We start from the raw sequence: 57,671 nt of genomic DNA on the forward strand, positions 1-57,671 counted from the left end.
AATCCGTAACCAACGCGCCCGCCAGGCCGGAGGCCTGACCCACCAGACGACCACCAACGACGGCCGCCCGGAACACCCGCCCACCGGAGCGCGCATCCACCTTGAACACCGGTCCACACCGGCCGGACACCCAGCCCCATCACCAACGACGGCCGCCCACCGGAGCGCGCACCCACCCGACACGCCGACCCCCGGCCATCGTGCCCATGCCGCAGGAAAACCTTCGGGAACCACCCCACCAACGCCGAAACCGACGTCAGATCATGACGTGCGCTTCCGGATGCCCGGCGAAGGAGAACTGTGCGTTGCGGGTGAGCTTGATGTCGTCGGCCTGCCAGGTGTGCAGGGACTTGTCGCCACTGCGCCAGTAGACGAAGTTGAACCGGTCGGCGGAGTAGATCTTGACGCGGTCCTCCTTGAGCCGGCGGACCAGGCGGGTGTCCTCACCTCGGGTCACGTCCTCGAACCCGTAGTGCCGGAACATATCGGCCTTGCCGAGGAACGTCCCGCCCTGCACCAGGAAGGCGTACCGGTGCTCCAACCCCGGCAGCCGAAGCATTGTGGTGTTGCCGCCCTCGAAGTACGCGTAGTGCGCGCCCTTGCCGACCAGTTCGGCGTCGGAGTAGTCGAAGGCGCGGGCCAGGTCCGACAGGTAGTGCTCGCCGTAGAGGTTGTCGTCGTCCATTTTGGCGATCAACTCGCCCTCGGCGGCGGCGATGCCCATGTTGAGGCAGGCACCCAGCGACAGTGACGAGTCGGCGGGCAGCACCACGACATCGGTGATCCCGGCCATCCGCGCCTTGTCCGCCACCACCACGGGGTCGATGGCGAGCCCGTGCAGGACCATGACGAGCTGAACCGGACGATGGATCTGCTTGGCCACCGAGGAGATCGCGTGCTCGATCTGGGAGGCGCGGTTGGTGGGCAGGACCACCGAGATCGAGCGGGTCCGCGGCTGCACCGGCCGGCCGAGGATCCCCAGGATCTGGTCCACGCGGTGCGAGAAGAGATGCTTGTCGAAGACCTCGCGCATGGCGAGGTGCCCCTGACGGGCGCGCAGCTCGGGGCTGTTGATCAGGTGCAGGACCTGGTTGTACGACTCCAGCTCGTCGCGGGCGATCGGGATCAGCGACCCGAAGGTCTCCTCGATGGCCCGGGACCAGCCGGAGACCACCGACGTCGAGCAGGCCGAGAGCTCGAAGACGCGGCGGGCGCACATGGTCGGTGAGTCGAGCACCGAGTTCACGTTGAGGAAGACCTTGTACATCTTGTACGCGGCCAGCATCCGGTCGTACGGCAGCTCGCCCACGATGTGCGGGACGTACTCCTTCGGCCAGGCGTACTTCTCGTCGACGGTGCCGTTGCGGGCGAAGATGTGCAGCCCGAGCTCACGGATCGGGGCGAGGACGGTTTCCATCTGTTCGCGGCGCTCGGGGTGCTTGTCCCTGAAGTACATGCCCGCGAAGACGACGTCGTTGACGCGCCCCTGCTTCTCCTGGATGGGATTGTGCACCCGGGGCTGCGCGGCGAACTGCAGGACGTCGACCCGGTCGTGACCCAGCACCTCGCGGTAGCGGGGGACCATGTCGCCGTCGCAGGTGAAGACGTAGTCGAACAGCTTGGCCGTGTCGATGAAGAAGTCGAAGTTCGGCGGGTCCTCCTTGTTCCAGAAGACCGTGGGGATGCCCTCGGCGCGGCACCAGTCGATCAGGGCGATCAGCTCTGCCTTGGGAGCCTTCGTCCCGGTCATCTGGTAGCGCCAGCGGCCCTGGTTGCCGTGCCAGGCCGACTCCACGAACAACAGCTCGGGACGACGCTCGGCGAAGATCTCCGGCCAGTCGCGGAGCCCGAACTCGATCTGGTCCCACTCGTACTTGAACGCCATCCGGGAGAAGTCGTCCAGGATGACCGCGACCTTCATGTCAGGGCGGACGATCGGACCGGCGGGCCACTTGACCTGCGGTACGTCGACCACGGGCCCCTGCCGGTCGAGTTCCTCGACCACCTCGGCCACCGGACGGGGCGGCTTGGGGCCCTTGCGGGCCTGCATCGCCGAGCGCAGTTTGCCCGGCAGCGCGGTGACCCCCGGCCCCTTGGCGGACGTCAGTGCCTCGGCCACCCGGTAGGGGCGCTGCACCTTGGTGGACTCCAGCTTCCACTGCGCGTAGTCGGCCCGTGCCTCGGCGATGGCGAGCCGCCGCTCCAGGTCGTGGACGCGCTCCTCAAGGCGTTCGACGACCTTGCGTTCCTCGGGCAACCAGTTGATCGGTCCGAGACGCTGGAACTTCGGCTCTTCTGGGGTCTCATCGCTCATGGGGAATCGCCTTTGTCAGAGGTCGTGCCAGCGTACGACCAAAGTCGTAGCCAAATGGCCGTTTTAAAGGGATTTGGGCGATACGGATTGACCGGCCGGTGAGAGGTTGCCGCCGCGCAGCCAGCTCTCGATCACCCGGGCGATCCGGGGACCGGCCTTGCCGTCCCAGAGCGGGGGCAGCTCGCCCGACGGCGTTCCCGAGCCCTCGGCCAGCGCCCGGTCGGCGGCGGCGGGCAGCTGCGCGGGGGTGACGAGCCGGTTGGTGCCGTGCGTGATGGTGATCGGCCGTTCGGTGTTGGGCCGCACCGTGAGGCAGGGCACACCCAGCATGGTCGTCTCCTCCTGCACGCCGCCGGAGTCGGTGACGACCAGCGTCGCGCCTCGCACCAGCGACAGGAAGTCCACGTAGCCCAGCGGGTCGACGATGAGGAGGTTGTCGCCGTTCACCAGTCCGGCCTCCGCCAGACGGGTCCGGCCGCGCGGGTGCAACGGCACCACGACCGGCAGGCGCTCGCTCACCGAGAGCACGGCGTCGACGAGCTCCTTGGCCGAGGCCGGGTCGTCGACGTTGCCGGGACGGTGCAGGGTGGCGACCGCGTACCGCTCGGGAAGGCCGAGCCGGGAGCGGACCGGGGCGGGGTCGAGGTGGTCCAGCGCGGAGAACAGGCTGTCGATCATCGGGTTGCCGACGAGGTGCACCCTGGCCGGGTCGACGCCCTCGGCGGCGAGGTGGGAGAGCGCGTCCGGCGAGGTGGCGAAGAGGATGTCGGACAGGCCGTCGGTGACGACCCGGTTCACCTCCTCGGGCATCTCCCGGTCGAAGGAACGCAGGCCCGCCTCCACGTGCGCGGTCGGCACGTGGAGCTTGGCGCAGACGAGGATCGCGGCGAGCGTCGAGTTCACGTCGCCGTAGACGACGACCAGGGTGGGACGGTGTTCGAGCACCACGTCCTCCAGGCCGACGAGCAGGGCCGCCGTCTGACGGGCGTGCGAGCCGGAACCGACGCCGAGGTTGGCGATCGGCTCGGGAAGACCGAGGTCGGCGAAGAAGACGTCCGACATGAGCGCGTCGTAGTGCTGACCGGTGTGAACGATGCCCTGTCGCACCCCGAGCTCGGTGAGGGCGCGCACCACGGGAGCGGCCTTCACGAAGTTCGGACGCGCGCCGAGCACGTGCAGGACGAGGGGATCATCGGGGCTCTGAGCAGCGCCCGGACGGGCAAAGTCCCTCATTGACCTCGCCTTTCATGCGGCAGTGGGGCAAACGTTGCCTATGGTACGGTCACGGCGTGGTATCCGATGCCAACAGGCCAGACTCCCCCTCGGTTCCAGCGAAGGTTTCGGCGAAGGATCCGGTGAAGTCCCCGGATCCGGTGACGCCCTCGGTTCCGGCGACACCCTCTCCCTCGGTGACGCCCCCGGCCGTTGAGACCCCCGCAGTGGACACGCCCACGGAGCCGCCGCCCCCGCCGAGCGCGGAGACGCCCTCGCCCGTGGACGCGGCCCCGGTCTCCGACGTGGACGCGACGCGGAAACCCGACGCGGACGGCACCACGGAACCGGACAACAAGCCGACGGAGACAGCGGACACACCCCCGGACACCCCCTCCGCCCCGGACAAGCTTTCCGCCTCGGACACGCCTTCCGCCCCGGACACGCCCCCCGTCTCCGACATGCCCACCGTCACGGCGAGGCCCTCGGACGAGGACGAGGAGAAGGTCCCCGCGTCGCTCCCCGCCTCCCCGGACTCCCCGACGCCCACCGGTTCCCCTGCCTCCCCGGACTCTCCCGTCTCCCCGGTCTCGGCGAAGTCGGCCAGGGCCGGGCTGCGCGGCCTCATCAAGGGCTTCGTCCAGCACCCGGTCATCGTCTCCCGCGTCGTCGCGACCAAGGTGAAGTCCGACCCGGTACGCGTGGCGCAGGCGGCGGCCGAGACGCTCCCGCCGAGTGTCCGTCCCGTGGTCGGCCGGTTCGCCTGGCCCGTCGCGCGCCGCGCCAAGATCGTCGTACGCAAGCTCGGCATGCGCCTGGTGAAGGGCCCGTGGAGCGAGGCGAAGGAGCACTTCGACTCCGGCCGGATGAGCGAGGCCGCCGCGGTGCTGCAGGGTCACACGCGCTATCCCTTCATCAAGCGCCGGCACGCCTACTACGCGGGAGAACTGGCCGCGATCCAGCCGAACCCGATCCCGCCCAAGGCGAAGGTGATCGTGGGCGAGCGGTTCCCCGGCAGAGTGCTGCACTGCGTGACGAACGCGCTGCCGTACACGCAGGCCGGATACACCGTCCGCACGCACCGCATCGTCACCTCGCAGAAGGCCGCGGGGCTCGACCCGCACGTCGTGACCAGCTGGGGCTGGCCGATGATGCAGGGGCACGCCGACGCGACGCCGTACGAGGAGATCGACGGCATCCCCTACCACCGGCTGATCCCGAGCGGCGAGGTGCCGTTCGAGAGCCAGGGGCGGATGATCCGCGGCGCCGGAGAGGTGACCGAGCTGGTCAGGACCCTGCGACCGCAGGTGCTGCACGCCGCGACCGACCATCGCAACGGATCGGTGGCGCTCGCGGTGCGCGAGCGTACCGGCACGCCGATGGTCTACGAGGTGCGGGGCTTCCTCGAGGAGACCTGGGCCTCCCGCGACCCCAAGCGCATCGGCAGCCAGCGACACGTGCTCCAGCGCGACCGCGAGGCGTTCATCATGCGTTCCGCCGACGCCGTGGTCACCCTCGCGGAGACGATGGCGACCGAGATCGTCGAACGCGGGGTGCCGAGGGAGAAGATCTATCTCGCGCCGAACGCGGTGGACGACTCGCTGCTCAGCGCCGAGTACGACGGTGCGGCCTTCCGCGCCGCGTACGGCATCGAGCCCGGCGAGATCGTGATGGGCTCGGTGTCGAGCATCGTGGCCTACGAGGGTTTCGCCACCATGATCAACGCGGCCGCGCTGCTGCGGGACGAGGGCGCGCCGGTGAAGGTGCTGCTCGTCGGCGACGGCGTGGAGCGGGCGGCGCTGCTCGAACAGGTCGAGGAGCTGGGCCTGGGCGACATCGCGATCCTGCCGGGACGTGTCGGTCCCGACGAGGCCCTGCAGGCGCAGGCGGCGATCGACATCTTCGTCTGCCCTCGCGAGGACCTGCGCGTCTGCCGGCTCGTCACGCCGTTGAAGCCCGTCGAGGCGATGGCTCTCGGCAAGCCGGTCGTGCTGAGCGACCTGCCGGCGCTCTCCGAGCTCGTGGGTTCGGAGGGGGCGGGGCTTCTGGTGCCCCCGGGAGACCCCGAGGCGCTGGCCAAGGCGATCGCCGGGCTGCGTGACGACCCCGAGCGAAGGGCCGGGATGGGTGAGGCGGGACGGGCCGAGGTGGCGGCGAAGCGTACGTGGAGCCGTATCGCGGAGACTTACCGTGATATTTACCGATCGATTGCTGGATGATGGTCTCGTGTTGGTAACAGGGAGACCAGCCGTTTGCGATGCGTTCAATCGCATTAGGCGTAGCTCGTTCGGACTTGAGATAGCCTTTGCGACCATGAAGTGTTGTTTCCGGCGTTCCAAGGTCATCCAGTGACTGCCTACGACCTGGCCATCATCGGTCTGGGCTACGTCGGCATGCCCCTGGCCAAGGAGGCCACCGCGGCCGGTCTGCGGGTCGTCGGCTTCGAGGTCGACGCGGCGAAGGTCGAGTCCCTCAACGCGGGCACGTCCTACATCGACGACCTGACCGACGCCGACCTCGAGCACATGCTGGCGGGAGGCTTCACCGCCACGCTGGACGAATCCGTCCTGGCGGACAGCCGGACCGTCGTCATCTGCGTGCCGACCCCGCTGGACGAGGACCACCGCCCCGACCTGTCGTCGGTCGAGGGCGCCACCGCCACCGTCGCACGCAACCTGCGCGCCGGCACGCTGGTGGTCCTGGAGTCCACCACCTGGCCCGGCACCACCGACGAGGTCGCCCGCCCCATCCTGGAGAAGGGCTCGGGCCTCGCCGCGGGCACCGACTTCCACCTCGCCTTCTCGCCCGAGCGCATCGACCCGGGCAACCCCAAGTACGGCCTGCGCAACACCCCGAAGGTCGTCGGCGGTTACACCCCGGCCTGCAAGGACCGCGCGGTCGGGTTCTACGCCCAGTTCATCGAGCAGGTCGTGCCGGTGAGCGGCACCCGCGAGGCCGAGATGGCCAAGCTCCTGGAGAACACCTACCGCCACGTCAACATCGCCCTCGTCAACGAGATGGCGATCTTCTGCGACGAGCTCGGTGTCGACCTGTGGGAGTCGATCGAGGCCGCGGCGACCAAGCCGTTCGGGTTCCAGAAGTTCCTTCCAGGACCCGGCGTCGGCGGGCACTGCATCCCCGTCGACCCGTCCTACCTCTCCTACACGGTGCGCAAGCTGGGCTACCCGTTCCGCTTCGTCGAGCTGGCGCAGGAGATCAACGAGCGGATGCCGTCCTACGTGGTGGCCCGCGTGCAACGACTGCTCAACCGGCAGCGGAAGCCCGTCAACGGCTCCAGGGTGCTGCTGCTCGGTGTCACGTACAAGCCCGACATCGCCGACGAGCGCGAGACCCCGGCCCTGCCGGTCGCGCGGGCGCTGCTCGAGCTGGGGGCGGAGCTCGTCTTCGCCGATCCGTACGTCAAGGAGTGGCGGGTCGACGACGTCGACGTGCCACGTGAGGAAGACCTCGCCAAGGCGGTGGCCGAAGCCGACGTGACGCTGTTGCTCCAGCAGCACGCCGCCTTCGACCTGTCGACGGTCGAGGACCATGGCAAGCTCGTGCTCGACACCCGAGGCGTGCTCGCCGAGGGTGAACGCGTCGAGCGGCTCTAGCGACGGAGGGCTGCGCGAAGTGCACGTGCTCGTCATGACGGTGGTGCATCACCCCGAGGACGCCCGGATCCTGCACCGGCAGATCCGCGCGCTCGTGGACGCCGGTCATGAGGTCACGTACGCGGCCCCGTACACGGCGCGGGGCGTGATGGCCCGCTCCTGGGTGAACGGCGTCGACCTCCCCCGAGCGGCCGAGCGCAAGCGGTTCGCCGCGGTGCGCGCCGCACGCAAGGTGTTCAAGCGGATGCGCGGCCAGGTCGACCTCGTGGTCATCCACGACCCCGAGCTGCTGCTCGCGGTGGTGGGGGTGCGCAAGCGGCCGCCGGTGGTCTGGGACGTCCACGAGGACACCCCGGCGACGCTGTCGCTGAAGCCCTGGCTGCCCGCGTTCCTGCGCCCGCCGGTGCGGTTCCTGGCCCGCCTGCTCGAAGGGACGGCCGAGCGGCACCTGCACCTGCTGCTGGCCGAGACCGCGTACGCGGGAAGGTTCCGCCAGGCGCACCTGGTGGTGCCCAACGAGACGTGGGTGCCCGACGAGGTGACGCCGCCGGGCGACGACCGCGTCGTCTACCTCGGCTGGCTGTCGGGGGCGCGCGGAGTGCGCGAGGCGATCGAGGTGGCCAGGCTGCTGCAGCCGTACCGGGTGGCGGTCGAGCTGATCGGCTACGCCGACCCGCAGTCGCGGCCGACGCTGAACGAGGCGGTGGCCGAGGGCGTGCTGGAGTGGCGCGACTTCATGCCGAACGACGAGGCGCTCAAGCGGCTCGACGGCGCGCTGGCCGGGCTCTCCCTGCTGCACGACGAGCCCAACTACCGGCACTCCATGCCCACGAAGATCGTGGAGTACATGGCGCACGGCATCCCGGTGATCACCACTCCCTCGCCCCGCGCGGTGGAGCTGGTCGAGCGCTACGACAGCGGCATGGTCGTGCCCTGGCAGGATCCCAAGGCGGTGGCCCAGGCGGTGCTCTTCCTGCGAGACGACGCCAGGGAGCGGTATGCCAGGGGTGCCCGAGGGTATGCGGCGGCTCGTGCGAACCACCACTGGCCCAACTCGGCCCGCCGTTTCGTCGCTCAGCTGGAGGCGTGGGCGGGCGTCAAGAGCTGATCGTCGATACGGCGAGGCCCGCGGTGTCCGTCCGGCTCCTTATGTCTGCCTGATCACGAGAACGGTAGTGTCCTGAACGTGCGCTGGCTCATCGCTTTCCTGGGCGTGGCGATCCTCGCGGGTGTGGCGGCGTTCGTGGTGACCACGCCCACCGGGAACGGCTCCCCGACGGCGGGCGGCTCGTCGCTCACGGCCTCGCCCTCGCCCTCGCCCTCCACCTCCGCCACCCCCTCGGTGCCGGTGCCGGAGGTGACCGAGTTCACCGACCCGTGCGGGACGTTCGACACGACGATGCGCTGGCCGTACGCGGTCACCGGCTACTGGCTCGTGCCGACCAGCGACCACTGCACCTGGCGCCGGCAGTTCGGCGCCATCCACGAGGTGGGCGGCGACACGGTGATCCGGATCGGCTGGGGCCTGCAGGCGCGCCGCCTCGACAACGACGGCCGGATCCTCGACGGCCAGGGGGACGTCGACGCCCGCTACGAGCCGTGCGAGGAGAACGGGGTCCCGTGCGCGTTGGCGGCGGAGAACGACCTCAAGGCCGCCAACCCCGGCAACCGGGTGAGCTGGACGTTCGTCTACCGCACCGACGAGGCGTTCGGCCCCGACCTGTTCCGCTGCCCCGAGTTCGAGCGGAAGATCGTCACCGACAAGACCGTCTTCTACCGGATCGTCGCCCCCGACGACGGCACCGACGACCCGAGCTGCGAGAACATCCGGTCCAAGGGACGCGGCTATCACGTGATCCTGGTCGCGGCCGCGCACGAGGACAGCCTCGCCGAGCTGCTCGACCTCGGTGACCGGTTCGGCGTGAAGGTCTACCCGGCGCTGCCGCTCGCCCCCCGAGACCCGGCGCAGAAGACCCAGGCCGCCAAGCAGGGCACGGACACGCTCACCACCCTCACCCGCCGGATCATGCAGGACTACGGGGCGCGCTTCCAGGACCGGGCCTCGCTGGGCGGTTTCTACCAGCCGTTCGAGCTGCAGATGCGCGAGATGAAGTACGTCGGCGACTCCGACTCCGACCACCCGACGCTCAGGGTCTACGCCTCGCAGCACGAGATCGTCGAGCAGGAGATGCCCGGCAGGCCCGTGCTCGTCAGCCCCTACCTCGACGCCCGCAAGGAGCGGCCGTTCAGCGCCACTCCCAAGCAGGTCGCCAAGGGCTTCGAGGCCCTCGTCAGGACCGGTGTCGGGATCATCGCCCCGCAGGACAGCCGGGGTACCGGCAAGGTCGGACTGTTCTGGGCCGACCAGCGCGAGGAGAAGATCGACGAGCGGCTGAGCCCGGTCGTCAAGAAGAAGACCAACGGCGAGGCGTACCACGGCTCGACCCGCGACTACTACCGCGAGATGTCCCTCGCCAGGACCAGGATGATCGAGCAGGGCTTCAACGTGCAGCTCTGGGCCAACGTCGAGGCCTTCGAGCCCTCAGGCGAGGAGCCGTGCGCCGCGGGGTCCGACCGGGGACGCACCGACAAGGAGCGGCTCGACACGGCCGTGGCGCAGGTCGGACGCTATGTCTCCAAGGTCGTCTCCTACATGTGGAGCGACTTCTACACCTGCGGCTCCCCGTCCCTCGCCGAGGAGATCGCCCGCGACTACAACCGGCCCATCGCCGCCGACGCGGTCCGCATGCAGCGCGACATCCAGGACGGAATGGAGATCCGCGGCTACAACATCCCGATGGGCTCCAAGGTGACGATCACCTGGGAGGGCCAGGAGGAGCCCCGCGTCGTCGACGTGGCCGGGGTGAACCTGACCGAGCCGCCGCCGGACCTGCCGGTACGGATGGAAACGGCGTGGATCCCGTTCGACTGGACCCGGGTGCCCGAGGACACCTGGGTCAGGGTCTCGGTCGCGGCGGCCGACGGACGCGCCGCCACCGAGACGTTGCACGTCCGCGTACGGGTCTGACCGGTGTAACGTGCCTGCCATGGTGCCGCGCATTCCCGTCAGCGTGGACCTTGTCGTCCTCACGGTGCGCCGCCAGGTGCTGAGCGCGCTCGTCTGGCGGCGCGACAAGCCGCCGTACGAGGGACGCTGGGCCCTGTCAGGCGGTTTCATCCAGCTCGACGAGGACCTGCCCGCGGCCGCCGCCCGCGTCCTCGCGGAACGGGCGGGCCTGCCGGGCGCCCCCGTGCACCTGGAACAGCTGCAGACCTACGGCTACCCCGACCGCGACCCGCGCCAGCGCGTGCTGAGCGTGGCCTATCTCGGTCTCGCCCCGCACCTGCCCACCTCCACCGAAGCGCACATGAGCTGGCAGCCGGTCTCCTCGCTGCTGCGCGAGATGGCCTTCGACCACCGGCGCATCATGATCGACGGCATCGAGCGGGCCCGCGCCAAGCTCGAATACACCCCGCTGGGCGCGGCCTTCTGCCCGCCGGAGTTCACCGTCGCCGAGCTGCGCCGGGTCTACGAGATCGTCTGGGGCCGGAGCCTCGACCCGCGCAACTTCCACCGTAAGGTCACCAAGGCCGAGGGCTTCCTGGTGCCCACCGGCGGCACCACCACCCGCGACGGCGGACGCCCCGCCAAGCTGTATCGCCGCGGCCCCGCCGTGGCGCTGCATCCCCCGATGCTCCGCTCCCTCAAGGAGTAGCCGGGGCACCCGATGGCGGGGGCGGTCGCGCCGTGCTCGCATCGTGTTCAGGAACACCGGCTCTGTCATCGGTCAGGGTTTTCGCCGGCACATGGCCAACGCGGTCAACCGCGTCGGCTATCGACCGCGAGGGTTGCTGATATCCGTCAGATCGATGTCGATGTCATAGGGGAGGCTGAGCTTCAGCCGATTCTGATGGACACCGGTGAGCGCGTATGCCCTTGTCACCGGGTTCAGTTCGTAGACGTAGACGCTGGGGCGGCCCTCGATGTTCTCGACACGCCAGAAGTGAGGGATGCCGGCCTCGGCGTACATCTGGGGCTTGCGGTTGCGATCGCGCTCCTCGGACTCCTCGGAGACGACTTCGACGGCGAGCAGCACGTCCGCCGCCTCGTAGAAGGTCCGCGTCAGCTCGGAGGGCGCGTGTGCGTGGAGGAGGACCAGGTCGGGCTCCGGTCGTTGACGTCGCCCCAGCTTCACCGTCATCTCCTGCTCCACCCGGAGATGGGCGGGTGCCGTCCGATCAAGCTCTTTGTGCAGCAGGAACAGCACAAGAGCATGAAAACGGGTCTGGGGGCTCACGAAGACGAGAGTGCCATCGATGAGTTCCGTGTGAGGAGGGATCCCCGGAAGCCGATCGAGGTCATCGGCGGTGAAGCCCTCTATAGGGGGAATTGCCCAGTCGGGAATGGGCTCAACGTCGGCTGGCGGTGCGATGCTCATGTCGTCCTCCCGGTCGGGCACGCCTCTCACCTCCAGTGTTACAGGATGCCCCATCCGCCCGCTGCTCATAAGGTAAGGCCATGCCTCGTTTCCGCGCGATCCTGGACACGATGCCCGCCTACCGGGCGGGCAAGGCCGTGGTGTCCGCCGACGGCCGGTCCTACAAGCTCTCCTCGAACGAATCCCCCTACGAGCCGCTGCCCTCGGTCGTCGAGGCGGTCGCCAGGGCGGCGACCCAGATGCACCGCTATCCCGATCCGGCGGCCACCGAGCTGACCGCGGCGATCGCCGAGAAGTACGGCGTCCCGGCCGAGCACATCGCGCTCGGCGCCGGCTCGGTGACGGTGGCCCAGCAGCTCTTCGAGACGGTGAGCGAGCCGGGCGCCGAAGTGATCTACGCGTGGCGGTCCTTCGAGGCGTACCCGCTGCTGGCCGACCTGGCGGGGGCGACCTCGGTGCGGGTCCCGCTGCTGGGCGAGACGCACCATCTGGAGGCGATGGCCGACGCGATCACCCCGCACACCCGCATGATCTTCGTCTGCAACCCGAACAACCCCACGGGCACGGTCGTCCACGCGGCCGAGCTCGCGGCGTTCCTCGACCGGGTTCCGGAGAACGTGCTCGTCGTGCTCGACGAGGCCTACCGCGAGTACGTCAGGGACACCGGGGTCACCGACGGGCTCACCGTCTACGGTGACCGGCCGAACGTCGCCGTCCTGCGCACCTTCTCCAAGGCGTACGGCCTGGCCGGACTCCGGGTGGGCTACCTGATCGCGAACGAGCCGGTGGCGTCCACCGTCCGCAAGACGATCGTGCCGTTCGCGGTGAACCACCTCGCCCAGGCGGCGGCGATCGCCTCGCTCGCCGCCGAGGACGAGCTGATGGAGCGGGTCGACGTCGTGGTCAAGGAGCGCGACCGGGTCCGTGAGGCGCTGATCGGCCAGGGCTGGGAGGTGCCGGTGAGCGAGGCCAACTTCGTCTGGCTGCGGCTGGGGGAGCGCACGCTCGAATTCGCCGGGGCGTGCGCGACCGAGGGTGTCGCGGTACGGCCCTTCGCCGGGGAGGGCGCCCGCGTCTCCATCGGCGATTCCGAGGCCAACGACACCTTCCTCGCCGCCGCGGCCGCCTTCAGAGGCGCCTGACCCGCCCGACCTCCCCGGTCCACTCGGCCCGACCCGCTTCGTCATGCTCCGCGTGCCCCATGACCTGTGGGTCCGCGTGACCACCCTGACCTGTCGGATCCACGTGGCCCGCGTGACCGGCTCGACGTACCGATTCCGGCCGATCCCGCGCCGGGCGCCCGCGGTCTACACGGCCGCGGGCTCCGGCTCGGGCCTCGGCTCCGCGGGCTCCGGCTTCTTCCGCCGTTCCGTGGAGACCACCAGGGCCACGCCGACGACGATCACCACGCCGGCCGCGACCATCGAGCCGGTGACCGGCTCGCTCAGCACGAGAGCGCCCAGCACGACCGCCACGACCGGGTTGACGTAGGCGTAGGTGGAGACCAGCGAGATCGGGGCGTTGCCCAGCAGCCACACGTACGCCGTGAAGCCGACCAGCGACCCGACCATGATCAGATAGATCAGCGCGGCCCACGACCGTGTGGAGACGGCGGCGACGTCGAGGCGCTCGCCCATCGCGGCGGCGGTGAGGGCGAGCCCGACACTGCCCGCCGCCATCTCGACGACGCTCGCGGCGAAGGGGTTCGCGGGCATCGGGATGCGGGAGGCGAGGAACGAGCCGACCGCCCACGACAGCGACGCGAGCAGGATGACCACGACTCCGACGCCGTCGGCCACGTTGCTCCCGCCGCTCAGTGACAGCACCGCCACGCCGCCGAACCCGATGAGCACCCCCACGAGCGTCAGCGCCCGCGGCCGGTCCCTGAACATGATCCTGAAGATGACGAGCCAGAGCGGGGTCGAGGCCACCAGCAGCGCGGCCAGGCCGCTGGAGATGTGCTGCTCGGCCACGGCGACCATGCCGTTGCCGCCGTTCAGCAGCAGCAGGCCGACCAGCGTCGCCCCGCCGGCCTCCCTCCAGGTCATCCGGAAGGCATCGCGCCCCTTCACCAGGAGCACCACGAGGCCCAGCACGAGCGCGGCCGTGACGAACCGGACGGCTCCGCTGAGCAGCGGCGGGATCGTCTCGATCGTGATCATGATCGCCAGGTACGTGGAACCCCACACCACGTACACGATCGCCAGCGCTCCCCAGACGAGGAGCGTCTTACGGCTGTAAGCACCGTCTTTGCTCATAGCTCATGACAATAGTGGCTGACACCGACAATCCGCTCGCGAGTTTCGGACCTTGAGACGCGCTTCCGCGGGGCCGTGATCCATTGACGCCGCGCCGACGTCGCACCGACGGATCCGCGCCGGGGGGATCGCGGCACCGGGGCCCTCACTGTGTCCTCGGCGGTCCTCGGCGGTCCTCGGCGGTCCTCGGCGTGCCGGGGGGACCGTAATTCCCGGGCCGTAATGAACGCCGTAATGAACAGGATGCTGTGAACAGGCCAAAACAAACAGGCCGGAATGAACAAGCCGCAGTGAACACGTCCCGGTGAACGAGCCACGGTGAACAAGGTTTCGTGAACACACGGCGACGAGTCGATGACGCTGCGTCACGCCGTGTCACGTCGAACGGTCCGGGCCCGCCAGGTCACGCCACGCCGGGATCGACGTGCCGTGACCTGGGAGGTTCCGCCGCCCGGGCGCGGCGGAAACCCTCCGTGCCGATGGAGGCGCGGGGCTCAGCGGGCGCCGAGCTTCTCCACGATCAGCCGGTACAGCTGACGGGGACGCCCCGGCTGGGGTGTCCGGTTCGGCGGAAGCGGCCACGCGAGTCCCTCGTCTACCAGCGTGCGCAACAACCGCCGTGCCGTACGCGGGGTGACGCCGAGCATCTTGCCCGCGCCCTCCGCGTCCACCACCGTGTCCCCGCCCTCCAGTTTGGCCGCGAGCCGGGCCAGGACCTCCACGCCCTTCGGCTTCAGCGCTCCCGCGCCCTGAGGAGGCATCCTGGGGGCCGGGATGAGCGCCCTGCCCTCACGGTCCACCGCGAAGCCCTGGGCCTGCTTGCCCGCCTGTGTGCGCGCGAGCGCGGCCCTGGCGTGCGACTCGGCGTCGTGGGTGGTGCGGCCCATGCCGACGCCCACCTCGACCGCGAGGCCCAGCTCGTCGCGGACCCGCGCGGCGAACGGCAGCACCCGGAAGCCCTCGGTGGCCGCGGCCACCGAGCCGCGGGTCGCGGTGACCATGTAGCTGTGGTCGTCGACCGCGGTGACCGACGCGTTGATCCGGTTGGCCTCCTGCACCAGCAACCGGTGCAGGGACAGCCGGAGCTCGTCGCGCCAGTAGCGTGGCGCGGCACGGCGAACCGGCTCGCGCAGCGTGGGCACCTCCACCAGGACCACGGTGAGCTGCGACTCCTCCAGCCTGTGGTGCGCGCCCAGCAGAGCCGCCGTGTGCAGCGCCGTGCGCACCGCGGCGGAGGTGGGGCGGATCCTGACCACGGGCACCCCGGCCGTCTGAAGGCGGTCGGCGACCGCGGGCAGGCAGGTGAGCGCCCCGCTCGTGCTGCCCTGGCGGGCGAGGCGTTCATGGAAGGCCGCGATCGTACCGGTGGCGCCCGGTTCGTCGCGGCTGTGCACATCCCCTGCGGGAAGGCTCAAATCGTGGTACGCCTCCTCGACCTCCGCCCTGCTCAGCACGTCGACGCTGACCCTGCGCGGGTCTATCCGCTCGTCCAGCGCGGCCCTCGCCAGCGCGGCGATCAGCGCGGCGCCTCCGAGCTGGACATACGTCGCGGGCATCGTCAGCACCCCCGATCGCCGTGCCAGATCGTAGGGGACCGGGCTGGCGAACAGGCACGCGTCCACCCCTGCTCCCAGCCGGGTGACCTTGTCGGCGGCCTCCTGCTCGTCGCGGTATGCCGCCGCCACCAGGCGGCAGGGTAACGGGGCGGCCGCATGTCCCATCAACATAACCCGTTCAACGAGGTCATGGGGGCCCACCACACCGATAGTGAGGTCTGGTGTCATGGCACCCGGGCGTGACACTCGTGGCGCTTCTTCGGCCCGCTCGACCAATGTTCGTCCCATCATGCCGTCCGTTTGTTTTCGGCTCTCTTTTGGAACGATCGCTTGCGAGGGCCGTAATGTCACGCCCGATTTGCGGCCAATTCCGGAAGCCACTTCCGGGTTAAAGCCATGACTGGCATCGTTTACACAGGTCAGAGCGGTTTTTGAGCGTCTCAAACCCGCTCATTATGAAGCTGAAATCTCTCGCCGCACGTCGGCCCCCAGGGACTGCATGCGCTCGGCCAGATAAGAGTGCCCGCGGTCGATGAGATAACCCGATCCGATGACGGTCTCCCCCTCGGCGGCGAGGCCGGCGAGCACGAGCGCGATTCCCGAGCGCAGATCGTGAGCGGTTACCTCTGTTCCGGTGAGCGGAGTGGCGCCGCGAACGACAGCACTGTTCTCTTTCACTTCAATGTCGGCGCCCATCTTGTTCAGTTCTGAGGCGAGAGCGAAACGCCCATCGAAGATGCGTTCATGAATGTAACTCGCGCCGTCGGCGAGGCACGCGACCGTCATGATCGGCGACTGCAGGTCCGTGGCGAAGCCGGGGTAGGTGTCGGTGATCACGTTGATCGGGCGCAGCGGGCGGTCCCTGCGCACGTGGAGCACCGCGCCGTGGTCGGCGAACTCCACCCCCATCTGCTCCAGCTTGTAGCGGACCACGCCGAGGTGGTCGAGGTCGGCGCCGACCAGGTTGACCTCGCCGCCGGTGACGGCGGCGGCCATGGCGAACACACCCGCGTCGAGGCGGTCCGGCATCACGGTGTGCTCGACGGCCTGGAGCTCCTCCACGCCCTCCACGGTGATGAACCCCGTGCCGCCGCCGCTGATCTTCGCGCCCATCCGGGTCAGCATCTCGATCACGTCGAGAACCTCGGGCTCCAGCGCCGCGTTCTCGATCACGGTGGTGCCGCGCCCGAGGGCGGCGGCCATGATCAGGTTTTCGGTGCCGGTGTGCGAGGGGGTGTCCAGGTACAGGGTGGCGCCGGTGAGCCCCGACGACTTGACGTGGATGACCGAGTCGCCCTCGTCCACGATCGCGCCCAGGCGCTTGTAGCCCAGGTAGTGGAAGTCGAGGTTGCGGCTGCCCAGGTTGCAGCCCCCCACGCCCTCGATCACCGCCTCACCGAGCCGGTGCAGCAGCGCGGGAACGAACAGCACGGAACCGCGGAAGCGGCGGGCGATCTCGGCGGGCAGGACCGGGCTGCTGAGCGTCGAGGCGTCGATCACCAGCGTGCGCTCCGCCTCGTGGAGCTCGACCGTGGCGCCGACCCTCTCCGCCAGCTCGACCGCGCGGCGGACGTCCTCGATGATGGGCACGTTGCGCAGGACCGTCCGGCCTCGGGACGCCAGCAGCGCGGCACCGATCATGGGCAGCACGGCGTTCTTGGCACCCTGGATGAAGGCGGTTCCACGAAGTGGGTTGCCACCGCGCACGCGGTAACGGACCATGCGTCATGCTCCTTGAAGTGATGTGGGTGATTCGTGTGGCGCGGGGCGGCAGCCGAGGTTTATCCGGCCAACAGTAGTCGTTGGATGCCCCTGAACCGGCCACTTCGCGGGGGAACTACCCCTCGAATGCCCGATAATCCTTGGCCTCCCGCCGCGTCCGCGCCACCCGTCGGCCCGTTACCTGCCCTTCGGGCCGCCCGCGGTGGTGAGGGGGGAGGCGGCCGAGAGGAGGTTGTCGGCCCGCTGGTCGACGAAGCGGGTGACGACCTGCTGGCCGTACCCGAACGCCATCGCCCAGACCAGGATCGCGGGCTGCGAGCCGAGCCCGGCGAAACCCGGCACGAAGCCCGAGTTCAGGATCAGCAGACCGAGCACCGAGGTGGCCACCCCCGCCGGGGCCTTGAGAAGGTTCTGCACGACCGCGAGCGAGTATCGGGTGGACAGCTCCGAGCGGGTCGAGAGCGAGGCCGCGGTGGCCAGCGCCGCGCCCAGCATGCCGATCAGGGCGACGAGAGGGACGTCGCCGTGCCCCGGCCGCAGACCGCCGGTCGGGCAGATCTGGGCGGGCATCAGCCCCTGGGTACGGATCACCGACTGGTCGCCGCACATCGGGATGACGTTCGGCCAGATCGCGCCGATGACCACCACGCTCAGCACGATCAGGGACAGCATGACCACCCCGCCGAGCAGCAGGTTGCGGAAGCTGCGCACCCGCCCGGTCTCCATCGCCTGCGCCGTGTACGCGGCCCGCAGCACCGACTGCATCAGCGGTCTGTCGTTCTCCGACAGATCCCCCGCCGCGAGTCTGGCCTGCAGGTGGACGAGCCGGGGGTCGTCGCCGGGCAGGTAGGCCCGGCCGATCGCCACCACCTCCGGGGCCCGGCCGCACAGCTCCGCCGCCGGCAGCACGCCGTACAGCATCACGGTGGCGCTGTTCACGTTGGACCAGGCGCCCTCGATGGCCTGGCCGGTCAGCCAGCGCCGTACGCCGTGCGTGCTGCGCGCGTACGTCTCCGCCCGCGCCAGGTGCGTGCCGATGCCCTCGCCCACCGAGGCGAGCTGCCCCGCCTCGTCGCGCATCGTGAGGGCCCGCTCGGTGTCGGCCCTGATCTCCTCGCTCCGGGTGGCGACGTACACCCGCCAGGTGCCGGGCCAGCGCAACACGCCGGTGTCGCCGATCCGCTCGGGGGGCATCGCGGGATCGAGCGACATCGTTCCTCCGGGGGGAGCGGCCTGGGACGGGCACCGACTGCCCCAGGCTTATCGCGACATGCCGATCAGGCGCTACACATCCCGCCGAAAACCAGGGCTCGGACGTGCCGGTCAGGTCCCGCGCACCCCCGGCGAACCGGGGCTCAGAGGTCGCCGCGGCTCGCGATGTCGGTGCGGTGGTGCGCGCCGCGCATCCGGATGCGCTCCACGGCCTCGTAGGCCGCCGCCCGCGCCGCGGGGACGTCGGGCCCCGTGCCGACCACGCTGAGCACCCGGCCCCCGTTGGAGACGATCCGGTCGCCGTCGAGGGCGGTGCCGGAATGCAGCACGTAGGCGTCCTCGACCGGGTCGGACAGCCCTTCGATCACGTCGCCCTTAACCGGCTCCGCGGGGTAGTTCTCCGCGGCGATCACCACGGTCACCGCGGCGCCTTCGCGGTAGGAGAGCGGCCCGAACCGGTCGAGCGTCCCGGTCGCGCAGGCGAGCAGCAGGCCCGCGAGGGGCGTCTCCAGCCGGTCCAGCACGACCTGGGTCTCCGGGTCGCCGAACCTCGCGTTGAACTCGATCACCTTCGGACCCTTGGACGTGAGGGCGAGCCCCACGTACAGCACCCCCGTGTACGGCGTGCCGCGTTTGGCCAGCTCGGTCACGGTCGGCATGACGGTCTCGGCCATCACCTGCTCGGAGAGGTCGTCGGGCGCCCACGGCAGCGGCGTGTAGGCGCCCATCCCGCCGGTGTTGGGGCCCTGGTCGCCGTCGTAGGCGCGCTTGTGGTCCTGGGCGGGCTGGAGCGGCACGGCGGTGGAGCCGTCGCAGAGCGCGAACAGCGACACCTCGGGGCCGTCGAGGAACTCCTCGATCACGACCCGCCCGCAGGCGGCGGCGTGCCGGAGCGCCTCGTCGCGGTCGTCGGTCACCACCACGCCCTTGCCCGCGGCCAGGCCGTCGTCCTTGACCACGTACGGCGTGCCGAACTCGTCGAGCGCGGCGGCGACCTCCTCGGGCGTGACGCAGGTGTGCGACCGGCCGGTGGGAACGCCCGCCGCGACCATGACGTCCTTGGCGAAGGCCTTGGAACCCTCGATCAACGCCGCCTGCCGCGAGGGCCCGAAGCAGGGGATCCCCGCCTGTCTGACGGCGTCGGCGACCCCGGCGACCAGGGGCGCCTCGGGGCCGATCACGACCAGGTCGGCTTCGAGGCTCCCGGCCAGTTCGGTGACCGAGGCCGGGTCGGTCGGCGTCACCGGGTGCAGGGTCGCGACCTGCGCGATACCCGCGTTTCCGGGAGCACAGTGGACCTCGGTGACCTGGGGGTCGGCCGCCAGCGACCGGCACAGGGCATGCTCACGCCCGCCGGATCCAATCACAAGAACGCGCACTCGTCAGAGCCTATCGTCCCTGCGGGGGCGCCCTCGGGCCCGTGCCCCCGGGAGGGGGTCTGCTCCCGGGATCCTGTGTGTCCTCCCGGGGATCCTGTGGGCCGGGAGCCTCGCGTTCCGGGCGGTTCACGCTTCGGGAGGTCCTCGCTTCGGGCGGCTTACGCTCTGGAAGGCCTCGTCTCCGGGACGTCGGCGCTTCCGGTGGACCCGTGCCCGTGGCGGATCCGAGGACTTGTCCACAGCCTGTGGACAAGTCGGAGCGCGCTCGGGTGGGAGAGGCGCCGTAAAGGGCGTGTGAATTTTGTCTGGTTACGCATGATCGACAGTTGAACCTGGGAGTAAGCTGAAAGTCGTCCCCCCAACCGTGTTACTTTTGGGTGGCTTTGCGTGTCTATTGCTGATTGGAGGTGGTTCGGGATGTCCTCTGGCGATCCCAGCAGTACGTGCCCGCGCACGCCTGCTGTGCGCACCCTCGACCACCCCATCTCGGTGCCCGACCGGCACCACACGCATCACCCTCCTCACCGGGGGTGACATCGCATCGCGTGTGGATCCCGCCAGGTTGGGCGGGAAAGGCTCGCCATGCGCTCCTCGCTTCTCTTTCCTCGCATCAAGCACACCCGGACGATCCGTGCCGCGCACACGCCCGCCGTCTCGATCCGTGAGCGAATGACCGGCGTCTGCGTACCGCCGAGCGACTCGCTCGTCGAGTACGCCGCGTACATCGGCGGCAAGAAGATCGACGCCCTGGGCATCCCCGACGCCCTGGAGCTCGTCCGTGCCCACAACGCGGCTCACGACCAGGGCTCCGACGCGGCCTCCGACGGAGGCTCCGGCGGAGGTGCCGGCAAGGGGAACGCCTTCGTCTGGGTCGGCCTGCACGAGCCCGACGCCCCCGAGGTCGAGTGGCTCGCCGAGGTCTTCGCCCTGCACCCGCTCGCCGTCGAGGACGCCGTCAAGGCTCACCAGCGGCCCAAGGTCGAACGTTACGGCGACTCGGTGTTCGTGGTCCTGAAGACCGTCGCCTACATCGACCACGAGGTGCTCACCGCCACCAGCGAGATCATCGGCACCGGCGAGCTCATGATTTTCGTCGGCCCCGACTTCGTGGTGACCGTGCGCCACGGCAGCCACTGCCCCCTCTCGGAGGTGCGCGCACGCCTTGAGGACAAGCCCAAGCTCCTCAACCGCGGACCCACCGGCGTGCTGCACGCGATCGCCGACCACGTGGTCGACAAGTACCTCAACGTGGCCGACCGCATGCAGGCCGAGTTGGAGGACGTCGAGGCCATGGTCTTCGCCGACGTCAGCGCCCGCGACATCGGCCGGATCTACAACCTCAAGCGCGAGATGATCGAGATGAAGCGGTCCGTGATGCCGCTCCAGTCGCCGATGTCCACGCTGGCCCAGCGCCGGATGATCCCCTCGGAGATGCGCGAGTACTTCCGCGACGTCGTCGACCACCTGGCCCGTGTCTGCGAGCAGGTCGAGTCGTCCAACGAACTCTGCAACTCCATACTGCAGGCGGCGCTCGCCCGCTCCAACGCGCTCGCCAACGAGGACATGCGGAAGATCTCCTCGTGGGTCGCGATCATGGCCGTCCCCACGATGATCGCCGGCATCTACGGCATGAACTTCGAGCACATGCCGGAGCTCGACTCCGTCTTCGGCTACCCGGTGGTGATCGGCGTGATGGTCATCGCCTGCACGCTGCTCTACCGGGGCTTCCGCCGCAACGGCTGGATGTGACCTGGGTTCTCCTGTCGGCCTCGCTCCACCGTGGCTCTCTCGTCGGCTTCGCTCCACCGCGGTTTCCGATGCGACGTCTGGATATGACCCGATCTCTCCCGTCGGCCCTCAGGCGCTCAGCGGGCGCGCGGGGGTGACCGGCCGGGGGACGGGCATGCCCCGCTCGGTCCACAGGGCGATCATCCGGTCGGGATAGTCGGTGACGATCGCGGCCACCCCGAGATCGAGCAGCTCACCGGCCCGGCCGGGCTCGTTCACGGTCCACACGGCCATCGGCAGGTCGGCCTTCTCGGCCCGCCGGGCGAACTCCCGGTCGACCATCACGTGCTCGGGGGAGAGAGTGCTGCCCCCCGCCTCGACGGCGGCGGCCGGGACGTCGCCGCCGAAGTCCTCCAGACGGAGGCCGTCGAGCCACGCGCTGTCCATGGTGGCGCGCTCGATCAGGGCGTACCTCGGGGTCGCGGGGGTGAGCGAACGGGCGATCCGCAGGACGCGCCAGTCGAAACTGAGGATCGCCGCCCTGTCCAGTCTGCGGTGCCGGTCGAGCTCGGCGACGACCATCTCGGTGAACTCGGCGGGGTCGGCGCTCAGCTCCGGCCTGGTCGGATCGGACTTCAGCTCCACGTGCACCCGCACCCCGTCGGCGCCGTACGCGTCCATCAGGCCCAGCACGGAGGCCAGGGTCGGCATCCGGGTGTTCGGCACCGGCACCTGCGTCGCGGCGAAACGGTCCTCGGGGTGGCGCGGCACCCGTATCCCGCACTCCAGCGTGCGCAGCTGCGCCAGCGTGAGCGCTCCGACGGGCCGGCCCACGTACGGGAAGGCGGGGTCGCCGTGGAAGGCGGGACGGACGTCGGCGCTGGTCACCGGGGAGACGGTGAGATCGTGCGTGAGCACCAGCCGCCGGTCGGCCGTGAGCGCGACGTCGAGTTCGAGCGCGTCGACACCCAGTTCGAGGGCGTGGGCGAAACCGGGCAGGGTGTTCTCTGGACGGAGCCCGCGAGCGCCGCGGTGACCGTGAATCTCGGCATGCACACAGGGACCTTATCCACCTCGCGCGCCGATCGTCCGGTACGGCTCGCGTCTCGGTGACGCCGTTCGCGAGCCGTACCGGTCCTGACTAGATCAACGAGTGGATCTGAAGCGTTTCGGTACGGCCCGGGCCGACCCCGACGGCCGAGATCCTGGAGCCGCTCATCTCCTCAAGGGCCTTCACGTACGCCCGCGCGTTGGGGGGCAGATCCTCGAAGCTCCTCGCACCGGTGATGTCCTCCTTCCAGCCGGGGAACTCCTCGTACACCGGCTTGGCGTGATGGAAGTCGGTCTGGGTCATCGGGATCTCGTCGTGGCGGACGCCGTCGATCTCGTAGGCGACGCAGACGGGGATCTTGTCCAGGCCGGAGAGCACGTCCAGCTTGGTGAGGAAGTAGTCGGTGACGCCGTTGATCCGGGTCGAGTAGCGGGCGATCACCGCGTCGAACCAGCCGCAGCGGCGGTTGCGGCCGGTGGTCACCCCGTACTCGCCGCCGGTGGTGCGCAGCCACTCGCCCATCTCGTTGTCGAGCTCGGTCGGGAACGGGCCGGCGCCGACGCGGGTGGTGTATGCCTTCAGGATGCCGATCACGCCGGTGAGCCGGGTCGGCGGGATGCCGGAACCCGAGCAGGCGCCGCCGCTCGTCGGGGAGGAGGAGGTGACGAAGGGGTAGGTGCCGTGGTCGATGTCGAGCAGGTTGCCCTGCCCGCCCTCCAACAGCACGACCTTGTTCTCGTCCAGCGCCCTGTTGAGGACGAGCGAGGTGTCGGCGATGTGCGGCGTGAGGCGCTCGGCGTAGCCGAGATACTCCTCCAGGACCTTGCCCGCGTCGATCGCCCGGCGGTTGTAGATCTTGGTGAGGATCTGGTTCTTCTCGCCCAGCGCGACCTCGATCTTCTTCTGCAGGATGCCCGGGTCCAGCAGGTCCTGGACCCGCACGCCCATCCGGTAGATCTTGTCGCCGTACGCGGGGCCGATGCCCCGCCCGGTCGTGCCGATCTTGGCCTTGCCGAGGTAGCGCTCGGTGACCTTGTCCAGGGCCTTGTGGTGGGGCATGATCAGGTGCGCGTTCGCGGAGATCAGCAGCCGCTCCGCGGAGACTCCCCGGGCCTGAAGCCCGTCGATCTCGCTCAGCAGCACCCCCGGGTCGATGACGACGCCGTTGCCGATCACGGGGACGACGTTCGGGGAGAGCACTCCCGTGGGAAGCAGGTGCAGCGCGTACTTCTGGTCGCCGATGACGACCGTGTGGCCCGCGTTGTTGCCTCCCTGGTATCTGACGACGTAGTCGACCTGGTCTCCAAGCAGGTCGGTCGCCTTACCCTTGCCCTCATCGCCCCACTGGGCACCAACGAGAACGACAGCCGGCATCGTGAGTCTCCCACCACAAAAACGAAAACCCCTGGCGCAATCGCGACAGGGGCTCTTGCGTGGAGAGAATACCCGACCGCGCCCGAAATGGGGATCTCCCACCTTGGGAAAGAGGGTTCGGCGGGAGATCCCAGGGACGAATCGGAAGCTGACCCGCGGCTCAGCGGGACAGATCAGCTGCGGAGCCGACGGTCGAATACCCGCAGGTCAGCGGCTGTTCAGCTCCTCGGACGCCTCGGCGCTCGAATCCTTCAGAAACTGGAAGCACCGCTCGGCCTCCTCCTTCTCCCCGATGCTCTGGGCGGCGCGGGCGAGCGCGTGCAGGCACCGCAGGAACCCCTGGTTGGGAAGGTGCCCCCACGGGATCGGGCCGTGCCCCTTCCAGCCCGCCCTGCGGAGCTGGTCCAGGCCCCGGTGGTAACCGGTGCGGGCGAAGGCGTACGACGTCACGGCGTGCCCCGCCGCGAAGGACTCGTCCGCGAGCACGGCCCAGACGGCCGGGTACCCGGGGAAACGCGCGGCGACATCGGATGCTTTGGCGCCGGTTTCCAGTGCCTCCCTGGCCTCCGGTAGGTCCGGTAGCAGGGTGGGCGGCGGGCCGGCGAGGAGGTTCTCGTGCGATTCCATGACGACAGTCCTACCCGGTGGACCCGCGTCAGGCCAAGATCGGCCCCCGGAGTCTTTCCGGAAGCCGATCTCGTTGTCTCTGCTGTGACCCTTTTCTGGGCTTAGGAGAGCTTGGTGCCCGCGGACTTCAGGTGCTGGGCGGCCTCGACGATACGTGCCGCCATCGAGGCCTCGGCGGCCTTGCCGTACGAGCGGGGGTCGTACGCCTTCTTGTTGCCGACGTCGCCGTCGACCTTGAGAACGCCGTCGTAGTTCTTGAACATGTGGTCGACGATCGGACGCGTGAAGGCGTACTGCGTGTCGGTGTCGATGTTCATCTTCACCACGCCGTAGGCGATGGACTCGTGGATCTCCTCGAGCAGCGAGCCGGAGCCACCGTGGAAGACCAGGTCGAACGGCTTCTCCGCGCCGTACTTGGCGCCGACCGCGTCCTGGATCTCCTTGAGCACGCTCGGGCGGAGCTTGACGTGGCCCGGCTTGTAGACGCCGTGCACGTTGCCGAAGGTCGCGGCGAGCATGTAGCGGCCACGGTCGCCCAGGCCCAGGGCCTCGGCGGTCGCGAGGGCGTCCTCGGTGGTGGTGTAGAGCTTCTCGTTCATCTCGCCGACGACGCCGTCCTCCTCGCCGCCGACGACGCCGATCTCCACCTCAAGGACGATCTTCGCGCGGGCCGTCTTCTCGATGAGCTCCCGCGCGATGTCCAGGTTCTCCTCCAGCGGCACGGCGGAGCCGTCCCACATGTGCGACTGGAAGAGGGGGTCCTCGCCCCTCGCCACCCGCTCAAGGGAGATGTCGAGCAGCGGGCGTACGAAACCGTCCAGCTTGTCCTTGGGGCAGTGGTCGGTGTGCAGGGCGACCGTGACGGGGTAGTTCGCCGCGACGACGCGGGCGTACTCCGCCAGCGCCACCGAGCCGGTCACCATGTTCTTGACCGTGGTACCGGAGAGGAAGTCGGCGCCGCCGGTCGACACCTGGATGATGCCGTCGCTCTCCGCCTCGGCGAACCCCCTGAGCGCCGCGTTGAGGGTCTGTGATGAGGTCACGTTGATGGCCGGGTAGGCGAAACCGCCTGCTTTTGCCCGGTCGAGCATCTCGGCGTAGACCTCTGGAGTAGCGATAGGCATCGTGTCATCTCCCTGGAGACGGCTATGAACAGCTGGCGCGGCTATGAAGACATAGCCCGCAGGCCAGTATTCCGGAGTTTCTTCCCGGCCGGATAGCTCGGGTACCACTTCGGCGCGTACCGAGGTGTCTCCGACCGTCTCCCCAACGGTATCCCCGGCCCCGTTCCCGCCGGATGGCCGGGACCCGCGGCCCCCCTCGCCTCCCTTCCCACCAGGCAATCCCCGGCGCGGCGCTTTTCTGCCCCTTTCCCCGCGGGGGACTCGGCGGCCGTGGCGCGACCCGGACGAGGCGCGGATGATCTGCCGGAACACACCCTCCCTGACGGATCCGACCAGGTGGGTCGTGAAATCTCCTCACGAACCGCTAACCTCCACAGTGTGGGACGCCACAGGTCTGACCCCATGGGCATCGCGCGCCTGGTCCTCGTCGGACTCGCGGTGTCGGCGGTCGTCGTCCTGATCGTGCTGGGGGTCCTCTCGCTGGCCGGAAGCCTGGGCTCCGGCGCGCCGACGGCGTCGCCCGCCCCCTCGGACGCCGTCTCGTCCGCCGTCGCCTCCCCGCCGCCGTCCGCCACCCCCGAGCGCGTCCCGACGGTTCTCGTCGAGTGCCTGCGGGAACGGTGCCCCACGGTCTTCGTGAAGATCACCGGAGGTGACGTGCTCCTCGACAGGGAGATGGAGCTCGGGGAGCAGTTCCGGTCCTTCGACCCCAAGGTCGATGTCGTCCTCGCCGACTCCGCCGCCGTCCGCGTCGAGGTGAACGGTGCCGTCCGCTCCCCGGGGAAGGCGGGCGAACGCCAGGAGTTCACGGCCTCCCGCTAGCCCCGCCTCCCGCATCGTCGCAGGCGGCAAGCCGTACCGACCCGGGGCGGTCGGGAGGGCGTGCGGAACGCGGGGCCACCCCGTTTCCCACCGAGGCGGAACGCGGGGCTGCCTCGTTTCCCGCTGAGGCGGAGCGCGGGGTCGGCCCGTTTCCCGCTAGGCGAGGCCGAGGTCGGCCAGGGTGTAGGCGGTCAGGTACGGCAGTCCGGCCTCGGCGATCGCCGAGGCGGCCCCCCGGTCCACGATCGTGGCGACCGCCACGACCTCGGCGCCCGCCTCGCGCAGCGCCTCCACCGCCGTCAGCGGGGATCCGCCGGTCGTGGAGGTGTCCTCCACCACCAGCACCCGACGCCCCGACACGTCCGGACCCTCGATCCTGCGCTGCATGCCGTGGGTCTTCTGCGCCTTGCGGACCACGAACGTGTCGAGCCTCCCGCCTCGCGCGGCCGCCGCGTGCGTCATGGCGGCCGCCACCGGGTCGGCGCCCAGCGTGAGACCGCCGACCGCCTCGTAGTCCAGATCCTTGGTGATGTCCAGCATGACCCGCCCCACCAGCGGCGCCGCCTGCCCGTCGAGAGTCACCCTGCGCATGTCCACGTAGAAGTCGGCCTCCATGCCCGAGGACAGCACGACCTTGCCGTGCACCACGGCCTTGCCCTTGATCTCCGCCAGCAGGCTCTCGCGATCGCTCATGGCACAAGGTTAGGGCGACCGGGGAGCCCGCCCGATCGGGGCCCCGCCTACGAGCAGGCCGGCCGTAACGTCGATTTCGGCCCGTGATGGCAAAAGTGCGATCCGGGTTTACTCGCGGCGCGGACTGCGGGATTATCCGGCAGGCAACTCCGGGTAATGGTGAGGTCACAATGGGTGCGGAAACATCTCAAGGCGACGCCGAGCTCCTGGCTGCCACCAGGAACGGCGACGTGGCCGCCTACCGGCTGCTCCATCGGCGACACGCCCCCGCGACGCGTGCCCTCGCCCGCCTGCTCCTGCCGGGGGCGAGCGAGGCCGAGGACCTCGTAGAGAAGGCGTTCGCCGAGATCCACCACGTGATCGCCCAGGGACACGGCCCGGAACAGGCGTTCCGTGTCCATCTGTTCACCGTCCTCCGCCGTATCGCCGACGACCGTTCCGGTACGGCCGGAGGCACACCGGCCGTACCGGAACGGTCGCCGGGGGAAGCCCCCAAGCGGGCCGACGGCGAGGACGAGGCCGATGAGGGGGCCGTGGAGCGGGCGACCGGCGCGGTCGCGGATGAGCCCGACGAGGGAGATGAGGGAGCTGTCGGGCGGGCGGCCGGTGAGGTCGAGGGTGGGGCGGAAGAGGGGACCGTCGAGCGGACGGTCCCCGCGACCGGGGAAGGAGCGGGTGGGGAGACCGGTGAGCGGCCCAGCGGTGAGGCGGGTGGGGAGACCGGTGAGCGGCCCAGCGGTGAGTCCGGCGGCGAGGTGGGCGAGGAGACCGGTGAGCGGTCCACCGACGGTGAGACGGGCAGGGCGGACGGGGAGACCGACGAGCGGGCGGACGGTGAGGCAGGGCCCTTCGATCCGCGCGCGTTTCTCGTGGACCCGTCACTGCGGGGCCTGGAACGTTCGCCGGTGGCGAGGGCGTTCCTCTCCCTGCCCGAGCGGTGGCAGTTCGTCCTGTGGCACGCCGAGGTCGAGAGGCTCAGGATCGAGGACGTCGGGCTCCTGCTGGGGCTGACCGTGAACGGCGCGGCCGCCCTCGCCCACCGGGCGAAGGAGGGGATGCGCCAGGCGTGCCTGCGCATCCACCTGGCCGAGACGTCCGCCCCCGAGTGCCGGCCCGTGCTGACCAGGCTGGGCCCTCACACGCGTGGCGGCCTGGACAGGGAACGAAGCAGGGTCATCGAAAGGCACCTGGAGGGGTGCTCCGGCTGCCGCGCGGTGCTCACGGAACTGACCGGCATCGGCCACGGCGTCCGCTCCGTCATCGGCCCGCTCGTCGCCGGTCCCGCGTTCCCCGCCTACCTGACGGCGCTCGCCAGGATGGGTGCCACGGTGGGGGGCGGCGGGCTGTCCGGCCGCTGGCGGAGGGCTCCCCGATCCGTACGGCGCGCCGTCGCGGCCGGTGCGATGGCCACCTCGGTCGTGGTGGCCGCGGCCCTCGTGCTGGTGTCGACGGAGGAGCCCGTCCGATGGCCGAGCACGGCCTCCGAGCCGATCGTCGTGGCCCCGGTGCCCGACTCGCCGGACCCGGAGGTGCCGGAGATCTCCGAAGCCCCCGTACCGTCACCGTCGGGGCGGTCGGCGGAATCCGGCCGCGGACCCGAGGAGACCGGAGCGGCGCCCGGATCCGTTGCCGGCGCGCCCCTCGACGGAGAGTCCGTCGAGACGGGCCCCGGGGACAGGGCCGGTGGGTCCGAGGGGGGCGCGTCGGCCGGAGCGGGGCCCGGAGGGGGGCCCGGAGGGGGGCAGGGCGGCCGGACGGGTGCCTGGCTCGCTCCCCGCCTGGTGGCCAGGATCGACGCGCTCGGCGCCCTTGTCAGGTCCGAGGCCGGAATCGTCGTGGTGCGGCTGCGCAACGCCGGCCGGGGGCAGAGCGAGGAGGTCGTCGCCGACGTCGGGCTGCCGCGAGGTGTGACGCTGCCGTCCGGGTCCCGCCGAGGAAACGCCGTCGGTGGCGTCACACCGGTGGGTACGGTCGACGGCTGGTCCTGCCGGGCACGAACCCGGGGCGCCCGGTGCGTCCGCGGCCCACTCCCCGCGGGCCGGGCCACGGCGGTCTTCCTGAGGGTCCTGGTGTCGGATGAGGCGGCCTACGGGACGTCGCCCTCGGTCACGGTCACCACCGCGGGGACGCGGGTGGAGGCGAGGTCACGCAGCAGGGTACGGGCGACGGGGGCCCCGGCCAGGTTCGCCACCGACGGCCGGGTCGCCGTCTCCGCGATCGGCAACACCCTGGTGAGCTGCGCGTCCTCGGAGCCCGCGTGCGAGGCCGCCCGCTCCCGACGGGGTGGCAGACGCGACAACAACAACTGGGAGATGCGTCCCATCGATCATGACGGGGATCCGTCGACGAGCAGTTCGAGCGCCGCCCGGCTCGCCCTGCCGGCGGCGAGCAAGGTGGTGTGGGCGGGACTCTACTGGTCGGCGAGCGCGCCACCGGGCGGGCGGATCAAGCTCAAGGTGCCGGGTGAGGAACGGTACCGGCAGGTCAGGGCCACGCAGGTGGTGGAGAGAGAACTGCCCGCGGGGCGCGGTTACCAGGCGTTCGCCGATGTGACGCGTTTGCTGGGCAGGGTTCGCGGGACGTACTGGGTGGCCGACGCCTCGGTGCGGTCAGGTGTGGCGCGTCACGCCGGGTGGAGCCTGGTGGTCATCGTCGCCGACCCGCGCCGGCCGTACAGCCAGGCCGTCGTCGTCGACACCACCGAGATGCTGGACGGGGAGAATCGCTCGGCGCGGATACCGCTCGAAGGGCTGACGCCCTCCGGCGTGCCCGCGAGGATGTCTCTGGTGACCTGGGAGGGGGACGCGGGCGTCGGGGGCGATCGGGTGAGGCTCGGCGGCCGGACCCTGCGGCCCGCGGGCGGGGAGCGGGACCCGGGCAATCCCTTCGACGGGTCCGCCGCCGGGGCGCGCGGCACCGGTACGACCTTCGGCACGGACGTGGACCGCTTCCGGGCGCCTCTCGGCCGTGACCCGGTGCTGGAGATCAGTACGCGCGAGGACGTTCTGCTGTTCGGCGTGGCGGCGGTGAGCGTGCGGACCGCCCCGTGACGGCCCTCGGTGGTCGGCGACGCGGTGGAAGTGGAAGGTGAGTCGTCGGCGGTGCGGTGAAGGGAGTCGACGGCGCCGCGAAAGGAGAGGACGGCACCGTGAAAGGAGGGGGCGGTCGTACACCTGACGAGGCGTATCGCCGACGGAAGAGGAGTCGTATCCCCGGCGGAAGGGCGCACCACGCCTGCGGGTTCGTTGTGCGGTGAGGGGGTGGTGTGAAGGCTGGGGATGCCGGGGCGCGATGGGGGAGAACCAGAAGTGATAGCACCTCGCCGAACGGGTTCACGAACGGGACAAACTGGTACGGTCTGCGTGAACGATCCAGCGTATGGTCGAGCGCGGGTGGAATCGTCGGGATTCACCCTCGGATGGTCAGCTGCTTGATTACCCTGAGGAAGGGCCGTCTGTCCGGTCTCTGAGGGGTTCTTTCAGGCTTGTCTGAACCGAAGGATCGGGCTACGTAGGAAGGGCGGTGTCGTGTGGATCGTTGCGCGCTGTTCGTGGACGCCGGCTACCTGCTGGCCGACGGCGCGATGGCGGTGCACGGTATCCGCCACCGCGAGTCCGTCTCCTGGGACTACCCGGGGCTGCTCCAGCTGCTCAACAAGTTGTCGAGAGAGCGCACCGGACTGCCGTTGTTGCGCTGCTACTGGTACGAGGCGACCGTGGAGGGCCGCCGCACCCCGGAGCACGACACGCTGGCCGAGATCCCCGGCCTCAAGCTCCGCCTGTCGCGCATCCGCCCCGGTCGTCGCGAGGGTGTCGACGCCCAGGTCCACCGCGACCTGATGACGTTGGCCCGCAACGGCGCGGTCTGCGACGCGGTCGTGGTCAGCGGTGACGAGGACCTGGCGCAGGTCATCTGCGACGCCCAGGACCTCGGCATCCGGGTCACCGTGGTGCACATCGGCGCCGACGGCAACTGGGCCGTCTCCCGTACGCTCCGCCAGGAGTGCGACGACCTGATCGAGATCGGCGCCGGTCAGCTGCGCCCCCACGTCAGCCTGCTGAGCGGCGACACACCCGCCCTGGTGGCCAACGGCCACCAGCGCGCCGCCAACGGCCAGCCCGTCTCCGCGCGCGGCACCGGGGGCGGCGGAAACACCGGGAGCATCGGTGTGAACACCGCCCCGGCCACCAGTCCCATCCCCACGGTCCAGCCGTCCCGCGCGGCTCACGCCCAGCCCGCGCTGCCCTCCGCCTATCAGAGCTACACCCAGGAGTCACCGGTCGTCCCGGCCGCTCCCGTCACACCACCGTCACCGTCACCGTCGTCGCCCCCGCCCGCCTCCCCGCCCTCGCACGCGGCCGTCAGCACCCAGACCGGTCCGCTGCCCGTCGCGCCGCAGTACTCGCTGGGCAACACCGGCGGCATGCCGAGCTATCAGTCCCCGCAGCAGCAGATGGGCGCCTACACCGGTCCCCAACCGGCTCCGGTGCCGACGCAGAGCACCGGAACCGGTGCCGCGACGACCCTCTCCGACGCGGTGCAGGCCGCCCACAAGGAAGGCCACGACTTCGGCGAGTCCGTGGCCAAGGACGCGCCCGCCCTGTGGCTGGAGGCGGTCCTCGCCCGCAAGCCCCGGATGCCCTCCGACCTGGAGGCGCGCCTGCTCCAGGGCTCCTCACTGCCGATCGACTTCCTCCTGCACGACGAGGTCCGTCACGCCCTGCGCCGCGGCTTCTGGGACGCCCTGGAGCGCGCCCGCCGCTGAGAGGCACCCAGGAGACGTACGGCCGGCTCGGAAGGAAACCGCGGCGCGAGAGGATCGCGCCGCGGAGATCCCTCAGGGAGGCGCGGAGACGCTCCTCAAGTGACGCGGGGATCCCTCGGGGAGGCGCGGAGACGCCCCTCAAGCGGCGCGGGGATCCCTCGGGGCGGCGCGGAGACATCCCTCAGGCGGGCGCGGAGAGGTCCGCCGGGTGACTGCGGGGCACCCGTCAGGTGACCTCGAAGACGCCCCTCAGGTAAGGGCGTCGAAGCCCGCGCGCAGGTGGTCGAGACGATTGGACAGGTCGGTCAACGGCCCCGCGAGACCGGGGTCGCCGCCTTTACGGGCCAGTTCCACGACCCGGCCGACCTCCTCCTCGACGGCGGCCAGGCGCCTGGACAGCTCGGGCAGCACGGCCGCCTGGTCGGCCGCCTCACCGGGCGGCAACTCCGTGGCGAGGCGTTCGCGGAGCATGGTGGCCTGCTCGGCGAGCCTGCGGTTCATGTTGTAGAGCTCCACGAACACCGCGACCTTGGCCCGGAGCACCCAGGGGTCGAAGGGCTTGGTGAGATAGTCGACGGCGCCCGCCGCATAGCTGCGGAAGGCGTAGTCGGGCGCGCTGTCGACCACGGTCAGGAAGATGATCGGGATGTTGCGGGTTCGTTCGCGGCGTTTGATGTGGGCCGCCGTCTCGAACCCGTCCATGCCCGGCATCCGGACGTCGAGCAGGATCAGGGCGAACTCCGTGCCGAGCAGCGCCTTCAGCGCCTCCTCCCCGGACTTCGCCCTGACGGGGATCAGATCGAGCGAGCTGAGAATGGCCTCAAGCGCGATGAGGTTCTCCTCCCGGTCGTCCACCAGGAGGATCTTGGCTTTGTCCGGCATCGATCACACGCCTTCGTCGGGGTCGGCGGCCGGCTTGCCCCGGGTGAGCCAGCCGCGCAGCCTTTCCAGCAGGCGGTCGACGTCCACGGGCTTGGGCACGTAGTCGGAGGCGCCGGAGGCGATGCTCTTCTCCCGGTCGCCTCGCATGACCTTAGCGGTCAGCGCGATGATCGGCAGATCCGCGAACTGGGGCATCCGGCGGATCGCGGAGGTGGTGGCCCAGCCGTCCATCTCCGGCATCATGATGTCCATCAGGACGAGGGCGACGTCCTCGTTGCGTTCGAGCTGCTCGATGCCCTCGCGACCGTTCTCCGCGTAGATCACCGTGGAGCCGTAGCGTTCGAGCACGCTGGTCAGCGCGAACACGTTGCGGATGTCGTCGTCCACGATCAGGATCTTCGCCCCGGTGAGCGGATCGTCGCCCTTCCACGGCTTGCCCTCGCCCTGCGGGAACTGCGGCAGGGGCATGTCGTCGTTGAGCGTCAGCTCCGGCAGGTCGCCCGGCTCCTCGAGCACCCCGATGAGCGTGGTGTTGCGGGGAGAGGAGGGAGTGCTCGCCCCGCCGTCGCGCGAGGACAGCGGGCCGCCGTACGACGGGGGCAGGTAGAGGGTGAAGGTGCTGCCCTCGCCGACCTCGCTGACCACGTGGATCTCGCCGCCGAGCAGGCGGGCGATCTCGCGGCAGATGGACAGGCCGAGACCCGTCCCCCCGTACTTGCGGCTGGTGGTCCCGTCGGCCTGGCGGAACGCCTCGAAGATGACCTCCAGCTTGTCGGAGGCGATCCCGATGCCGGTGTCGACCACCTCGAAGGCGAGGATGCCGTCGGTGCCGCGCAGGGTGTCGTCCACGAAGGCGACGGCGCGCCTGGCGTGGATCACGCGCAGCCGCACCTCTCCCTTGGGGGTGAACTTGATCGCGTTGGAGAGCAGGTTGCGCAGCACCTGCTGGAGGCGCTGCTCGTCGGTGCGGAGCTCCTGCGGGATCGACGGGTCGATCTCGACGGTGAACGACAGGCCCTTGTCCTGGGCGAGCGGCGCGAAGGTGGCCTCGAAGTAGTCGACGAGCTTGGGCAGGGAGATCTGCTGGGGGTGGATGTCCATCCGGCCCGCCTCGACCTTCGACAGGTCGAGGATGTCGTTGATCAGCTGCAGCAGGGCGGAACCGGCGCCGTGGATGGTCCTGGCGAACTCCACCTGCTGTGCGGTGAGGTTGCCGTCGGCGTTCTCGGTGAGCAACTTGGCGAGCACGAGCAGGCTGTTCAGCGGGGTGCGCAGCTCGTGGGACATGTTGGCGAGGAACTCCGACTTGTAGCGGGAGGAGACCGCGAGCTGCTCGGCGCGCTCCTCCAGCGTGCGGCGGGCCTGCTCGATCTGGAAGTTCTGGATCTCGATCGCCCGGTTCTGCTTGGCGAGCAGCGCGGCCTTGTCCTCCAGTTCGGCGTTGGAGCGGCGCAGCTCCTCCTGCTGGCGCTGGAGCTCGTCGGAACGCTCCTGCAGCTCGGTGGTGAGGCGCTGCGACTCGGTCAGCAGGTCCTCGGTCCTGGAGTTGGCGATGATCGTGTTCATCGTGACGCCGATGGTCTCGACGAGCTGGTTCAGGAAGTCGTGGTGGACCTCGCTGAACTCGCTGAACGAGGCGAGCTCCAGGACGCCGAGCACCTGTGTCTCGAACAGGACGGGCAGCACGACGATCTGCGCGGGCGTGGAGGTGCTGAGGCCGGTGTCGACGGTGAGGTAGCGGGCGGGCACGTTGCCGAGGATGATCCCCCTGCCCTCCAGCGCGGCCTGGCCCACGATGCCCTCGCCGGTGGCGAACCGCTGCCGGGGTCCGCTGCCGGGGCGGGCGCCGTACCCGGCGATGAGGAGCAGGTCGCGGTCGCCGGTGGGTTCCGCGAGGTAGAAGGCGCCGTAGTGTGCCGACACCAGCGGGGTGAGCTCGCTCATGATGAGCTTGGCGACCTCCATCTGGTCGCTGTGGCCCTGCATGAGGCGGGAGATCCTCGCCAGGTTGGACTTCAGCCAGTCCTGCTCCTGGTTGGCGGTGGTGGTGTCGCGCAGCACCGCCACCATCATGTTGATGTTGTCCTTCAGCTCGCCGATCTCGCCCTCGGCGTCGACGGTGATGGAGCGGGTGAGGTCGCCGGTCGCGACGGCGGTGGTGACCTCGGCGATGGCGCGCACCTGGGTGGTGAGGCGGGCGGCGAGCTCGTTGACGTTCTCGGTGAGGCGCTTCCAGATGCCCTCGGCACCCTCGACGCGGGCCTGGCCGCCCAGCTTGCCCTCCGAGCCGACCTCGCGGGCGACGCGGCTCACCTCGGAGGCGAACGACGACAGCTGGTCGACCATGGTGTTGATCGTGGTCTTCAGCGCGAGGATCTCGCCCTGGGCGTTCACGTCGATCTTGCGGTTCAGGTTGCCCGACGCGACGGCGGTGGTGACCTCGGCGATGTTACGGACCTGGTAGGTCAGGTTGTTCGCCATGGAGTTGACGTTGTCGGTGAGGTCCTTCCAGACCCCGGAGACGCCGCGTACGCGGGCCTGGCCGCCGAGCTGGCCTTCGGTGCCGACCTCGCGGGCGACGCGGGTGACCTCGTCGGCGAACATCGACAGCTGGTCCACCATGGTGTTCAGGGTGTCCTTGAGCTGGAGGATCTCGCCCTGGGCGTCGGCGGTGATCTTCTTGGACAGGTTGCCCTGGGCGACGGCGGTGGACACCGCGGCGATCTGGCGGACCTGGGTGGTGAGGTTGTTCGCCATCACGTTGACGTTGTCGGTGAGGTCCTTCCAGGTGCCGGAGACACCGGGCACCTGCGCCTGACCGCCCAGCTGACCCTCCGAGCCGACCTCGCGGGCGACGCGGCTCACCTCGGAGGCGAACGACGACAGCTGGTCGACCATGGTGTTGATCGTGGTCTTCAGCGCGAGGATCTCGCCCTGGGCGTTCACGTCGATCTTGCGGGTCAGGTCTCCGTTGGCGACCGCGGTGGTGACCTCGGCGATGTTACGGACCTGGTAGGTCAGGTTGTTCGCCATGGAGTTGACGTTGTCGGTGAGGTCCTTCCAGACCCCGGAGACGCCGCGTACGCGGGCCTGGCCGCCGAGCTGGCCTTCGGTGCCGACCTCGCGGGCGACGCGGGTGACCTCGTCGGCGAACATCGACAGCTGGTCCACCATGGTGTTCAGGGTGTCCTTGAGCTGGAGGATCTCGCCCTGGGCGTCGGCGGTGATCTTCTTGGACAGGTCGCCCTGGGCGACGGCGGTGGACACCGCCGCGATGGCGCGGACCTGGGTGGTGAGGTTGCCCGCCATCACGTTGACGTTGTCGGTGAGGTCCTTCCAGACGCCGGAGACGCCGCGCACCTGCGCCTGACCGCCCAGCTGGCCTTCGGTGCCGACCTCGCGGGCGACGCGGGTGACCTCCTCGGCGAACGCGAGGAGCTGGTCGACCATGGTGTTGACGGTGTTCTTCAGCTCGAACATCTCGCCGACCGCGTCGACGGTGACCTTACGGCTCAGGTCGCCCCGGGCGACCCCGGTGGTCACCGCGGCGATGTCGCGGACCTGCGCGGAGACGCGGCTGGACATGGTGTTGACGGCCTCGGTGAGGTCGCGCCAGCTTCCCGACATGCCGCGCACGTTCGCCCGGCCGCCCAGGCGCCCCTCGGTCCCGACCTCCCTCGCCACCCGCGTCACCTCGGACGTGAACAGCGACAGCTGGTCGACCATGCCGTTGATCGCCTTGCCGAGGCGGCGCACCTCGCCCCGGGCACCGCGGTCGAGATCGATCCGGCGGGAGAGGTCGCCCTTCGCCACCGCGTCGATCACGTCGGCGGCCCCGCTGACCGGGCCCACGAGCGCGTCGATCAGCGTGTTGACCGAGTCGACGCTCTCGGCCCACGAGCCCACGCCGGGGCCGGGGGTGAGGCGCTCGCCGAAGCGGCCCTCCTTGACCACCTCGCGGCGGACCCGGTGCAGCTCGTTCGCGAGGTGCTCGCGGCGGTCGGCGACCTCGTTGAGCAGCAGGCGGATCTCGCTGAGGATCCCGGGAGGTGCGTGTGGCACCCGGCGGCGGAAGTCACCGTCGCGCCAGGTGATGAGCGTCTGAAGGATCGGTCGTAGATCCGATTCGCTGTAACGTCGCTCCTCGACGTCGGACACGGTATTGACCGTGGTCATATGACCTCCCTGACTCCCGGGGGCGCGGCCGTGAGTCACCCCAGTCTGTCACGGTGCGCAATGTGTAGTCCCACCTTCGATTCACCCCATGTCAACGGGAAGTGTGGTAGTCACGGAACAGTGACCAGTGCTCCCCGCGCCGTTCTGGCGGCGACCTTCGCCCCAGGAGACACGGCCGTCCCTGCCGCCAGGCGGTTCACCATCGAGGTGATGACCGCCTGGGCCGCCGCGTCCGTCCTGGCGGTCGCCGAACGGCTGGCCGCCGACCTGTCGTCGCAGGTCACGGACGTTCCCTTCGAGATCGTCTGGAGCCATCTGGGTGATGGCCTGCGGATCGAGGTGCGCCAGAGGCAGGCTCCCGCAGAAAGCCCCGGCGCACCGTCCGTGCCGGTGGAGGAATGGGGTGTCACCTTCGCCGGCCAGCAACGCACGCACTGGGCCAAGATCCGCCTGGCCGGCTCCTCCGGACGTCCGTCCTCGGAGTGGGCCACCGAAGAGCCCAGCCGTGGGCCGATATGGATGGGTTTTCTCGCCGATGCGAGCGACCTGCTGGCAGGCACTCTCGACCCTGACATGGTGCCCGCGATCATCTCGCAGATCGTGGTGCCGCGGCTCGCCACCTGGTGTGCCGTCTATACGTGGAGCAACGGCGGCGGTCCGCAGCGTCCAGCCTACCTCTGGCACACCGACGAGCGGCGCATCGACGAGCTCAGGGAGGAGCTCGCCGACGCCCAGATCCCGCAGGGCGGTGGGTCCATGCAGCTCGCCGACTCGCAGGTGCTGGTCATCCCCCTCCTGGCGCGCGGACGCACGCTGGGCGCGATGTGCCTGGGGCGGCCCGACCGGTTCGCCGAGGACGTGTTCCAGTACGCCGAGGACATCGGCCGCCGCGCCGCGCTCGCCCTCGACAACGCCCTGCTGTACGCCACCCAGGCGGCGGCGAACCGGGCACTGCAGCGCAGCCTGCTCCCTCCGGACGAGCCGGGCGAGATCCCCGGTCTCGACCCCGCCGTGGTCTACGAGCCCGCAGGGGAGACCAACGAGGTCGGCGGCGACTTCTACGATCTTTTCGCGGCCGGTGACAGCGCCTGGCGGTTCGCGGTGGGCGACGTCTGCGGGACCGGCCCCGAGGCCGCCGCGGTGACCGGTCTGGCCCGCCACACCCTGCGCCTGCTCGCGCGGGAGGGGTACGGGGTGGCGGCCGTTCTCGAACGCCTCAACCAGGCGATCCTGGACGAGGGGGATCGTGCCCGCTTCCTGACGCTGCTGCACGGGGAGATCACGCCCGTGCCGAGCGGACTGGACGTGGCGATGGTCTCCGCGGGGCACCCGGAGGCGCTGCGGCTGCGGCCCAACGGTGACGTGGAGGCCGTGGTGACCTCCCAGTCGCTGCTCGGGGTCTTCCCCGAGGCGACCTTCAAGGCGGAACTCGTCCACCTCGACCCCGGTGACGTGCTTCTCGCGGTGACCGACGGGGTGACCGAACGTCGCAGGGACGGACGGCTGCTCGACGACGACGCGGGGCTCGCCAAGCTGCTGGCCGAGTGCGTGGGGCTGTCGGCGCGGGCGGTCGCCGAACGGATCCGCCGCGCGGTCCAGGACTTCGCCCCCGAGCCGAGCGCCGACGACATGGCGATCGTGGTCCTGCGGGCCCGCTGACGGGGACCGCCGACCGGTCGGAGCCCGTCCATCGGCCCGCTCACCGGCCGGGCAGGGCCGTCGTCACCTCACGGGAGGCCGTCACCCCTTCGGGGGGAAGGGCGTCACCTTTTCACGGGGAGACCGTCACCTCACGGGGAGACCGTCACCCCTTTGACGGAGGGTCGTCACCCCTTCATGAGGTGAAACCGTCGCCCTCCGACAGCGGAGTGTGCGCTAAATATTGGTCTTCACGTGTTTTCTGGCGAACTCCAGCTGTGCCGACATCTGCGCGATGCGCTCGGAGACGACCAGGGAGCCGTGGCCCGCGTCGTAGCGGTACACCCTGTGCTCGTGGTCGCGCTCGGCGAGCCGGGCCACGTACGCCTCGATCTGCCTGATCGGGCAGCGCGGGTCGTTCTCCCCGGCGAGGATGAGGAGCGGCGCCTCGACCTGGTCGACGTAGGTGATCGGTGAGCTGTGCACGTACCGCTCGCGCTGTTCCTCGGGTGAGCCGCCGATCAGCGCGCGGTGGTAGGAGCGCAGCGCCTCCGTCTCCTCCTCGTAGGCGGCGATGTGGTCGGCGATCGGCACCGTGGCGATGCCCGCCGCCCACATCTTGGGCTGGGTGCCCAGGCCGAGCAGCGTGAGGTAGCCGCCCCAGGAGGCGCCGGACAGCACCAGCCGGTCGGGATCGCAGACGCCGCGGTCGACCAGGGCGTCCCTGACGGCGGCCACGTCGGCCAGCTCGATGTGCCCGACGTCGCCGTGGAGGGCGTTGCGCCAGGCGGAACCGTAGCCGGTGGACCCTCGGTAGTTGACCCGTACGACCGCGAAGCCGTGATCCACCCAGGCGGCCACCTGGGGCACGAAGGAGTCGTCGTCCTGCGCGGTGGGCCCGCCGTGCAGCATGAAGACCGTGGGGAAGGGGCCGGAGCCGCGCTCGGGACGCGAGACCAGGGAGTGGATGCGGCCGCCGGGTCCTTCCACGTCCACGTCCTCGACCGGGACCGACGGGGGTGAGGTGGGGCCGCCGTGGTTCATGACCACGTGGCCGCTGGTCGATCGGATCAACGGCGGGTGGGCGCCGCTGGACCAGGAGTACTCGACGGAGCCGTCGGGGCGGGGCGCGGCGGCGTCGATCACGCCGTGCTGGGTCTCGATCGGGAAGAAACCGCCGCCGGGAAGGTCGTAGCGGGTCAGGTAGGTGCGGCCCCGGTTGCCTCGCACGACGAGCAGCGAGCGGCCGTCGTCGTACCAGTCGGCGGTGATCTCGCCCGGGTCGCGCAGCCAGATCTCCCGCTGCTCGCCGGTCTGCGGGTCCCAGACGAGGGGCTCGCGGCGGCCCCTGCGCTCGTGCAGGACGAGCAGGCGGCGGTCTCCGGACACCGGGGCGAAGCGCAGGCCGATGAGTCCCTTGCCGGGGCCGTCGTACAGGTCGCCGACGAGCGCGCCGTTGCGCCGGAGCACGCGCAATCCGGGGTGCCGGGCGTCGCCGCGCTCGCTGTGGCTGATCGCGATCAGCGAGCCGTCCGGGGAGACCGCGGCGACGGCGGCCGCCTCGGTGTGCTCGTAGATCGTCCGTGCGGGCTCGCCCGGCTGGACGAGATGGATGGTGAAGCCCTGTCCGGGCCTGGCCATGCCGATGACCGCCTCGCCCGTCGCGGAGAGCCCGAGCCCGGCGGGGAAGCCGGGGTCGAGGTCGATCGGCTGGTCGGGGCCGCCGTAGAAGGGCTGGCGCATCCACCGGCCCCACTCGTCGCCGTCGGTGTCGTCGAACCACCAGATCCACTGCCCGGTGGGATCGATCGCGCCGTACGAGGTGCCCTTGGGCCGGGAGGTCGCCTGGCGGGTGGAGCCGCCCGCGCGGTCCCAGGCGTAGACCTCCCACGCCCCCGAGGCGTTGCTGCGGTAGACGGACCGGCTGGGAGCCTGACCGGCCCACACGGGCAACGTCGCGCGCGGCGCGCGGAACCTGGCCTGCCAGCGCTCCTCCGCCTTCATGTGGGGCTTCCCTCCGTCAAGGCGTCAGCTTCACGCGCCCGGGCGCGGGCTCGCTGAATTGCGGTCCAGTATGTCGTCTTCACCGGCTAATTTCTTGGGGAATGTCTGGGAATTTCGGACTAAAAGTCACATCAGTAACAGGTGTCTCGAAGGTGACTGTCAAGCACACGGCTTGCTCACCGGCGACGCTTAAAGGTAGACATACGAAAAGAAGCCTCCACGGGGCTCATTTCCGGAAGCCCTCCGATCCTGCCTCGCATAACTTCCGTATCCGTATGCCAGGCGCTGGGCCCCATTCCCACGACCGCCTCGACCGCGTCGTGCCCCAGGCGCATCTCGAACGCGAGAAGGCTTCGATCCGTCTCGACGAAGTGCTCGTTCAGGCTTTCCGTCACCCGTCGCTCCTTCGAATCGTCCACCGAAAGGAGCCCCAGCCGCTCCACCAGTGGCGCGAGGTGCCGCGGGGTAGGCGTGACCACTACGAGCTCACCCTCCCCCTTGAGCACTCGTGCGAACTCTGCCCCATTTCTAGGGGCAAACACATTGAGAAGCACATCTATCGTGCCATCTCGCAACGGCAGTGGCCGCCACACATCGGCCACCACCGCCCCCACCCGGGCATGTGCCCGCGCCGCCCGCCTGATCGCGTGCTTGGAGACGTCCAGTGCCACCCCCGCGGCCCCGGGCAGTCCGTCGAGCGCCCGCGCGAGATAGTGACCCGTCCCGGCCCCGGCGTCCGCCACCACCTTCGCGCCGGTACGGCAGGCGCCGGCCACCGCCTCCGCCAGCGGGGCGTAGTGCCCGGCGCCGAGGAACGCGTCCCTGGCCGCCACCATGGCCGCGCTGTCGGCGGTTCCCGGCACCCGCGACCCGGTCAGCAGGCTGACGTATCCCTGCCTGGCCACGTCGAAGCCGTGCCCCAGGGCGCACCTCAGGACCCGCCCTTCGAGCTCCAGGGAACCGCGGCAGACCGGGCAGGCGAGGTGTTCGACGACATCGTCCAGCATCTCCCCATCATCTCGCGCCCCGCCGAAGGGGAATTGTCATGATGAGCGGGAGGTCGCACCGGCTCAGGTGGTCTGCTGGATCTGCTGGAGAAAAGCGGCGTTGGACGGGGTCTCGCTGAGCCTGTCGGTGAGAAGCTCCAGCGCCTGCTGCCTCTCCAGGCCGCCCAGCGTGCGGCGCAGCCGCCAGGTGAGCCGCCGCTCCCGGGGGTCGAGGAGGATCTCCTCACGACGGGTGCCCGAGGCGTCGAGGTCGACGGCGGGATAGAGACGCTTGTCGGCGAGGGCGCGGCTGAGGCGCAGTTCCATGTTGCCGGTGCCCTTGAACTCCTCGAAGAGGCTGTCGTCCATCCGTGAGCCGGTCTCGACCAGCGCGGTCGCGAGGATGGTGAGCGAACCGCCGTCGCGCAGGTTGCGTGCGGCGCCGAAGAAGCGGCGAGGGGGGAGCAGGGCCGTGGCGTCGATGCCTCCGGCGAGGGTGCGCCCGCCGCCCGGGGCGAGGTTGTTGTACGCGCGGGCGAGCCGGGTGAGGGAGTCGAGGAGGAGGACGACGTCGTGCCCGTCCTCCGCGAGGCGCTTGGCGCGCTCGACGGCGAGTTCGGCGACGGCGGTGTGGTCGCGGTCGGGACGGTCGAACGTGGACGCGGCGACCTCGCCCTGGATGGACTCGCGCATCTCGGTGACCTCCTCGGGGCGTTCGCCGACGAGCACGACGATGAGGTGGCAGTCCGGGTGGTTGGCGGTGATCGCGGCGGCCAGGTCCCGCAGGACCATCGTCTTGCCCGCCTTGGGCGGGGCGACGATCAGCCCTCGCTGGCCCTTGCCGACCGGGGCGAACAGGTCGACGACCCTGCCGGTCAGCGATCCGGTCTCCAGGCGGAGCCGGTCACGCGGGTGGATCGGGGTCATGTCCGCGAAGTCGGGCCTGTGCCGCCGGGCGGCGGCGCCGTTCACGCTCTCCACCCCCTCCAGCCTCTCGTACGGGGCACGTGCGGTGGCCACGACGTGGTCGCCGGGGCGCAGGCCGTACTCGGAGATCTGGGAGGGGGGAACGCGGACGTCGTGCGGTGACGGCAGGTAGCCGCGGGTCCGGATGTGCCCGGTACGGTCGCGGATGTCGAGCAGGCCGGTCACGGTCTCGACGGGAGCGTCGCGCCCGGGGGACCGGCCGCCCGCGGTCGTGCCGTTTCCGCGGGGGGTTTTCCCCGCGCCGACCGCACGGGGACGCGGGACCTTCCTGGTGGTGATCTTCTCGACGCGGGGTTCTTTGAAGACGGGTTCCGTGGTCATGAGTGACCTTTCACGGGAGATACGGGAGATGCATGAGACGGGGACCGCACGCCTGAGACAGGGGCGGTGAGAGAGAAAAGCGAGAAACGGGGGCGGATCATCGCACGCGGCCTAGCCAGCGGTGCGTCACGCCCGGTATCACGGTAGCACCGTTGCCTCATCCCGAACAGGAGAGCGGATGCTACATCGGTCTATAACGGTTGCCGGGGTCGAGGTGTTCCCGCTGTGTGACGCGGTGGGGGCGATGGGCGAGTCGATCCGGCGCCCGATGGCGCAGATGTTCCCCGGCGGCCGCCACGGCGGGTCGGACGAGTGGATCCTGCACTTCCACTGCTATCTGCTGCGCGACGCGGCGGGCCGTACGGTGCTGGTCGACACCGGCATCGGCCCCCGTGACTCGCTCGCGGCGGGCTGGGCGCCGGTGCCGGGCTCCCTGGGCGCGGAGCTGGCCCGGGTGGGGACGGCTCCCGAGGAGGTGGACGCCGTGGTCATCACGCACCTGCACAGCGACCACGCGAGCGGCGCGGTGGTCGCGGGGGCGCCGGTCTTCGCCAACGCCCGGCACCTCCTGCAGCGCGCCGAGATCGACGCGGCGGGCGAGGAGGTCCTCGACCGCGTCGTCCGGCCGCTGGGCGATCGGGTGCAGGCGGTGGCCGGCGGGGCGGAGGTGCTGCCCGGCATCCGGGTGCTGCTCACGCCGGGGCACACCCCGGGCCACCAGGTCGTCCAGGTCGGCGATCTGGTGCTGACCGGCGACGTGGTGCTGCATCCGGTGCAACTGGAGGACCCGCGAGTGCCCTACCTCTACGACGCCGATCCCGAGCTCGCCACCCTCACGCGGGTGGAACTGCTCGACAAGGTCAGGGCGGCGGGCGGGATGATCGGCACCGCCCACTTCGCCGAGCCCTTCACCAGGATCGCCTGAACCCAGCCCTTCCCCGGCCCTTCGGAAGGTCGGTCCGCACCGGAGGCGCCGGGGGAGGACGAGCACGAGAGGAGCGATCTTCGCCGTACCGGGCAGGTGGTCAGGGGTTCGTCCGGGGAGCCGCGAGCAGGTTGCGGCGTGCCTTGCGCCGGTAGCGGATGACCTGGAAGGCGCCCAGTGCCCAGATCGGGTACTGCGTGGCGAGGGCCCAGCGGAAGGCGTCCAGGCCGTTGTCGCCCCTGAGGTCGAGGGTGACCCCGATCAGGGCGATCACCAGTATGGACGCGACGAAACCGCCGCCGTTCACGATGCCGGTGGCCGCGCCGATCCGGGTGGCCGGGTTGAAGGTCCTGGCGTAGTCGAAGCCGATCATCGACCCCGGCCCGTTGGCCGCCAGCACCGCCATGAGCACGACCAGCAGCCAGAGTGGTGCCCGTCCCGGCCAGAGCAGTACGACGGTCCACGTCCCCGCGGTGGTGCCGATCACGACGAACACCATCCGGGAGCGGTGGAAGGGGAACCGTCCGGCGAGATAGCCGAGCAGCGGCCCGCACACCATGCCGCACAGGGTCAGCGTGGTGAGCAGCACCCCCGCCGTCGAGGGGGTGAGCCCCTGCCCCTGGACCAGGAACGGATATCCCCACAGCAGCAGGAAGGCCGCGGCCGAGCACTGGGTGGCCGCATGGGTCCACATGCCCAGCCGGGTGCCCGGTTCCGCCCAGGCCGCCTTCAGGCTCGGCGGCTCCCCCACGACCTGGGGGAGGGTGTCGCGCAGGACCGTGATCAGCAGGAACGCCGAGACCACGCCTACGACGGCGGCGATCAGGAAGGTCGGCGTCCAGCCGTAGGTGTGCAGGGAGTGGATGAGGGGCACCGCGGAGGCGATCGCGCCCAGCTGGCCGAGCAGGCCGGTGAGCTGGACCATCAGCGGGTTGCGGTGGGCGGGGAAGGAGAGGCGGACCAGCCTGATCACGCTGATGAACGTCATCGCGTCCCCGCACCCGATCAGCGTCCGCCCGGCGATCCCCGGTAGCAGTCCTTCCGCGAGGGCGAAGACGAGCTCGCCGCCGGCCATCACCAGGGCCCCCACGATCAGCATCCGCTTGGAACCGAGCCGATCGACGAGCACTCCCACGGGCACCTGCATGCCCGCGTAGACCAGCAACTGGCACATGGCCAGGATCGAGAGTCCCGCCGCGCCGACGTCGAGCCTCGCCGCCGCCTCGATGCCCGCCACACCCAGCGACTGCCGGTGGAAGACGGCGACGATGTAGGCGAGTACACCGGTGGCCCAGAAGAAAATCGCCCTAGACCGTGGTGTCATGGGGCGAATATTACTTTTTGGGGGTTTTATCAATACGGGCGGGGTCGTGAAGAGCCGGGATCCGCCTTCCCCCGACCGGTCGCCCCGCGCTCCGGAGGGCGGCGAAGGGGGTCCGGGCATGCCTCAGCCGGTGTGACCCGAGGGTCGCACCGGCTGGGGGAAGGCGTGGCGCTTAGCGGTGGTCCGAGCGCCCGTGACGACCGGCCACGAGCTGGTCGGTGGAGGCCTGACGGGGCACGTCGACCCGGGGGTGGGGTGCGGTGTCCTCGACACGGTCGTCGACGCCGTCGCGGTCGCGGTCGACCACGGGGGTCGTGGCGGTCGCGGGAGCGGCGGAGGCGGCCACCGGGGTCGTGGCGGTCGCGGCGGTCGCCGGAGTCTTGGGAGCCTCTTCGAGCTTGCGCTCCAGCTCCCGCTTCTCCTCCTCCAGGCGGGTGACCCGGTCACGCGCCTCGATCCGCGAGGCACGGAGCCTGCGGCGGTGCGCGGCCGAGCGTCGCATACCCGCGAACAGCATCCCCAGGCCGAGCAGGAAAACCGCTCCCGTGGCGACACCCGCGAAGAAGAGCTCCAGCTGGGACAGCTGGAACAGGCGGTCGAAGACCGTGAACGAAGCGGTGGCGGTCGATGTCGTGGTCTCGTCCCAGGAGACCGCGATCACGGCCGCACCCGCGACTACGATCAAGAGAAGTCCCAGCGCTATCATGTGTGACCTCACCTCAGACTTGGGCTGTTGTGGTAGCCCTTGCTGCCCTCGACGAGCGGGATTATTCATCGGATCCCGATGGGCGTCGGAGAATATGACGGACAGGCTTCCTGAAGGTGCCACCGATATCGACATTTGCCTCGATATCACCATTAATAGCGCAGAACGCGGCTTTTCGCCGCGTACCCACCGGGCCGCTCCTGGCCGGACTTCACGGTGCTCGACCGCTCCCCGGCCCAACGGCACGTAGCGGTTCCGTTCACCGGGGCACCTGATCGGCCGGGGAGCCGCCACCGTAGCCTGGTCTCGACCGAGGAGGACCCCGTGACGCGCATCCTCGTCGTCGACGACGAGCCCCAGCTCCTGCGGGCGCTGCGCATCAACCTGGCCGCGCGCCGGTACGAGGTGGCCGTGGCCGACGACGGCGCCGCCGCCCTGCGCCAGGCCGCCGACTGGCACCCCGACCTGGTCGTGCTCGATCTCGGCCTGCCCGACATGGACGGGGTGGACGTCATCCACGGGCTGCGCGGCTGGACGAATGTCCCGATCATCGTGCTGTCCGGCAGGGCCGAGAGCCGTGACAAGGTGGAGGCCCTGGACGCGGGCGCGGACGACTACGTCATCAAGCCGTTCGGCGTCGACGAACTGCTCGCCAGGATCCGCGCGGTGGCGCGCCGGGTCTCCGCCACCGAGGAGGAACCGGCCCGGTTCGTGATCGGCGAGCACGAGGTGGACCTGGCGGGCAAGACCGTCTCCGGCGGCGTACGGCTGACCCCCACCGAGTGGCGCCTGCTGGAGATCCTGGCCCGTAACCCCGGCAAGCTGATCACCCAGCGCCGTCTGCTGAACGACGTCTGGGGCGCCGCCTACGGCAAGGAGACCCACTACCTTCGCCAGTACATGGCCCAGATGCGCAAGAAACTGGAGCGCGACCCCGCCCACCCGGTCCACCTGCTCACCGAACCGGGCATGGGTTACCGCTTCCAGCCCTGACCTGCCCCTTCGCCGGAGCCGGTCTCAACCAGCGGACACCCCCGTGTCAACCATGAGATGACCGGGAATCGGTCAGGCGTGAGTCCGTAGACCCTTTCTGGAGGCATGGTTGAGCACGCGGGGGGTGGTCACCGTGATGCTCGGCGCCGCGGTGCTCTTCTCACTGTCGACGCAGGGCGAGGACACGCGTGCGAGGGCCGCGCCCGCCCGGGTCGCGCCACTGGACAATCCGGACGGCGTGCGTCCCGGCCTGGCGCCCGTCAGATCGGCCGGGGATCGGGGAGCCGCCGTCAGGCTGATCGGCAGACTCAAGGTCAGGCCGATGGGCTCCAAAGCCGGCTACAGCAGGGCCAGGTTCGGCGAGAACTGGGCCGACACCGCCAAAGGGGTGCCGTACGCGCGCAACGGCTGCCGTACCCGCGACGACCTGCTGGCCCGTGACGGCGAGGACGTGCGCTACCGCCGAGGATCCGACTGCGTGGTCGTCTCCATGAGGCTGCGCGACCCCTACACCGGCCGGATCGTCCGCTGGACCAAGAAGCGCTCCGACGAGATCCAGGTCGACCACGTGGTCCCGCTCTCCTACGGGTGGCGGATGGGAGCCTCCCGCTGGCCGATGTCCAAGCGCAAGCGCATCGCCAACGACCCGCTCAACCTCATCCCGGTGTACGGCGCCGCCAACGAGGCGAAGGGCGGCTCGGGACCGGCGTCCTGGCTCCCTCCCGTACGCGGGGTCCGCTGCGCCTACGTCGTCCGCTTCGCCCAGGTCGCCGTGAAATACGACCTGCCGGTCACCCGCGCGGACAAGAAGGTCATGCTCGCCCGGTGCAGGTGACCTCCGCTCGACCGCCCCGAGGTCAGAAGCGGCGGATCAGGGCCTGCTTGGCGGTGGTGAACTCCTCGTCGGTGAGGATGCCGTCCCTGTGCAGGTCGCCGAGCTCGCGCAGGCGGCGCAGGAGCGAGTCCGGGTCGTCGTCGGCGGCGGGTGCCGTGGCGGCCTCGATCGAGAGGGGTTCGGCGGGAGGCGGGTGGGCGCCCGAGGGGTGCGGCAGCCTGGCGAGAACGGCGGCGACGAGCAGGGCCGTGGTGCGGATCTCCTTGTCGAATCCCCACAGGAGCAGGCAGTTCGGGTCATGCTTGGGAGCGAAATTGTGGGGTGCCGTGCCCTTCACATGGAAACGCAGGCAGCCGTTCTCCATGCCCGTGGCCGGGAACCACTCCACGCCGTTCAGGTCCTTCAGCGCGAACCGCTGGGAACCCGCCGACTTCTTGACCCCCTCCGCGGCCCAGTTCCATTCGAGACGGATCGACTCGCCGTCGAACGTGGCCGTGCCGTCGCCGGCCGGGACCACCACGGGGAGTTCGGGGCCGGGCATGAGGTAGCGCTCCGAGGGGCCGTCCGGCACCTGCTCGATCACCAGTGCGTTGCGTACCTCGGTGACGAAATACTCGGCGGCGCCGGTGCGGTTGGCGTCGACGACCAGCTGGTAGGGGTCGGCGTTGTCGGCGATCCGCCCGCGCGTCGCCTGACTGAACGGGTCGGCGCCCTCCCGCAGGCGCAGTCGCAGCCTGCCGCCCTTCTTGCCGGTTTCGTACGCGATGCCGGCCACCGCCTCCAGCGGCACCCGCACCTCTCCCAGCAGCTGTCGCAGTTTCTTCACACTCCGGTCGTGGCCGGGCACGATCCGCAGGATCTCGCCGTCGAACGTCCAGGTTCCGTCGCGCACCATGACCTCCGCCATACGGCGATCGTATGGCAAAGGTCACGGGGGGCTCGCGATCGAGTGGGTTGAGTCATCCCGGACCGGTTCTCCGTCGTCCCGGCACGAGAGCTCCGGTCGTCTTCGGACTCTCCACCCGGGTGCGCCTTGTCGCCGCGAAGAGGCTTCCGGCGGGCGCCCGCCGGGGCCGAGAACGGCGTAAAGGAACGTCGGGAAAGGGTGAAGAAAAGATACTGACATTGGCGTTCGGGCATTTCCCGGGATTTCATGGAGGGGCGGAGTCCACCCCTCGGTAAATGCCTGTTCAGCAACAAATGTCCGCTATACGAAGGGGGTAGGTGTGAAGTCCGGGATCGAACCGGTGGGGTTCTCGCTCGCCGGGGGGTTCGTCACCGTCGTCGCCACGGCCGCGACCGCCTCGCTGCTCCTCGCTCCGGCGGAGACCGCCGGCCGCGTACTGATCATGGCGATCGCCGTGTGCGCCTACGCCGCCCGCGGGGTCCGGGCCGGGGTCGCGCTGGCGACGGCCGTCATGGCGTGGTTCTTCGGCACCGGATTCCTGGTCAACGGTGCCGGGGAGCTCAGCTTCGGCAGGCAGGACCTGCTCCGCCTCGGCCTGTTCACGATCGTCGCGCTGGGCACGAACGCGTGCGTCGCCGGATGCCGGATGGTCGCCGCCAGGCGTCGCCTCCGCGTCCCGTTGCCGGGAGAAGACCCCTCGCGTCTGGTCCTCGCCCGAAACTGACGCGCCGCACGGCCCGAGGGCCGGGTGATCGTGGGGCGCGGGAGGCCGTGCGCGTTCGAGGGATTCGACATCGTTCGAGGGATTCGACATGGAGAATGCCGCGCCCGGCCGGTGCCGGGTGCGGCATTCTCTTTTGACGACATTTTTTCATTTGTCAGGCTCGGAACTCGGCGAGGTTCAGAGCGGCGGTGTCTCGTCGGTGAACTTGGCGCAGTTCGCGGGGTAGGCGGGAGGTCCATGAGGTGTTCCCGGAGCGAAGAAGCCTCCCGTCCGGGGAACCGGCCGCCCGAGAAGACACTTCGTCCGGGCGACCTGACCGGACGAACTCTGGACCGTGAGGTGAAGGTACGGAAGGGCGCCGTCATGGAGGATCGTCGTCGCGACGTCCACCACGTCGGTGGGATGACCGGGGATCTTCGAAAGATCGTGCCAGAGCGGAGTCGTGCGCGGATCGCGGAGTTGTGCCGTCCTGTCGTTCCTGACCGACGCGGTGATCGGTTCGAAAAGCAGGTACGACACCGAGACGGCGGAGGTCGGTGCCCCGGGGCCGATCGGTCCCGCGGGTCCCTCCGGGCCAGGTGCTCCAGGCTCGCCCGCGGCTCCGGTGGCGCCGGTCGGTCCCACCGGTCCGGTGGCGCCGGGTTCGCCGGCCGGACCGACGGGTCCCGGAGCGCCGTCCGCACCCGCGGGCCCGGGGGCGCCGACCGGACCTTCCGGGCCCATCGGCCCGACGAGGCCGACCGGTCCTTCGGGGCCGATCGGCCCCGCGGGTCCTTCAGGGCCGATCGGCCCCACCGGCCCTTCCGGGCCGATCGGCCCTACCGGTCCCGCGAGTCCCTGGGGACCTGCCGGACCCTCGGGTCCTTCCGGGCCGATCGGGCCGGTGAGCCCGTCCGGGCCCTGGGGGCCGATCGGTCCCGCGGGTCCCATCGGTCCCACAGGACCGGTGGCACCCGTCGCGCCCGCGGGTCCCATCGCGCCCGCCGGGCCCGGTGCCCCAGGAAGGCCGGGGGCACCGGTGTCGCCCTTCGGACCCGTCGCTCCTGTCGGTCCTGCGGGACCGGGAACTCCCTTGGGGCCTGCCGGGCCGGCCGGGCCTGCGGGGCCGACCAGAATCGCGGGCCCTGCCGGATTCGCCAGGCCTGCCGTGTCCGTGGATCCCGCTGGTTTCGCGGGTCCTGCCGGTTTCGCGGGTCCCGCCGATTTGGCAGGTTCCGCCGGTTTCGCGGGTCCTGCTGGTTTCGCGGGTCCTGCTGGTTTCGCGGGTCCCGCTGATTTGGCAGGTTCCGCTGGTTTCGCGGGCCCCGCGGGTTTGGCCGGACCGGGTAGGCCGAGCGGATCGCGTGGAACATCTGGAAGATCCGTTTTGGCGGGATTTTCTTTAGCGGGATTCGCCGGGATCGCCGATTCCGACGGCAGTTCGAGACTCGACGATTTCTTTCCGCGGTCCCGGCCGCTCCTGCCCTTTCCGCTGCCCCGATTCTTGCCGGGACGATCGCGGTCACACACGCAGTTCTGTCCACGGCACTTGCAGTCTTCCCGCCCGAGGGTTCCGATCAGGGAGAAGCTCGCGCCCCCGGGCGCGCCGATCGTCCTCCCGACCGGGACGGTCTCGCTACCCGCGGCTCGCGTGCTGAGGAGAACGACTCCCGTGGTGTCGGTCACGGCGCCGGCCGGTGCCTGGCAGGAAAGTGCCAGAATGGCGCCGATTGCTGTTGTCGCGACGGACCGGTTTCGAGCGTGTTGGCTGGAATTAATGTTTTGAGCCCGTCTTCTACCGCTAAAAGTCATCGCATTCCATGTCTTTTGTGATTTCAGGAGATCGGATTGCTTGAACCGCGACGATGGCGGCAAGCAGGAGTTACCCGATGATCGACATGGCAAAGCGCGACCCTCGTTAAGAAGGTTTAAACGGATTCGTCAATGGCGGGGATATGTCCAGGTTGCTGGATTCCCCGTCGTACGGTCGCGGCAGATGGTGCTCTCTCGATTCGTATATCCGAGTCGAGGCATTTTTGTTGCCCGTAATGATTTTTGAGATGATTATTCGGGCCAAAATCAGTGACGTGCGTCGTGCCGTCCCCGGCGGCGGGACCGGAAGTGCCGGATCCCGCCGCCGACAGGTGTCGTGGGTGAACCGGTGGACGCCCTCCCGGTCGTGTCCGCCGGTCGTGTCTACTGACCCTCGCTCGCCTGCGCCTCTCCCTGCTCGGCGAGCGTGCCGCACTTGTAGCCCGGCTCGCGGTCCGGCTGCAGCTGGACGTTGCCGAGGAGCGTGCCGTCGATCGGGCGCCGGAAGGTCTCCAGCTTGTCGCAGTCGTAGAAGACATAGGTGCCCTGGCTCTCGCCGAGCAGCATCATCCACCGGCCGTCGTAGAGGGGCTTGTTGTCGTCGGCGTTCTTGATGACGGCCCACTGGTCCTGGAAGCCGACGTAGGGGAGGAGGTCGTTGGCCCGTCCCGTCTCCTGCATCTCGATCGCGCCCATGGTCATCTGCAGGATCAGCAGGAATCCCAGGCCGATGCCCGTGAGGGCGCCGGTGAGCACCTTCAGGCCGGCGCGGCCGACGGGCTTGCGGCGCAGCAGCCGGAACGGCACCAGGAACGTCAGCACGCCCAGCCCCACCGCGACGACGACCATGACGGCGATGTCGAGGTCGCCCACGAGGTTCAGCAGACCCCAGTAGGTCGCGCCACACCACAGCGCGGCGATCAGGGCGGCCACCCAGGGGCGGCTCCGTACGGCCGTCATGACTTTTCCGACCGCGCCGAGGGTCATCTTGTCGGCGATCCAGCCCACCCCGACGACGAGGCCGAGGAGCGGCGCGATGAAGAGCAGAAGCAGGATCAGCGTCCCCATCAACCGGCCGAGCAGGACGGACTGGTCGATTCCCGCCTGCTGGGGGCTGATGCCGAACACGCCGTACATCTGCTCGACGCCGAGGTAGAGGACGGCGTAGAACGCGACGCCGATCGGGACGATGATCGAGCCGATGCGCTCGATCATCGCCAGCACGCCGCTGCCCTCCTCCTCCGTGGGTTCCACGGGCTCTGCGGAGGTTTCGGCGGGAGGCGCAGGGGGGATATATGCCTGTCGCTCTGAAATATCCTGGCTTGTCACGAAGAATGATGTTAGGTCATGGCGATTGACGCGACGTTGACTATCTGTAAACGCGTCGAATCCGCCCTTCACCTGGGCGGGAGCAGTGGAGACCGGCTCTCCTCGAAAAACCGTCATAGGGGGACGAATCGCCCGCCCGGGGTTCCCTTGCTCGCAGTGTCCCGCAGTCCGGAGTGGTCCCACTAACCTCCGGGATGTCCTCCTGATCTGTGAAAAGTAACTATAAGTTTTTGCTGCGCGACCTAAAGTGATGGAGCTAGCCTGCCTACCGACACAGGCGGACCGTGGCGAGGGCGACGGGAGCGCGAGCGAACGACGAGACACGGCGAGAGATGGCGAGAGACGGTGAAGGCATGGTGATGGAAGGCGCGGTGGCCGTGGTCACCGGTGCGGCACAGGGCATCGGCGAGGCCGTGGTGCGAGCCCTGACGGCGACGGGCACACGTGTCGCCGCGCTCGACGTGAACGCCGAGCGGGTCGCGCGGGTCGCCGCCGACCTCGGCGTCGCGGTCGCCTACCCCTGCCAGGTCACCGACAGCGCCGCCGTCGACGACGTGGTCGCGCGGGTCGAGGCCGATCTCGGCCCGATCGAGCTGCTCGTCAACGTCGCGGGGGTGCTCTGCTCGGGACCCGCCGTCGCCATCAGCGACGACGACTGGGCTCGCACGTTCGCCGTCAACACCGGCGGAGTCTTCCACCTGTCCCGCGCGGTCGCCCGCCGGATGATCCCCCGCAGATCCGGGGCGATCGTCACCGTGGGGTCCAACGCCGCGGGCGTGCCCCGGACCAACATGTCGGCCTACGCCGCCTCCAAGGCCGCGGCCGCGCAGTTCACCAAGTGCCTCGGCCTGGAGCTGGCGCAGTACGGCATTCGCTGCAACGTGGTGTCGCCCGGCTCCACCGACACTCCCATGCAGCGTGCCCTGTGGGCCGGCGGCCACGACGCCAGGACGGTCATCGACGGTTCGCCGGCCAGTTTCCGGGTGGGCATCCCCCTCGGCAGGCTGGCCGATCCCGCCGACATCGCGGACGCCGTCCTCTTCCTGGCCTCCGACCGTGCCAGGCACATCACCATGCAGGACCTGTACGTCGACGGGGGCGCCACGCTCCGGTCGTAGTACGGCACACCCCCCGTTCCTGGATTTCTCCCGACAGGAGACCTCTTAGCCATGTCGTCGAACGACACCAGCACCATGTCTCGAACGCCCGACCTTCTGGGAGATTACGAGCCCGGCACCTTCTTCTTCACCTCGCCGACCAGGACCCTGCTCGCCAGAGGGGTGGTCCAGGAGGTCCCCGACTCCGGGACGACGAGCCTGCAGGGGCGCGTCGCCTCGGCCCTGCGCGACGCACGGGATTCCGGTCACCCCAATCCCGTGGTGGTGGGCGCGGTTCCCTTCCGCGACGACCGTCCCGCGCGCCTGCTGGTGCCCGCCACCGTCTGCTGGACGAGTCCGCCGACCGGCCTCTCCGCCGCCCCCGAGCAGGTCACGGGAACGTTCACCGGGGTCGGTCCGGTCTCCGATTCCGACGACTACATGCGCGGTGTGGAGAAGGCGCTGGTCAAGCTGACCGCCGGAGAGCTCCAGAAAATCGTGCTGGCCCGGACCCTGGACATCACCATGGGCGCGCCCGTCGACGTCGGCCGCATCCTGCGCAACCTCGTCCGGCGCGACCCACAGGCCTACGGTTACGCGGTCGACCTGCCGTCGAGCGACGACACGGCCCGTACCCTCCTGGGAGCCAGTCCCGAACTCCTCGTCTCCCGCTCAGGCCGCCGGATCACGACGAACCCGCTCGCGGGGTCCGCGCCCCGCCACCCCGACCCCGTCGTCGACCGCGAACGGGCCCGCGCTCTGCTCGCCTCGGACAAGGACCTTCGCGAGCACGCCCTGGTGATCGAGAGCATCGTGGAGGCACTGCGCCCGTACTGCAGGAAGTTGTCCGTCCCCGCCGGGCCCTCGCCGCTGTCCACCGCCTCCATGTGGCACCTGTCGACCCGGATCACCGGCGTGCTGGACGACCCGACGGTCACCTCGCTGGAACTGGCCACCGTGCTGCACCCCACCCCCGCCGTCTGCGGCACGCCCGCGAGCGCCGCGCGTGAGGCGATCGAGGAGATCGAGTCGTTCGACCGCGGTCTGTACACCGGCCTGGTCGGGTGGGGGGACGTGACGGGCGACGGCGAATGGGTCGTGACCATCCGCTGCGCCGAGGTCGCCGACCAGACCCTGAGGCTGTTCGCGGGCGCGGGGATCGTCGCGGGGTCGGTACCGGAGACCGAGCTCGCCGAGACGACCGCCAAGTTCCAGACCATGCTCCGCGCCGTCGGCCTGGACCAGGACCGCTGACCCGCCGGCACGGGAAACGATCCGCCGTCACGGGCGATGGTCCGCCACGGGGAGACGACTCGCCGTCACGGAGGAGGTTCACCGTCGCGGGAGGCGGTCCGCCACCGCGAGAAGGTTCCGGCACCGCAGAGGAGCCGCAGAAAAAACTGCCGAGAAGCCGCAGGAAACCCCACGAAAACCGAGGAAAGGAGACAGTGCCCGTGGCCCTCCCCCAGATCGCCTCCTACCCGCTGCCGAGGGAGAACGACCTGCCCGAGAACCGGGTGAGCTGGCGTCCTGATCCGCGCCGCGCCATCCTGCTGGTCCACGACATGCAGAACTACTTCCTCGCCCCCTTCGCCGCCGACGCCTCTCCGCTGACCGGGCTCATCGCCAACATCGGTCTCCTGCGCGACGCCTGCGCGGAGCGGGGGGTTCCCGTCGTCTACTCGGTGCAGCCCGGCGGTCAGAGCAGGAACGAGCGCGGCCTGCTCCAGGACTTCTGGGGGGCGGGCATCCCCGGTCCTCGCGAGAGCGAGATCGTCGCGAGCCTCCTTCCCGCAGAGTCCGACATCCTGCTCACCAAGTGGCGCTACAGCGCCTTCCACCGGACCGACCTGCGGACCCGGATGGACGCGATGGGACGCGACCAGATCATCGTCTGCGGTGTCTACGCGCACATCGGCTGCCTCATGACCGCCTGCGACGCCTTCATGCAGGACCTTCAGCCGTTCCTCGTCGCCGATGCCGTCGCCGACTTCTCTCCGGAACATCACGCCATGGCCCTCACGTACGCCGCGCAACGCTGCGCGGTCACGATCGCCACCCGTGGGCTGGTGGGCGGGTGGGAGCCGGTGCCGCCGCCCGCCGAGATGGTCGGCGGCATGTAGGCGGGCACGGTCGGCGAGGCTGCCTTGAATACTAGCGGGGGGTATCCTTTCGCAGGGGAAGCCGAGCGGAGGGGGCGAGATGTACGGATACACCGCCAACAAGCAGGACCATGTGCGGCGGCTACGTCGGATCGAGGGGCAGGTGCGGGGCCTGCAGCGGATGGTCGAGGAGGACAAGTACTGCATCGACATCCTCACCCAGGTGTCGGCGGCCAACCGGGCGCTGCAGTCCTTCGCGCTGTCCCTGCTGGAGGAGCACCTGGCGCACTGCGTGGCCGAGGCCACCGCCAAGGGCGGAGCCGAGGCCGAGGAGAAGGTGAGGGAGGCGTCCGACGCGATCGCCCGCCTCGTCCGTTCCTGAGCGAGTCGTGATGGACGGCGCCGTTCTTGAGCATGCCCTGATGGGCGGCACCGTTCCTGAGCGCGTGGTGATGGGCGGCGCCGGTGGGTGGAAGGCCGAACAGGCCGGACGCGTGTGCCGGACGATCCCTCCTGGCCGTGACGCTGTCCGCCGCGACCGAACGCCGACCCCGGACGACCGGCGGGGACGGGCAAGCGCGGAGTCTCGGTGAGATGCTCCGCCCCCGCCCCCGCAGATCGTCAGGGCCGGACCGGCCTTTGCCGCCTCACGCCGTCGCCGGAGCGGCCCTCGGCGTGGTCGCCAGGCGCCCCGATCGATCCAGAACGGCGACGGCCGTGGCGCAGCCGAGGCCGATCAGTGCCAGGACCAGCCACGGCAGGCTCGGCAGGCCGACCCGCGTGCCCAGATCCAGGGCCGACCCGGTGAGCAGGTTGCCCACGGCGATGCCGATGCCGGCCAGGGTGCTGTAGAGCCCGTAGTACGTCCCCACCATGTGCCGGCCTCCGAAGGTGGCGACGGTCGCCATCTCGAACGGATAGATGATCATGGTGGCCAGGCTGAGCAGCACCGTGGTCCCCAGGACGGGGACGAGCGCGAGCATCAGGGCGGTTCCGCCGGGCGGCACGACGGCGGTGCCCGCCCAGGGTGCCGCCAGGGCGAGGGGGACGAAGGCGAGTCCCATCAGGACCAGGCCCCACGCGATGGCCTGCGGCGGTCGCCACCGCCGGGTCGCCCACGCGGTGAGACGGGCCTGGCCCGCCAGGGTCATCACCGCCGAGACGGCGAACACGAGGGTGATTCCCAGCTCACCGCCCGTGGCCCGGCGGATCTCCAGCGGCAGCCCCAGGTAGATCTGGAAGTTCAGCACGTAGGAGCCGATCATGGCCAGGGAGAACAGCAGGAACGGCCGGTCACCGACCACCTCGCGCCAGGCCGGCAGCACGCCTCGCCCCTCCTCGCCCTCCGGAGCGGCTCCCGCGGGCAGGGCTCGCGTCTGCGCGACCGTCAGGACCGCGAACATCACGCCCGCGACCAGGCAGACGAGCCTGAAGGCCACCGCGTTGAGCAGCAGGCCGACGAGCGGTCCGATCAGGATGCCGACCTGGGAGAAGGCGTTGAACACGGCGAACGCCTCGACCTTGCGCGCTCCGGCCTCGCGGGCGAGGTAGGCCCGTACGGCCGGGTTGAACAGCGCGCCGGCGAACCCGGTCAGGGCCGAGGCGACCACCAGCGCGGGCAGGGAGTCGGCCACGGCGAGCAGCAGGAACGCGACCGTGCGCAGCCCGCAGCCCGCGACGATCATGGGCTTGTGGCCGAGCCTGTCGGCGAGGGTGCCGCCCACCAGGAACATGCCCTGCTGGCTGAGGTTGCGGATGCCCAGGACCAGGCCGACCAGTGCGGCCGGCAGCGCCAGCGTTCCCGACAGGTGACCGGCCAGATAGGGCATCAGCATGTAGAAGCCGGTGTTGATGGTGAGCTGGTTGATCAGTAGCAGTCTCACCGGCCGGTCGAAGGAGCGGGCCAGAGCGACGGTGCCGCTCACCGGAGGCCACCTTTCCCGGTCGTCTCCCCGGCGGTTTCGGCGCGGGCGCCGTCTTCCGCGGCGGCCGGCGACGTTTCCACGACGCCGTCCCCCGGGAAGCCGGCACCGTCTTCGGGGAAGGCGACCCCC

The 57,671-nt window shown here is 70.0% G+C and carries 44 protein-coding genes (1 of these 44 running past the window's edge); 19 read left to right on the plus strand and 25 right to left on the minus strand.

Translation table 11 applies throughout. From position 1 onward, the window contains the following. Window positions 1-256: 256 nt before the first annotated feature. Together AB0B90_RS33725 and wecB are read right to left on the minus strand one after the other, a co-directional pair. Window positions 257-2,314 (minus strand): glycosyltransferase, encoded by a 2,058-nt coding sequence (locus AB0B90_RS33725; RefSeq protein ID WP_350942394.1) that lies wholly within the window; start codon window positions 2,312-2,314, stop codon window positions 257-259. A 63-nt stretch (window positions 2,315-2,377) separates the two neighbouring features. Beyond that, window positions 2,378-3,547: a UDP-N-acetylglucosamine 2-epimerase (non-hydrolyzing) gene (gene wecB, locus AB0B90_RS33730; protein ID WP_350942396.1), complete on the minus strand. Its 1,170-nt coding sequence runs from the start codon at window positions 3,545-3,547 to the stop codon at window positions 2,378-2,380. A gap of 206 nt (window positions 3,548-3,753) precedes the next feature. Here wecB and AB0B90_RS33735 point away from each other — a divergent pair, with 206 nt between their 5' ends. From AB0B90_RS33735 to AB0B90_RS33755, 5 genes are all read left to right on the plus strand, one after another. Further along, complete coding sequence (locus AB0B90_RS33735; RefSeq protein ID WP_362926344.1) at window positions 3,754-5,745, plus strand: glycosyltransferase; 1,992 nt, start codon at window positions 3,754-3,756, stop codon at window positions 5,743-5,745. Between the two features lie 129 nt (window positions 5,746-5,874). Beyond that, a complete protein-coding gene (locus AB0B90_RS33740; RefSeq protein ID WP_350942400.1) occupies window positions 5,875-7,140 on the plus strand; it encodes a nucleotide sugar dehydrogenase in 1,266 nt (421 codons plus the stop codon). 19 nt (window positions 7,141-7,159) lie between these two features. Further along, a complete protein-coding gene (locus tag AB0B90_RS33745) occupies window positions 7,160-8,248 on the plus strand; it encodes a glycosyltransferase (RefSeq protein ID WP_329088759.1) in 1,089 nt (362 codons plus the stop codon). A gap of 78 nt (window positions 8,249-8,326) precedes the next feature. Continuing rightward, the gene (locus AB0B90_RS33750; RefSeq protein ID WP_362926345.1) at window positions 8,327-10,168 is read left to right on the plus strand and encodes a DUF4434 domain-containing protein; all 1,842 of its coding nucleotides are present in this window, start codon (window positions 8,327-8,329) and stop codon (window positions 10,166-10,168) included. A gap of 19 nt (window positions 10,169-10,187) precedes the next feature. Then, window positions 10,188-10,856, plus strand: coding sequence for an NUDIX domain-containing protein (locus AB0B90_RS33755; RefSeq protein WP_350942404.1), 669 nt, complete (start codon window positions 10,188-10,190; stop codon window positions 10,854-10,856). 117 nt (window positions 10,857-10,973) lie between these two features. Here AB0B90_RS33755 and AB0B90_RS33760 read toward each other — a convergent pair whose 3' ends face one another. Further along, window positions 10,974-11,600 (minus strand): Uma2 family endonuclease, encoded by a 627-nt coding sequence (locus tag AB0B90_RS33760; protein ID WP_350942406.1) that lies wholly within the window; start codon window positions 11,598-11,600, stop codon window positions 10,974-10,976. 59 nt (window positions 11,601-11,659) lie between these two features. Here AB0B90_RS33760 and hisC point away from each other — a divergent pair, with 59 nt between their 5' ends. Further along, complete coding sequence (gene hisC, locus AB0B90_RS33765; RefSeq protein WP_350942408.1) at window positions 11,660-12,721, plus strand: histidinol-phosphate transaminase; 1,062 nt, start codon at window positions 11,660-11,662, stop codon at window positions 12,719-12,721. A gap of 165 nt (window positions 12,722-12,886) precedes the next feature. On the opposite strand, the gene AB0B90_RS33770 is transcribed toward hisC, so the two are convergent. The 5 genes from AB0B90_RS33770 to purD form a co-directional block, all read right to left on the minus strand. Beyond that, on the minus strand, window positions 12,887-13,837 hold the full coding sequence (locus AB0B90_RS33770; protein WP_362926346.1) for an EamA family transporter: 951 nt from the start codon (window positions 13,835-13,837) through the stop codon (window positions 12,887-12,889). A 494-nt stretch (window positions 13,838-14,331) separates the two neighbouring features. Beyond that, window positions 14,332-15,621, minus strand: a complete 1,290-nt coding sequence (locus AB0B90_RS33775) for a GTP cyclohydrolase IIa (RefSeq protein WP_350942411.1) — start codon at window positions 15,619-15,621, stop codon at window positions 14,332-14,334. A gap of 225 nt (window positions 15,622-15,846) precedes the next feature. Continuing rightward, entirely contained in the window at window positions 15,847-17,115 is a 1,269-nt protein-coding gene (murA, locus tag AB0B90_RS33780) for a UDP-N-acetylglucosamine 1-carboxyvinyltransferase (RefSeq protein WP_350942413.1), read from the minus strand. A gap of 177 nt (window positions 17,116-17,292) precedes the next feature. Further along, window positions 17,293-18,327, minus strand: coding sequence for a hypothetical protein (locus AB0B90_RS33785; protein ID WP_350942415.1), 1,035 nt, complete (start codon window positions 18,325-18,327; stop codon window positions 17,293-17,295). 143 nt (window positions 18,328-18,470) lie between these two features. Then, entirely contained in the window at window positions 18,471-19,706 is a 1,236-nt protein-coding gene (gene purD, locus AB0B90_RS33790) for a phosphoribosylamine--glycine ligase (RefSeq protein WP_362903846.1), read from the minus strand. A gap of 582 nt (window positions 19,707-20,288) precedes the next feature. On the opposite strand from purD, the gene corA reads away from it, so the two are divergent. Beyond that, entirely contained in the window at window positions 20,289-21,455 is a 1,167-nt protein-coding gene (corA, locus tag AB0B90_RS33795; protein ID WP_350942419.1) for a magnesium/cobalt transporter CorA, read from the plus strand. A 108-nt stretch (window positions 21,456-21,563) separates the two neighbouring features. Here corA and AB0B90_RS33800 read toward each other — a convergent pair whose 3' ends face one another. The 4 genes from AB0B90_RS33800 to fbaA all read right to left on the minus strand — a co-directional run bounded on the left by AB0B90_RS33800 (window position 21,564) and on the right by fbaA (window position 25,610). Then, window positions 21,564-22,490 (minus strand): glycerophosphodiester phosphodiesterase family protein, encoded by a 927-nt coding sequence (locus AB0B90_RS33800; RefSeq protein ID WP_350942421.1) that lies wholly within the window; start codon window positions 22,488-22,490, stop codon window positions 21,564-21,566. 85 nt (window positions 22,491-22,575) lie between these two features. Beyond that, window positions 22,576-23,859: an adenylosuccinate synthase gene (locus AB0B90_RS33805; RefSeq protein ID WP_350942422.1), complete on the minus strand. Its 1,284-nt coding sequence runs from the start codon at window positions 23,857-23,859 to the stop codon at window positions 22,576-22,578. A 207-nt stretch (window positions 23,860-24,066) separates the two neighbouring features. After that, window positions 24,067-24,486: a DUF3151 domain-containing protein gene (locus AB0B90_RS33810; protein WP_350942423.1), complete on the minus strand. Its 420-nt coding sequence runs from the start codon at window positions 24,484-24,486 to the stop codon at window positions 24,067-24,069. A gap of 101 nt (window positions 24,487-24,587) precedes the next feature. Then, a complete protein-coding gene (gene fbaA, locus AB0B90_RS33815) occupies window positions 24,588-25,610 on the minus strand; it encodes a class II fructose-bisphosphate aldolase (protein ID WP_350942425.1) in 1,023 nt (340 codons plus the stop codon). Window positions 25,611-26,012: 402 nt separating this feature from the next. On the opposite strand from fbaA, the gene AB0B90_RS33820 reads away from it, so the two are divergent. Next, a complete protein-coding gene (locus AB0B90_RS33820) occupies window positions 26,013-26,432 on the plus strand; it encodes a hypothetical protein (protein WP_362903836.1) in 420 nt (139 codons plus the stop codon). Between the two features lie 156 nt (window positions 26,433-26,588). Here the strand turns inward: AB0B90_RS33820 and pyrE are convergent, their stop codons facing one another. Continuing rightward, on the minus strand, window positions 26,589-27,125 hold the full coding sequence (gene pyrE / locus AB0B90_RS33825) for an orotate phosphoribosyltransferase (RefSeq protein ID WP_350942429.1): 537 nt from the start codon (window positions 27,123-27,125) through the stop codon (window positions 26,589-26,591). 170 nt (window positions 27,126-27,295) lie between these two features. On the opposite strand from pyrE, the gene AB0B90_RS33830 reads away from it, so the two are divergent. Further along, the gene (locus tag AB0B90_RS33830) at window positions 27,296-30,175 is read left to right on the plus strand and encodes a zf-HC2 domain-containing protein (protein ID WP_362926347.1); all 2,880 of its coding nucleotides are present in this window, start codon (window positions 27,296-27,298) and stop codon (window positions 30,173-30,175) included. A 479-nt stretch (window positions 30,176-30,654) separates the two neighbouring features. Next, entirely contained in the window at window positions 30,655-31,890 is a 1,236-nt protein-coding gene (locus AB0B90_RS33835; RefSeq protein WP_362926348.1) for an NYN domain-containing protein, read from the plus strand. A 249-nt stretch (window positions 31,891-32,139) separates the two neighbouring features. Here the strand turns inward: AB0B90_RS33835 and AB0B90_RS33840 are convergent, their stop codons facing one another. Beyond that, on the minus strand, window positions 32,140-32,772 hold the full coding sequence (locus AB0B90_RS33840) for a response regulator (protein WP_350942434.1): 633 nt from the start codon (window positions 32,770-32,772) through the stop codon (window positions 32,140-32,142). Between the two features lie 3 nt (window positions 32,773-32,775). Further along, window positions 32,776-36,948, minus strand: a complete 4,173-nt coding sequence (locus AB0B90_RS33845; RefSeq protein ID WP_350942435.1) for a HAMP domain-containing protein — start codon at window positions 36,946-36,948, stop codon at window positions 32,776-32,778. Window positions 36,949-37,068: 120 nt separating this feature from the next. On the opposite strand from AB0B90_RS33845, the gene AB0B90_RS33850 reads away from it, so the two are divergent. After that, the gene (locus AB0B90_RS33850) at window positions 37,069-38,607 is read left to right on the plus strand and encodes a PP2C family protein-serine/threonine phosphatase (protein WP_350942437.1); all 1,539 of its coding nucleotides are present in this window, start codon (window positions 37,069-37,071) and stop codon (window positions 38,605-38,607) included. A 216-nt stretch (window positions 38,608-38,823) separates the two neighbouring features. Here AB0B90_RS33850 and AB0B90_RS33855 read toward each other — a convergent pair whose 3' ends face one another. The 3 genes from AB0B90_RS33855 to rho form a co-directional block, all read right to left on the minus strand. Then, on the minus strand, window positions 38,824-40,590 hold the full coding sequence (locus tag AB0B90_RS33855) for a prolyl oligopeptidase family serine peptidase (RefSeq protein ID WP_362926349.1): 1,767 nt from the start codon (window positions 40,588-40,590) through the stop codon (window positions 38,824-38,826). A 176-nt stretch (window positions 40,591-40,766) separates the two neighbouring features. Beyond that, the gene (locus AB0B90_RS33860) at window positions 40,767-41,597 is read right to left on the minus strand and encodes a putative RNA methyltransferase (RefSeq protein ID WP_362926350.1); all 831 of its coding nucleotides are present in this window, start codon (window positions 41,595-41,597) and stop codon (window positions 40,767-40,769) included. 63 nt (window positions 41,598-41,660) lie between these two features. Then, window positions 41,661-42,884, minus strand: a complete 1,224-nt coding sequence (gene rho / locus AB0B90_RS33865) for a transcription termination factor Rho (protein ID WP_362926351.1) — start codon at window positions 42,882-42,884, stop codon at window positions 41,661-41,663. Between the two features lie 178 nt (window positions 42,885-43,062). Between rho and AB0B90_RS33870 the strand changes: the two genes are divergently transcribed. Further along, on the plus strand, window positions 43,063-43,809 hold the full coding sequence (locus tag AB0B90_RS33870) for an MBL fold metallo-hydrolase (protein ID WP_362926352.1): 747 nt from the start codon (window positions 43,063-43,065) through the stop codon (window positions 43,807-43,809). Window positions 43,810-43,909: 100 nt separating this feature from the next. On the opposite strand, the gene AB0B90_RS33875 is transcribed toward AB0B90_RS33870, so the two are convergent. Both AB0B90_RS33875 and AB0B90_RS33880 read right to left on the minus strand, forming a co-directional pair. After that, window positions 43,910-45,133 carry an MFS transporter gene (locus AB0B90_RS33875; protein WP_350942446.1) on the minus strand — a complete coding sequence of 408 codons (1,224 nt, stop codon included), beginning with the start codon at window positions 45,131-45,133 and terminating at the stop codon, window positions 43,910-43,912. Window positions 45,134-45,305: 172 nt separating this feature from the next. After that, window positions 45,306-45,818, minus strand: coding sequence for a hypothetical protein (locus AB0B90_RS33880; RefSeq protein WP_362926353.1), 513 nt, complete (start codon window positions 45,816-45,818; stop codon window positions 45,306-45,308). A gap of 345 nt (window positions 45,819-46,163) precedes the next feature. Here AB0B90_RS33880 and AB0B90_RS33885 point away from each other — a divergent pair, with 345 nt between their 5' ends. After that, window positions 46,164-46,832, plus strand: a complete 669-nt coding sequence (locus tag AB0B90_RS33885) for a response regulator (protein ID WP_350942450.1) — start codon at window positions 46,164-46,166, stop codon at window positions 46,830-46,832. Window positions 46,833-46,941: 109 nt separating this feature from the next. Continuing rightward, window positions 46,942-47,667 (plus strand): HNH endonuclease family protein, encoded by a 726-nt coding sequence (locus AB0B90_RS33890; RefSeq protein ID WP_350942452.1) that lies wholly within the window; start codon window positions 46,942-46,944, stop codon window positions 47,665-47,667. 22 nt (window positions 47,668-47,689) lie between these two features. Here AB0B90_RS33890 and AB0B90_RS33895 read toward each other — a convergent pair whose 3' ends face one another. Continuing rightward, window positions 47,690-48,574, minus strand: a complete 885-nt coding sequence (locus AB0B90_RS33895) for a DUF4429 domain-containing protein (RefSeq protein WP_350942454.1) — start codon at window positions 48,572-48,574, stop codon at window positions 47,690-47,692. A gap of 319 nt (window positions 48,575-48,893) precedes the next feature. On the opposite strand from AB0B90_RS33895, the gene AB0B90_RS33900 reads away from it, so the two are divergent. After that, window positions 48,894-49,298 (plus strand): hypothetical protein, encoded by a 405-nt coding sequence (locus tag AB0B90_RS33900; RefSeq protein ID WP_350942455.1) that lies wholly within the window; start codon window positions 48,894-48,896, stop codon window positions 49,296-49,298. A gap of 177 nt (window positions 49,299-49,475) precedes the next feature. Here the strand turns inward: AB0B90_RS33900 and AB0B90_RS33905 are convergent, their stop codons facing one another. Next, window positions 49,476-50,228, minus strand: coding sequence for a hypothetical protein (locus tag AB0B90_RS33905; RefSeq protein ID WP_350942457.1), 753 nt, complete (start codon window positions 50,226-50,228; stop codon window positions 49,476-49,478). A 1,245-nt stretch (window positions 50,229-51,473) separates the two neighbouring features. Beyond that, a complete protein-coding gene (locus AB0B90_RS33910; protein ID WP_362903803.1) occupies window positions 51,474-52,343 on the minus strand; it encodes a hypothetical protein in 870 nt (289 codons plus the stop codon). Window positions 52,344-52,771: 428 nt separating this feature from the next. Here AB0B90_RS33910 and AB0B90_RS33915 point away from each other — a divergent pair, with 428 nt between their 5' ends. The 4 genes from AB0B90_RS33915 to AB0B90_RS33930 all read left to right on the plus strand — a co-directional run bounded on the left by AB0B90_RS33915 (window position 52,772) and on the right by AB0B90_RS33930 (window position 55,999). Continuing rightward, window positions 52,772-53,536 (plus strand): 2,3-dihydro-2,3-dihydroxybenzoate dehydrogenase, encoded by a 765-nt coding sequence (locus AB0B90_RS33915; RefSeq protein ID WP_350942460.1) that lies wholly within the window; start codon window positions 52,772-52,774, stop codon window positions 53,534-53,536. Window positions 53,537-53,587: 51 nt separating this feature from the next. Next, window positions 53,588-54,769 (plus strand): isochorismate synthase DhbC, encoded by a 1,182-nt coding sequence (gene dhbC, locus AB0B90_RS33920; RefSeq protein ID WP_350942462.1) that lies wholly within the window; start codon window positions 53,588-53,590, stop codon window positions 54,767-54,769. Window positions 54,770-54,969: 200 nt separating this feature from the next. Beyond that, window positions 54,970-55,638: an isochorismatase family protein gene (locus tag AB0B90_RS33925; protein ID WP_362926354.1), complete on the plus strand. Its 669-nt coding sequence runs from the start codon at window positions 54,970-54,972 to the stop codon at window positions 55,636-55,638. A 79-nt stretch (window positions 55,639-55,717) separates the two neighbouring features. Continuing rightward, the gene (locus tag AB0B90_RS33930; protein ID WP_350942464.1) at window positions 55,718-55,999 is read left to right on the plus strand and encodes a metal-sensitive transcriptional regulator; all 282 of its coding nucleotides are present in this window, start codon (window positions 55,718-55,720) and stop codon (window positions 55,997-55,999) included. A 265-nt stretch (window positions 56,000-56,264) separates the two neighbouring features. On the opposite strand, the gene AB0B90_RS33935 is transcribed toward AB0B90_RS33930, so the two are convergent. Both AB0B90_RS33935 and AB0B90_RS33940 read right to left on the minus strand, forming a co-directional pair. Then, complete coding sequence (locus tag AB0B90_RS33935) at window positions 56,265-57,542, minus strand: MFS transporter (protein WP_362926355.1); 1,278 nt, start codon at window positions 57,540-57,542, stop codon at window positions 56,265-56,267. Beyond that, window positions 57,539-57,671, minus strand: partial view of a PLP-dependent cysteine synthase family protein gene (locus tag AB0B90_RS33940; protein ID WP_362926356.1) — the 3' end only. The gene runs 1,193 nt beyond the window's last position; the window shows 133 of its 1,326 coding nt (coding positions 1,194-1,326); its start codon lies off the right edge, out of view; its stop codon occupies window positions 57,539-57,541. Before AB0B90_RS33940 ends, AB0B90_RS33935 begins: the two co-directional genes overlap by 4 nt.

This window comes from Streptosporangium sp. NPDC049078 (assembly GCF_040648855.1).
Taxonomy (GTDB): domain Bacteria; phylum Actinomycetota; class Actinomycetes; order Streptosporangiales; family Streptosporangiaceae; genus Streptosporangium.

What these genes read in the sequence shown, in the direction of transcription:
- murA (WP_350942413.1), bottom strand. Translation starts at nt 17,115, where the DNA reads ATGGTCCGTTACCGCGTGCGCGGTGGCAACCCACTTCGTGGAACCGCC.
- AB0B90_RS33930 (WP_350942464.1), top strand. Translation starts at nt 55,718, where the DNA reads ATGTACGGATACACCGCCAACAAGCAGGACCATGTGCGGCGGCTACGT.
- AB0B90_RS33905 (WP_350942457.1), bottom strand. Translation starts at nt 50,228, where the DNA reads ATGGGACCCGCGGGACCGATCGGCCCCCAGGGCCCGGACGGGCTCACC.
- AB0B90_RS33915 (WP_350942460.1), top strand. Translation starts at nt 52,772, where the DNA reads ATGGTGATGGAAGGCGCGGTGGCCGTGGTCACCGGTGCGGCACAGGGC.
- AB0B90_RS33775 (WP_350942411.1), bottom strand. Translation starts at nt 15,621, where the DNA reads ATGACACCAGACCTCACTATCGGTGTGGTGGGCCCCCATGACCTCGTT.
- rho (WP_362926351.1), bottom strand. Translation starts at nt 42,884, where the DNA reads ATGACCACGGAACCCGTCTTCAAAGAACCCCGCGTCGAGAAGATCACC.
- AB0B90_RS33875 (WP_350942446.1), bottom strand. Translation starts at nt 45,133, where the DNA reads ATGACACCACGGTCTAGGGCGATTTTCTTCTGGGCCACCGGTGTACTC.
- AB0B90_RS33785 (WP_350942415.1), bottom strand. Translation starts at nt 18,327, where the DNA reads ATGTCGCTCGATCCCGCGATGCCCCCCGAGCGGATCGGCGACACCGGC.
- AB0B90_RS33845 (WP_350942435.1), bottom strand. Translation starts at nt 36,948, where the DNA reads ATGACCACGGTCAATACCGTGTCCGACGTCGAGGAGCGACGTTACAGC.
- AB0B90_RS33770 (WP_362926346.1), bottom strand. Translation starts at nt 13,837, where the DNA reads ATGAGCAAAGACGGTGCTTACAGCCGTAAGACGCTCCTCGTCTGGGGA.
- dhbC (WP_350942462.1), top strand. Translation starts at nt 53,588, where the DNA reads ATGTCGTCGAACGACACCAGCACCATGTCTCGAACGCCCGACCTTCTG.
- AB0B90_RS33860 (WP_362926350.1), bottom strand. Translation starts at nt 41,597, where the DNA reads ATGCTGGACGATGTCGTCGAACACCTCGCCTGCCCGGTCTGCCGCGGT.
- AB0B90_RS33895 (WP_350942454.1), bottom strand. Translation starts at nt 48,574, where the DNA reads ATGGCGGAGGTCATGGTGCGCGACGGAACCTGGACGTTCGACGGCGAG.
- AB0B90_RS33820 (WP_362903836.1), top strand. Translation starts at nt 26,013, where the DNA reads ATGGGCATCGCGCGCCTGGTCCTCGTCGGACTCGCGGTGTCGGCGGTC.
- AB0B90_RS33755 (WP_350942404.1), top strand. Translation starts at nt 10,188, where the DNA reads ATGGTGCCGCGCATTCCCGTCAGCGTGGACCTTGTCGTCCTCACGGTG.
- corA (WP_350942419.1), top strand. Translation starts at nt 20,289, where the DNA reads ATGCGCTCCTCGCTTCTCTTTCCTCGCATCAAGCACACCCGGACGATC.
- AB0B90_RS33870 (WP_362926352.1), top strand. Translation starts at nt 43,063, where the DNA reads ATGCTACATCGGTCTATAACGGTTGCCGGGGTCGAGGTGTTCCCGCTG.
- AB0B90_RS33840 (WP_350942434.1), bottom strand. Translation starts at nt 32,772, where the DNA reads ATGCCGGACAAAGCCAAGATCCTCCTGGTGGACGACCGGGAGGAGAAC.
- hisC (WP_350942408.1), top strand. Translation starts at nt 11,660, where the DNA reads ATGCCTCGTTTCCGCGCGATCCTGGACACGATGCCCGCCTACCGGGCG.
- fbaA (WP_350942425.1), bottom strand. Translation starts at nt 25,610, where the DNA reads ATGCCTATCGCTACTCCAGAGGTCTACGCCGAGATGCTCGACCGGGCA.
- pyrE (WP_350942429.1), bottom strand. Translation starts at nt 27,125, where the DNA reads ATGAGCGATCGCGAGAGCCTGCTGGCGGAGATCAAGGGCAAGGCCGTG.
- AB0B90_RS33855 (WP_362926349.1), bottom strand. Translation starts at nt 40,590, where the DNA reads ATGAAGGCGGAGGAGCGCTGGCAGGCCAGGTTCCGCGCGCCGCGCGCG.
- AB0B90_RS33810 (WP_350942423.1), bottom strand. Translation starts at nt 24,486, where the DNA reads ATGGAATCGCACGAGAACCTCCTCGCCGGCCCGCCGCCCACCCTGCTA.
- wecB (WP_350942396.1), bottom strand. Translation starts at nt 3,547, where the DNA reads ATGAGGGACTTTGCCCGTCCGGGCGCTGCTCAGAGCCCCGATGATCCC.
- AB0B90_RS33725 (WP_350942394.1), bottom strand. Translation starts at nt 2,314, where the DNA reads ATGAGCGATGAGACCCCAGAAGAGCCGAAGTTCCAGCGTCTCGGACCG.
- AB0B90_RS33830 (WP_362926347.1), top strand. Translation starts at nt 27,296, where the DNA reads ATGGGTGCGGAAACATCTCAAGGCGACGCCGAGCTCCTGGCTGCCACC.
- AB0B90_RS33805 (WP_350942422.1), bottom strand. Translation starts at nt 23,859, where the DNA reads ATGCCGGCTGTCGTTCTCGTTGGTGCCCAGTGGGGCGATGAGGGCAAG.